This is a genomic window from Microcoleus sp. S36b_A4 (assembly GCF_036700645.1).
Lineage (GTDB): Bacteria > Cyanobacteriota > Cyanobacteriia > Cyanobacteriales > Microcoleaceae > Microcoleus.
On the sequence record NZ_JAUBPI010000047.1, the window covers coordinates 1 to 47425 of the forward strand.

General features: G+C 46.1%; 36 protein-coding genes and 1 riboswitch. Of the genes, 15 read left to right on the forward strand and 21 right to left on the reverse strand.

Annotation, left to right across the window (positions count from 1 at the left end; all coding sequences use genetic code 11):
• Positions 1 to 276 precede the first annotated feature (276 nt).
• Positions 277 to 1848 (forward strand): DUF4335 domain-containing protein, encoded by a 1572-nt coding sequence (locus QUA03_RS16395; RefSeq protein ID WP_333213323.1) that lies wholly within the window; start codon positions 277 to 279, stop codon positions 1846 to 1848.
• 408 nt (positions 1849 to 2256) lie between these two features.
• Here the strand turns inward: QUA03_RS16395 and QUA03_RS16400 are convergent, their stop codons facing one another.
• From QUA03_RS16400 to QUA03_RS16410, 3 genes are all read right to left on the reverse strand, one after another.
• On the reverse strand, positions 2257 to 2640 hold the full coding sequence (locus QUA03_RS16400) for a VanZ family protein (RefSeq protein ID WP_333213324.1): 384 nt from the start codon (positions 2638 to 2640) through the stop codon (positions 2257 to 2259).
• Between the two features lie 123 nt (positions 2641 to 2763).
• A complete protein-coding gene (locus tag QUA03_RS16405; RefSeq protein WP_333213325.1) occupies positions 2764 to 4122 on the reverse strand; it encodes a DUF3370 domain-containing protein in 1359 nt (452 codons plus the stop codon).
• 104 nt (positions 4123 to 4226) lie between these two features.
• Complete coding sequence (locus tag QUA03_RS16410) at positions 4227 to 5150, reverse strand: nucleoside hydrolase (RefSeq protein ID WP_333213326.1); 924 nt, start codon at positions 5148 to 5150, stop codon at positions 4227 to 4229.
• 79 nt (positions 5151 to 5229) lie between these two features.
• Here QUA03_RS16410 and QUA03_RS16415 point away from each other — a divergent pair, with 79 nt between their 5' ends.
• Together QUA03_RS16415 and QUA03_RS16420 are read left to right on the forward strand one after the other, a co-directional pair.
• Positions 5230 to 7173 (forward strand): S9 family peptidase, encoded by a 1944-nt coding sequence (locus tag QUA03_RS16415; protein ID WP_333213327.1) that lies wholly within the window; start codon positions 5230 to 5232, stop codon positions 7171 to 7173.
• 212 nt (positions 7174 to 7385) lie between these two features.
• Positions 7386 to 7604: a hypothetical protein gene (locus QUA03_RS16420; protein WP_006632461.1), complete on the forward strand. Its 219-nt coding sequence runs from the start codon at positions 7386 to 7388 to the stop codon at positions 7602 to 7604.
• Positions 7605 to 7815: 211 nt separating this feature from the next.
• On the opposite strand, the gene QUA03_RS16425 is transcribed toward QUA03_RS16420, so the two are convergent.
• The 4 genes from QUA03_RS16425 to ntrB all read right to left on the reverse strand — a co-directional run bounded on the left by QUA03_RS16425 (position 7816) and on the right by ntrB (position 12179).
• Entirely contained in the window at positions 7816 to 8601 is a 786-nt protein-coding gene (locus QUA03_RS16425; RefSeq protein WP_333213328.1) for a universal stress protein, read from the reverse strand.
• A gap of 46 nt (positions 8602 to 8647) precedes the next feature.
• On the reverse strand, positions 8648 to 9487 hold the full coding sequence (locus QUA03_RS16430) for a nitrate ABC transporter ATP-binding protein (protein ID WP_333213329.1): 840 nt from the start codon (positions 9485 to 9487) through the stop codon (positions 8648 to 8650).
• 262 nt (positions 9488 to 9749) lie between these two features.
• Entirely contained in the window at positions 9750 to 11177 is a 1428-nt protein-coding gene (locus QUA03_RS16435) for an ABC transporter substrate-binding protein (protein ID WP_333213330.1), read from the reverse strand.
• Positions 11178 to 11330: 153 nt separating this feature from the next.
• Positions 11331 to 12179, reverse strand: coding sequence for a nitrate ABC transporter permease (gene ntrB, locus QUA03_RS16440; RefSeq protein WP_333213331.1), 849 nt, complete (start codon positions 12177 to 12179; stop codon positions 11331 to 11333).
• A gap of 99 nt (positions 12180 to 12278) precedes the next feature.
• Positions 12279 to 12491: riboswitch (cyclic di-AMP (ydaO/yuaA leader) on the reverse strand.
• Positions 12492 to 12663: 172 nt separating this feature from the next.
• On the opposite strand from ntrB, the gene QUA03_RS16445 reads away from it, so the two are divergent.
• Positions 12664 to 13857: a HAMP domain-containing sensor histidine kinase gene (locus tag QUA03_RS16445; RefSeq protein ID WP_333213332.1), complete on the forward strand. Its 1194-nt coding sequence runs from the start codon at positions 12664 to 12666 to the stop codon at positions 13855 to 13857.
• 58 nt (positions 13858 to 13915) lie between these two features.
• On the opposite strand, the gene QUA03_RS16450 is transcribed toward QUA03_RS16445, so the two are convergent.
• Complete coding sequence (locus QUA03_RS16450) at positions 13916 to 15253, reverse strand: ArsB/NhaD family transporter (RefSeq protein ID WP_333213333.1); 1338 nt, start codon at positions 15251 to 15253, stop codon at positions 13916 to 13918.
• A gap of 207 nt (positions 15254 to 15460) precedes the next feature.
• Between QUA03_RS16450 and QUA03_RS16455 the strand changes: the two genes are divergently transcribed.
• Positions 15461 to 16744, forward strand: a complete 1284-nt coding sequence (locus QUA03_RS16455; RefSeq protein WP_333213334.1) for a HAMP domain-containing sensor histidine kinase — start codon at positions 15461 to 15463, stop codon at positions 16742 to 16744.
• Between the two features lie 34 nt (positions 16745 to 16778).
• Complete coding sequence (bchD, locus tag QUA03_RS16460) at positions 16779 to 18887, forward strand: magnesium chelatase ATPase subunit D (RefSeq protein WP_333213335.1); 2109 nt, start codon at positions 16779 to 16781, stop codon at positions 18885 to 18887.
• Between the two features lie 85 nt (positions 18888 to 18972).
• On the opposite strand, the gene QUA03_RS16465 is transcribed toward bchD, so the two are convergent.
• Entirely contained in the window at positions 18973 to 19296 is a 324-nt protein-coding gene (locus QUA03_RS16465; protein WP_333213336.1) for a PEP-CTERM sorting domain-containing protein, read from the reverse strand.
• A gap of 505 nt (positions 19297 to 19801) precedes the next feature.
• Between QUA03_RS16465 and QUA03_RS16470 the strand changes: the two genes are divergently transcribed.
• Together QUA03_RS16470 and QUA03_RS16475 are read left to right on the forward strand one after the other, a co-directional pair.
• Positions 19802 to 20530, forward strand: coding sequence for a Bax inhibitor-1 family protein (locus tag QUA03_RS16470; RefSeq protein ID WP_333177599.1), 729 nt, complete (start codon positions 19802 to 19804; stop codon positions 20528 to 20530).
• Positions 20531 to 20779: 249 nt separating this feature from the next.
• Positions 20780 to 22363, forward strand: coding sequence for a tetratricopeptide repeat protein (locus QUA03_RS16475; RefSeq protein WP_333213337.1), 1584 nt, complete (start codon positions 20780 to 20782; stop codon positions 22361 to 22363).
• Between the two features lie 85 nt (positions 22364 to 22448).
• Here the strand turns inward: QUA03_RS16475 and QUA03_RS16480 are convergent, their stop codons facing one another.
• The gene (locus QUA03_RS16480; protein ID WP_333213338.1) at positions 22449 to 23195 is read right to left on the reverse strand and encodes a Uma2 family endonuclease; all 747 of its coding nucleotides are present in this window, start codon (positions 23193 to 23195) and stop codon (positions 22449 to 22451) included.
• A 206-nt stretch (positions 23196 to 23401) separates the two neighbouring features.
• Here QUA03_RS16480 and prfB point away from each other — a divergent pair.
• Positions 23402 to 24518, forward strand: a protein-coding gene (prfB, locus tag QUA03_RS16485) for a peptide chain release factor 2 (RefSeq protein ID WP_333213339.1) whose coding sequence is annotated in 2 segments (ribosomal slippage) — positions 23402 to 23473 and positions 23475 to 24518 — 1116 coding nt in all. Because the reading frame shifts where the segments join, the coding sequence is not laid out codon by codon here.
• Positions 24519 to 24782: 264 nt separating this feature from the next.
• Positions 24783 to 24977 (forward strand): 30S ribosomal protein S21, encoded by a 195-nt coding sequence (rpsU, locus tag QUA03_RS16490; protein ID WP_006632476.1) that lies wholly within the window; start codon positions 24783 to 24785, stop codon positions 24975 to 24977.
• 11 nt (positions 24978 to 24988) lie between these two features.
• Here the strand turns inward: rpsU and QUA03_RS16495 are convergent, their stop codons facing one another.
• The 11 genes from QUA03_RS16495 to fbp form a co-directional block, all read right to left on the reverse strand.
• Positions 24989 to 26452: an AtzE family amidohydrolase gene (locus tag QUA03_RS16495; protein WP_333213340.1), complete on the reverse strand. Its 1464-nt coding sequence runs from the start codon at positions 26450 to 26452 to the stop codon at positions 24989 to 24991.
• Positions 26453 to 26476: 24 nt separating this feature from the next.
• Positions 26477 to 26653: a DUF4089 domain-containing protein gene (locus QUA03_RS16500; protein WP_190732723.1), complete on the reverse strand. Its 177-nt coding sequence runs from the start codon at positions 26651 to 26653 to the stop codon at positions 26477 to 26479.
• 117 nt (positions 26654 to 26770) lie between these two features.
• On the reverse strand, positions 26771 to 27289 hold the full coding sequence (locus QUA03_RS16505; protein WP_333213341.1) for a KGK domain-containing protein: 519 nt from the start codon (positions 27287 to 27289) through the stop codon (positions 26771 to 26773).
• Between the two features lie 39 nt (positions 27290 to 27328).
• A complete protein-coding gene (locus QUA03_RS16510) occupies positions 27329 to 27781 on the reverse strand; it encodes a hypothetical protein (protein WP_333213342.1) in 453 nt (150 codons plus the stop codon).
• A gap of 11 nt (positions 27782 to 27792) precedes the next feature.
• Entirely contained in the window at positions 27793 to 28101 is a 309-nt protein-coding gene (locus QUA03_RS16515) for a hypothetical protein (protein WP_333213343.1), read from the reverse strand.
• A gap of 411 nt (positions 28102 to 28512) precedes the next feature.
• On the reverse strand, positions 28513 to 29004 hold the full coding sequence (locus QUA03_RS16520) for an ureidoglycolate lyase (protein WP_333213344.1): 492 nt from the start codon (positions 29002 to 29004) through the stop codon (positions 28513 to 28515).
• 218 nt (positions 29005 to 29222) lie between these two features.
• Positions 29223 to 30755, reverse strand: a complete 1533-nt coding sequence (locus tag QUA03_RS16525) for a cobyrinate a,c-diamide synthase (RefSeq protein ID WP_333213345.1) — start codon at positions 30753 to 30755, stop codon at positions 29223 to 29225.
• Between the two features lie 356 nt (positions 30756 to 31111).
• A complete protein-coding gene (opcA, locus tag QUA03_RS16530; protein WP_333213346.1) occupies positions 31112 to 32476 on the reverse strand; it encodes a glucose-6-phosphate dehydrogenase assembly protein OpcA in 1365 nt (454 codons plus the stop codon).
• Positions 32477 to 32632: 156 nt separating this feature from the next.
• Positions 32633 to 34162 (reverse strand): glucose-6-phosphate dehydrogenase, encoded by a 1530-nt coding sequence (gene zwf, locus QUA03_RS16535; protein ID WP_333213347.1) that lies wholly within the window; start codon positions 34160 to 34162, stop codon positions 32633 to 32635.
• Between the two features lie 261 nt (positions 34163 to 34423).
• Positions 34424 to 35578 (reverse strand): transaldolase, encoded by a 1155-nt coding sequence (tal, locus tag QUA03_RS16540; RefSeq protein WP_333213348.1) that lies wholly within the window; start codon positions 35576 to 35578, stop codon positions 34424 to 34426.
• A 234-nt stretch (positions 35579 to 35812) separates the two neighbouring features.
• Positions 35813 to 36886, reverse strand: a complete 1074-nt coding sequence (gene fbp, locus QUA03_RS16545) for a class 1 fructose-bisphosphatase (RefSeq protein ID WP_333213349.1) — start codon at positions 36884 to 36886, stop codon at positions 35813 to 35815.
• A gap of 322 nt (positions 36887 to 37208) precedes the next feature.
• Here fbp and QUA03_RS16550 point away from each other — a divergent pair, with 322 nt between their 5' ends.
• From QUA03_RS16550 to QUA03_RS16570, 5 genes are all read left to right on the forward strand, one after another.
• Positions 37209 to 37343, forward strand: coding sequence for a DUF4058 family protein (locus tag QUA03_RS16550; RefSeq protein ID WP_445304859.1), 135 nt, complete (start codon positions 37209 to 37211; stop codon positions 37341 to 37343).
• A gap of 205 nt (positions 37344 to 37548) precedes the next feature.
• A complete protein-coding gene (locus QUA03_RS16555) occupies positions 37549 to 40074 on the forward strand; it encodes an ankyrin repeat domain-containing protein (protein ID WP_333213350.1) in 2526 nt (841 codons plus the stop codon).
• 29 nt (positions 40075 to 40103) lie between these two features.
• Positions 40104 to 41495, forward strand: coding sequence for a serine/threonine-protein kinase (locus QUA03_RS16560; RefSeq protein ID WP_333213351.1), 1392 nt, complete (start codon positions 40104 to 40106; stop codon positions 41493 to 41495).
• 414 nt (positions 41496 to 41909) lie between these two features.
• On the forward strand, positions 41910 to 44189 hold the full coding sequence (locus tag QUA03_RS16565) for an AAA-like domain-containing protein (protein ID WP_333213352.1): 2280 nt from the start codon (positions 41910 to 41912) through the stop codon (positions 44187 to 44189).
• 35 nt (positions 44190 to 44224) lie between these two features.
• The coding region (locus QUA03_RS16570) for a WD40 domain-containing protein (protein WP_333213353.1) at positions 44225 to 47425 on the forward strand (3201 nt) is incomplete at its 3' end.

Here is a 47425-nt window from a genome sequence, read left to right on the forward strand (position 1 = left end):
TCATTAGTCATTAGTCATTAGTCATTAGTCATTAGTCATTAGTCATTAGTCATTAGTCATTAGTCATTAGTCAACAGCCAACAGTCAACAGTCAGCAGTCAACAGTCAACAGCCAACAGTCAACGGTCAACAGCCAACGGTCAACAGCCAACAGTCAGCAGCCAACAGTCAGCAGTCAACAGTCAACAGCCAACAGTCAACGGTCAACAGCCAACAGTCAGCAGCCAACAGTCAACAGCCAACAGTCAACAGTCAACAGTCAACAGACTTCCTGCTATGGTTCTCAAACGGTTCACGCCCCCCACTTGCACGCTGGAAATTACAGCCAAAAGTTCGCCTCTATGTCGCTGGGCGGGCCAACCGGTGTTTAAATCTTTAAGTTTCGAGCTGCGACTCGACGACCCCAGGTTGCCAGATACCGAACACGTTACTCTCAGGGGCGATCGAATTCAACTCGAAACCCTCCACGAAGCTGTCAGCAACTACGTCCAAAACTTGCTCGGCGAATCCCGCGATTGGGAAAGCAACCTCAACTCTCAAACCGCTCGTACCGCAGCAGGCCCAGACTCGCCATCCGCCGTGGGTAACGCCCTCATATTCGATCGAGCCGCCAACACTTCCGAAATAGCAACCTCCAACCCCTACTCTCTCCCAACCTCCTACCTTCCGGTTCCCCCCCGCTTAGAACCCCGCGGCTTGCTCGCCCACAACTTGTTTTTAGGCTCTTTGAGCGCCGCTGAATCCGGGCCAGTAGTTCCCTTGAGCACCCTGCAACTGTTTGACTTGGCCACAGCACTAGATGACTGCGCCGCCGAAGTGATGGCGCTTCCCAACCTCAACCGCGAGCCCCGACGGCCGGTGTCCTCACCCTGGCTCAAGGTGGCAGCATTGCTGGTCGCCAGCGCGGGCCTGACGACAGGAATTATCAAAATGCTCGATCGAACCGCCACCTCCCCGCAAACCGCCACAGCCCCCGATCTAGGACAGCCCCAGCTAGCTCCAGGCGTCTCCCCCAGTCCCCTTCCCGCCCAACCGACACCCCCAGCACCAACACCCGCCGCCACACCCGCTTTACCGCCCCTGCCACCCCCGCCCATCAACACCGCCGCCTCCCCCAGCCCCAGCTTGCCCCCCATCGCCCTCGCCCCAAATCCCCCCAGCAACAGACCCAGCCCCATCCAGCAGCCACCCCTGCTATTTCCCGCCAACGGCAGTGCAGCCAGCGCCCCACAGAGCGCCCCAGCATTCCCTCAAGGGCAAACAATCACTATTCCCGCCCCCGAAGAACCGCCCATTTCCGCCCCCCAAGCACCCGCACCAGTACCCTACGTGCTGCCCCCCCTACCGCCGAGACTAGCTCCCGCCGTACCGCCCCCCCTGCCGCCCTCCCTGTCTGCTTCCCGATTTCCTGTTCCCCCGCCCCAAACCTTCCCCAGCCCCATCGAGCCGATTGTCCCCCCCGCCAGTACCGAACTCCCAGCCCTTGAGGATGCTCAACCAACCACCGAGTCTGAGGATAACAACGAGGTGGCTGCCAGCAAAAAAAACCGCACTTTATTTGATACAATTCCTCAAGTTTCCGAAGCTAGAACTTACTTTGAGGAACGCTGGAAGCCTCATGAAGGAATGGAACAAACTTTGGAATACAGCGTGCTGATCGATGAAAATGGGTCAGTTCAAAGTATTATGCCGATGGGAAAAGCAGCAGCAGATTATATCGAGAAAGCTAATATGCCCTTAGCTGGCGAGCCGTTTGTTTCTGCGGTTTCTAATGGAAAAAACCCGAAAATTAGAGTTGTTTTGCGACCGAACGGTAGAGTACAAACCTTTTTGGAAGAGAGTGATTAAACGCTCTCAAACACATTATCCAGATGGGAAATCCCGGTTAATTGCTAATCTTAAACAAGTTCAAAAAAAATCAAATTTTAACTGTGCTAGCAGCAGCCAGCCTATTGACAGTTGCTCCAGTTTGTCCTACCCATATCTCTTGACCCGTGCGGGCAGAGTCACCAGTAAAAAAATTTGCTGACACTCGTCAACTGATGTGCATTGCACACCCTACAAACTTCCTTTTTCCTTCTTCCTGACATCCGTTACATCCGTCGAGCGAATCCGTTGCCGAACTTCCTTCTTCCTTCTATCCTTTACATCCGTTACATCCGTTACATCCGTTACAAAATCCGTTGCCGAACTTGCTTCTTCCTTCTATCCGTTACATCCGTTACAAAATCCGTTGCCGAACTTCCTTCTCTATCATCAATGCCCTTTTTTTCTATCCCAAACTTCTCCAATCCAATAAAAAACTGCAATCCCGCAAAAACTATATAAAAAATCTTCAATACTAGCACTGCGATTTGGTAACATTGCTTGCAGCATTTCTTCCGCAGCAGTGAACATAGTAAAAATTGCGGGTCCGAAAGGAATTGAATAATTAAACAAATTCATCTTTTTTTTGCCAGTTGCTCTATGGCACAAAAAAGATGCTATTCCGTACAAAATAAAGTGACCTAGTTTGTCATAAGGCGGATGAGCGAGAGGAAAGTTGACTAATTTCCCCGTACCTGCTAAAAGCATGATACTGAGAAGAATTAAAACGTACACAAAGCAAGCAATTACCCAGAATCTTTTTGAGAAGTTCATCTTGTTTTTTGCCAATACCGACTAGACACCAGCCAAGTTCGCGCCACGCGAAACTAATATCAAATTTGGTTAATTACGCATTGTCTTTGTAGCCGTCTACCTACCCGTAGCAGCCGCTAAAATTTAATTTGTTTTCACTGTCAAAACTTGGGGAGGCGACGCATCGGGCGGATAAATAAAATCCACTTCTACCAGTCGCTTTTCTCCCGATTCCATCTCTAATTTTACTAAAGGTTCCCCCTGCTGTCCCCGCCGCTGCACTAAATGCACGTACCGAGTTTGAGGCACTTTATTGTCATCAGTATAACGCACTCTAACCGTCCCCCTAAAAAAAGTTTGAGGTGCCGGAGGTTCTAAAAAACTCAGTCCTCCTGAAGTTAATTTGTCTGTCTTAATTGGAGTTTGAATTGCGACAGTTACAGTTTGATTGTTGCTGGTAGAATTGTATAGCGGCAAGCTGAGACTGTATTGAATTCCGTAATTGCCGTGGGCGCGGTATGCTGTATCTGGGTAGCGGAGTAGCATTCTCGCACTTTGCACTTGATTTGTGCCCAGCATTCCGCGCGGGAGGCTGCTTAATGGGTAGGAAAATGCTGTTCCGGGTTGGGGAATTGCTAGGTTTGATGTGGCGGGGTTGTCGGAGAGAAGTGCTCGCCATTCTGAACCTAATGCTACACCGGCAACTCGGCCGTAAATTATTTGACCTTCCGTGATTTCCGGCGGTGTGGGAGTTCGATCGCGCGGCCCGGCTATATTACCATTGTCTAATAAGTTTTGCCATTCTGCTAAGTTGGGCGATCGCTCGTTTCCCTGTCCGTTTCCCTCTGGGTCAAGTCGGGCAAACATGGCCAGACTGGCAACATAGACTATACCATCGCTCCGTAACCGCATCAAGGTCGATCGACCGTTTAGCGGAGGTACCAATCCCCGCACCGGTATCGGATGATTCATCAACAATTGGCTTTTTCCCGGTGGAATAATTAATACCGGCTCAAAGTCAGACTGTCTCCTTCCTCTGAGAATATCATTCACAGCGCGGCTTCCCGGCCCCGCGTAAATATTGCTGTTTGAATTATCGACTTGCGGCGGCAATTCAATAAAAGGTGCATCGGGTTGACTGAGATAACTCGCAGCTTGCAATATATCTAATTTTACTGGTTTATTGCCCGGATTGTAAACAATTACTCCTTGATACAAGGTTCGCAAATCTTCCGGCGAAGGTGCGCGGGCTATGTGGTGGGCAAATATGTCGAAACGTCCTTGAAACGGAAAGTTTAAATGTGCGGCTGGAAATCTTTTACCATCTGGGGGAAATGTCGAAAGTAAAATTCCTTCTTGCAGCACTAATTCGGGACTGTTACTGTTAAATACTGGTATGTTGTCTAACTGTCCGGGGAGAGGTCGCACTTCTTGGATTTGAACTATTTCTTGAGGTGCGGGAGGGGTTTGGGCTAAGGGAATAATTGATAGAATTGGCAACATTTTTTGATGTTTTGATTTAGTCTTAGATTTATAGGAAACCGCAGATTAACGCAGATTAACGCAGATGTCTTTCAAGATGGTTTGCGACTTTTGCAGTTTGTTTTTTACCGCGCCCACTGTTGTAATATGTAATTGTAAAATTTGGCGGTGTCTACTTTATCCATTGCTTGAATTTTCCGCCCTCCCGTTTTAACTTTTGTGCGTCCTTGGCTGATGCCTTCTGTAACTATTTCGGTTTCCCATTCTCGCAGTTGGTAAAATTCGGGATGCGCTAAATAAGCAGTTGCCAAAATGTCCCAAAAATAGTAATCTTGAGATATTGCTAGGGCATAACACTGTCCTGCTAAGTCGGAAATGGGATATTTGCGCTGTTTTGCTAAGAGATTGGAAAATTCGACTGTCAGCGGTACATTATTCGTGATATCTAAAGGACACATGACAACGGGAATTTGGGTTTGCCAAATTCTCTCGATTGCTATCGGGTCCCAGTAAGCATTCCATTCCGCCGACATATCTTGTCCGGGTTCCATATCTTTGCTAACATTGCCGATAACATTGAGGGCGCCTCCCATCCAGACAATTTCTTGAATTTTGTTTTCAATTTCTGGTGCGATATCTAAAGCTTGCGCTACTGTTGTTAACGGCCCTGTTACCATTAATGTGACTGGTGCGGCTGCATCTTGCAAAACTCGCACCATAAAGTTTTGTCCGGGTTCTGATATTAACGGCGTGTCAATGGTTCCTTTTTCATTTAGAATGGGAAGTCGATCGACTGCAAAGGAATCTCGCCGAAATAACACCGGAAATGGGTTGAGTCCCCGCACCGTACTCGCCGCCACTGGAACTTCTGAACGCCCCATCAAATCAAGGATTTTGCGCGTTGCACTCACGGCCGGTTGAATGTAGCAGTCCGCAGGAGTTACAATTACTCCCAGAGTTTCGACTTCCTCCATTGTCATCAGCAACACGACTGAGAGATAGTCGTCAACTGCACCGTCGTGATCCATTAATACGAGTTTTTTGGACATTTTGCTTCCCCGGTGACTGAATTAGTGTAAAGTACAAATATTAATTTTTTTGTGCGAAAAACACAACTGCCTCAACTATATGAATACAGTATCACCTTACGGCTCTTGGAAATCACCTATTTCTTCCGATTTAATTGTTTCTGGAACTGTCGGGCTCGGACAAATTGCTATTGACGGCGATGATATTTACTGGGTTGAGGGAAGACCTTCGGAAGCGGGAAGAAGCGTCCTCGTGCGGCGCACTCCTGATGGTAAAATCAGCGACGTGACACCGCATCCTTTTAATGTTCGCACTCGCGTTAACGAATACGGCGGCGCTGCTTTTGCAGTTGCTGGCGGTGTTGTCTATTTTTCTCATTTTGCCGACCAACGTATTTATGTTCAAACATTAAATTCTCAACCCAAACCTCTGACTCCTGCTGCTAATTGTCGCTATGCAGATGCGATAGTTGACAAGCAAAGAAATCGCCTGATTTGCGTGCGCGAAGACCACGCAGGTGAGGGCGAACCTGTTAATACTATTGTTAGCATTAATTTAGATAACGGCGAAGATATTCAAATCTTAACTCAGGGCAATGATTTTTATGCTTCCCCTCGTTTAAGTCCAGACGGTTCTCTACTTTCCTGGATTTGTTGGAACCATCCAAATATGCCGTGGGATGGCACAGAATTGTGGGTGGCAGAAATTAAGGCTGACGGTTCTTTAGGTGAAAAATACTTAGTTGCTGGCGGGGTTGAGGAGTCGATTTTTCAACCGGAATGGTCGCCCGATGGAGTTTTGTATTTTGTTTCTGACAAGTCTAACTGGTGGAACTTCTATAGAACCGTCAATCCCCGCTTGCCGAGGGAACAGCAAGATGTTGAACCTCTGTGCGAAATGGCGGCTGAATTCGGACTTCCTCAGTGGGTTTTTGGAATGTCTACTTATGCCGTTGTCTCGGAAAGCAAAATTATTTGCACCTACACTCAGCAAGGCCTGTGGTATTTAGCGAGTCTAGATTTAACGACAAAGCATTTGGCAACTATTGAGACTCCTTACACCGATATTTCCTGCGTCAAAGCGCAGGGACAAATAGTTGTTTTTCTGGCAAGTTCACCGACTGAATCTACTGCTATTGTAAAATTAAATTTAGCAACAAGCAAAGTAGAAATCTTGCGGCAATCGAGCACCTTAAGCATCAATCCGGGTTATATTTCTGTACCGGAACCAATTGAATTCCCCACGGAAAACAATTTGACTGCTTTCGGTTTCTTCTATCCCCCGAAAAATCAAGATTTCGCAGCACCTGCGGGTGAAAAACCGCCGCTTGTTGTCAAAAGTCACGGCGGCCCCACTGCTGCTACTTCTAGCAGCATGAATTTGAAAATTCAATATTGGACGAGTCGCGGTTTTGCCGTGCTCGATGTTAATTACGGCGGGAGCACTGGTTACGGCCGAGAATACAGAAAAAGACTGCAAGATAGTTGGGGAATTGTCGATGTTGACGACTGCGCTAACGGTGCTAAATATTTAGCTCAAAATGGTTTAGTTGATGGCGAAAGAATGGCGATCGCCGGAGGCAGCGCAGGGGGGTACACTACTCTGTGCGCTCTTATTTTCCGCGATGTGTTTAAGGCCGGTGCGAGCTATTATGGAGTTAGCGATTTGGAAGCTTTGGCAACGGATACTCACAAATTTGAAGCGCGCTATCTGGATGGATTAATCGGGCCTTATCCTGAAAGAAAAGATTTGTATGTACATCGTTCGCCCATTCATTCCGCCGAACGTTTATCTTGTCCCGTTATCTTCTTTCAAGGATTAGAAGATAAAGTGGTTCCGCCTAATCAAGCGGAAATGATGGTAGAGATATTGAAAGCTAAAGGTTTGCCGGTTGCTTATGTTGCTTATGAAGGGGAACAGCACGGTTTTCGCCGCGCTGAAAATATTAAAAGAACTCTTGACGGCGAATTCTATTTCTATTCGCGGGTGTTTAAGTTTGAGTTAGCTGAACCTGTGGAGAAAGTGATGATTTTCAATCTATAGAAAACATTAGTTTGCAGTTGCTCGGTTTTTCCTAAAACGCACCTGCAAGCTATATCATAATTCACAAATTTTTACTGTGATTTTGTTCACAAATTTTGCTGTTTACTATCACATCTTGAAAGGCAATACAGCTTAAAATTTTATAGTGCGATCGCCTTTTGTTGCAGCAGAAACGCCCGATCGCGCGATGGTCGAGTAGAGAGTCAATTACTATGCAAACTCCTGTCCACCTGATTCCATCTGCTTTGGGCGAGCTGTTTGCCGAAGTGAATCAAAATGGCTACATTACTCTAGCCGATAGGTACGGTTTGATGGCTGCTATTTTTGACGAAAATTTGACTGAGGAAGACAAACGCTCGATCGATCGGCTGCTGCGCTCTGTGTGCCGGGGAAGGATAAAATTAGTTAACGAACTGTCTATGATCAGATAAGTGCAGATAATTTTCCTTGACGATAATTTTTAAAATCTCCACAATCAAAAAAAGTCCTAATTGTCTCATAATTAGGACTGCGAGCGAGGAAACCATTTTTAATTTTTGATCGATATAGAACTTACAAAAAAAAAGGTTGGGCGCGCGAATTATAGTCGTAGGGTGCGGTGCACCTTACATAATTAGATTCTGGCCCAACAAGTGAACAAGTTTAACGTGCAGGTATAGTTGTCGCCAACTGTAACTTGCTCAAACTTTCTTCAGGCTGAACATCCATGTGATAGCTGAGTGCCGAAGGAATCCCGAGTACGCAGCACGGAAAATTATTGCCTAGTTCCCTAACCAGCCGATGGTTGCCAGAACCACAGCCCAAGAACAGTAAATTTGCTGATTCTAATTCAACCACATTTCTCAGTTCTGTAGCAACCCGCCCGATGCGTAAATGAGCTTTGAATAAACCGCGCCATTCCTCAGCCAAACAGCGCGCTTGCCACAGCAACTTATCTGCTACCTCGTACTCATTATTTTGACCATAAATTGCTTGGAAATAATGCGGATCAATCCAAGTTTTTTGCTGGGAGACCGATGGGATTTCGGTGGGTAAAGCGAGTGCAGGTGCTGCACAATCAAGGGCGAATGTTCCCTCTAAATCAGACACTTTCGGCTGTGCTGCCAAGGCATTTTCTACAGCAAGTTTGCAACTATCTTCGCGGTAACTTTTTTGCGATTCGTCGATCACGTAGACAACTTGAACAGTGACTTCTTTAGTGGTTACTAAACGAGTTTGATGAGCCATCCAAAGGGTAATATCCAGAGCTGTTTGACTTTTGGGAGAACTATTGTAACCGACAATAAAATTGATACTTTTTGCCTGTTTTGTAACTTTGGATTTCTTAGAACCTTGCACTTGTGGCTCCGGCAGCAACACCATTTCTTCTGCTAAGTTGTGGTATCCCAATGCACTTTCAAAACGCGCTAACATTGTTTTGAGATTCACAGGCTTGACCTCTATTAAGTGAATTGTTTTGTCGGTTCGTCGGGCGTTATTCGTCTTGGGTAAAGTAGCGATCGAGAAAATTCAAAGCATAGTTGCGGAGTTCGTAATACTCCTGGGATTCCCGCAACTCTTGGCGATCGCGCGGGCGCGCAAACGGCACTGACAAAATTTCACCTATCGTCGCAGCCGGGCCGTTTGTCATCAGCACAATGCGATCGGACATATAGATAGCTTCATCCACATCGTGAGTAATCATCATTGCAGCTTGTCTATGATTTTCCCAGATGTCCAGCACCTGTTTCTGCAACTTGCCGCGAGTCAGAGCATCCAGGGCTCCAAACGGTTCGTCCATTAATAACATTTTCGGTCGAATCGCCAAAGCTCGCGCAATCCCAACCCGCTGTTTCATGCCCCCTGAAATTTCGTCTGGATATTTATCGGCTGCTGCCGTTAAGTTTACCATTGCTAGATGTTCGTTGACAAGACTAATCTTCTCGGGACGGCTAAGACTTTGCAAAACTTCATCAACTGCCAGCCGAATATTTTCCCGCACCGTCAGCCAAGGCAGCAATCCGTAGTGCTGAAATACCATCATGCGATCGGCTCCCGGTTTCCGAATTTCTTTTCCTTCCAGTGTCACCATTCCCCTGCTCTGTTTTTCCAAACCAGCAACTATTTTTAGCAGCGTTGATTTGCCACACCCAGAGTGACCGATTACCGAAATAAATTCGTTTTCTCTAATACTTAAATTGATATTTTCCAAAACGCTAAATTCGCTACCATCAGCATTTTTATAGGACTTGAACAAATTGTTAATTTCCAGAAATTCATAGGAATTGGAACCTTGGCTATTGGTGTTGATTGAAGTAGCAGTATTTTGAGTCATCTGATGTACCTGGTAATTGGTAGTTGGTAATTGTATATATCGCTTGTAGCTGAGTCTCGATCCCCCTAAATCCCCCTTAATAAGGGGGACTTTGAATGCTTTTATATCCTCTTTTTAAGGGGGACTTTGAATGGTCTTGTCCCCTCTTTCCAAGAGGGACTTTGAATGCTCCGGTTCCCCCCTTATTAAGGGGGGTTAGGGGGGATCGAGGAGCTAGGAGGAAGCGGGAGAAATCCAGAAGGAAGAGAGCAGATATCAAACATTAAGACTGAAAAAAAGACTGAGGGCGGTTGGCTCGAATTTCAAAACTATTCAAATAACCCACCGGATCGCTAGGATCAAATGCCTTTTTATCAATAAAAAGTTCTGCAGGTTCCACTTGGTAATCCTCCTTCGGACAATCGAGTCCCATTTCGGCAACAATCTTGCGGTAAAGGTCGGTTCTCCAAGCTTTTTTAGCTAATTCCTCAGCATTTTTGGGAACTTCTTTAATCTGTCCCCAGCGAGCGGCTTGAGTCATCAACCAAATACTCTGAGACTGCCACATAAATGTTGAATGATTTCCCGGTATTTGAGGCAAATTCTTAGGAATGTTATAGAAAATAGTTGCATCTTCCGATTGTATAATGCGGTCTTTTCCGTCAAACCCTCCATAGTTGTAGTCGCCAACAATTGCCGGTCGCGTAAATTTGTCGATCGCCCCTTTTTTCGGTTTCGCCCCCGTAAACGATCGCTCAGTTAGCAGCGCCGATATTTCACTGCGATTTTCCGGCTTGCTGCAATACTGACAAGCTTCCACCATTGCCTTAACCAGCGAGTAATAAGTCTTCGGATTTTCCTCAATGAATGATTCCATTACTCCCAAAAGGCGATCGGGATGTCCCAGCCAAACTTCTTTGCCTTGCACGAAGGTAAAACCCACTCCCAAATTGCCTTGAATAGCCCGCGTATTCCAAGGTTCTGCCACCATGTAAGCCTGCATGGCGCCAATCCTGATGTTCGTTACCATCTGCGGCGGCGGCACAATAATTACCCGAAATTCTTTGAACGGATCGACACCGGCAGCCGCCGATATGTAGCGGACAAAATATTCGTAAATCGCAGAACTCAGAACAACTGCCCAAACCCTGTTTTCCGCTGGCTGACTGTCAAAAAAGGCTCGAAATTGTTTGCCAAATTCTTCTAAATTGCCGTTGTATTCGTGCCACGGGCGCAAACCGAAATCCCACATAGCTTTGTTCATCGTCATGGCGTTGCCGTGGCGGTGAATTGTCATTGCGGCGCACAGAGGTGCGTGGCGCGCTCCTTCGGCGCCAACTCGGGCGTTTGTGACGGCGCCAGATACAACTGGGGATGCGTCGAGGCGGCCGAAGATTACGCCGTCGCGGGAGGTTGCCCAGCTTGCTTCGCGGTTGAGTTGGACGTTTAAACCGTATTTGCGGAAAAAGCCTTTTTTCCAGGCGATCGCAAATGGTGCACAATCATTAACCGGTACGTATCCTACGGTTAAATCGGGTTTTTCTAAGCTTCGGGAATCGACAACCGGCTTTACGGCTAAGGCTTCTTCTGTGAGTCCTTTTGCCGATCGATCCGCGCTAATTCCACAACCCGATAAAGCCATTCCCGCCGCCATTCCCATTCCTTGCAAAAACTCTCGGCGGTTCCATTCATTGGAAAACTTGTCACTCATACCATTTTAGATTCAAGAATTGGCCATGACTAATAGACGAGCAATTGCCTAAATCTTCGCTCGATAGAGTAACCGCAGATTTAAGGCAGATAAACACAGATAAACGCAGATAATGTCAAGAGATGAGGATGACTGATGACTGATGACTGATGACTAATGACTCTGGATTGATCGATGCGTTACCAATTCCTGTACTTTATCAACAGCAGCGTCGAGCAACAATCCAGTTATGCCAATTACAAACACCGCTAAAAAGACCGAGCTCAGATTCAAACGGCTCCACTCATCCCAGACAAAAAAGCCAATTCCCACACCGCCTGTCAGCATTTCCACCGCCACAATCACCAGCCAAGCAATCCCTAAACTAATCCGCAAACCTGTAAAAATGTAGGGCAAACTTGCAGGCCAAATTATTTTGGTAATCCGCCTCCAGCGCGGCATTTCCAACACTTGTGCCACATCCAGATAATCCTTGGAAACGCTAGAAACTCCCAAAGCTGTGTTGATAATTGTCGGCCACAAAGATGTAATGAATATGACAAAAATTGCCGACGGCTCTGCTAAATTAAAAATCGATAAAGCTATGGGCAGCCAAGCTAGCGGCGACACCGGTTTGAAGATTTGAATCAGCGGATTGAGCGCCATCATTGCCGGTTTCGACATCCCGATCAGAAATCCCACGGGAATCGCAACTGCTGCACCCAGGAAAAATCCCACCAACACCCGTCGCAAACTCGCTAGCAGCAGCCAGCCAATACCTAAATCTCCAGGCCCGCGCTGATAAAATGGATGGAATATGTAATCTAAATTAGCGATTAACGCCTGATAGGGAGTGGGAATTAAATCGCTGTTGAAGCTGGCAACAATCCACCACAAGCCAAGAATTCCCAAAAAACCCGCAGCAGGTAACAAAACAGCATCTCGGATGACAAAGGGTTTTACACGCTTCCAACTTGCAACTCCTGCAAGTACGATCGCAGATAAATTAAGCTGTATGAACATTTTAATCTCCTTCAGAGTCAGGGCAGGTACAAGAATCTTGAACAATACCAACCTGAGACACTGACGAAGCCAAACTATCTTGTTCAGAAAGTTGGCTTTTCAGTCTCTTCTCAATGCCTGCGAAGTTAGCTGACGGGCTAGGACTGAGAGATGTCCTTCTCCTTAGATTTCAAAATCAAAAACTACACTCACATTTGGCAATTTTTAACTTTGCTTTTTAATTCTGTAGAGATTCGCCCCGAAAATTGGTTCCTCCGCTCCAGCCACACGCTTGGTTTGATCGCGCAGTGCTGAATTAGGCTTGACTTTTTAAGCCAATTTAACATAAGCTAGCACGAGCATATAATTCTGTCAATACGTCTTTAGGAGTAGCTATTTGCGCTCGGCTACGAAGCCCAAAAGTTGAGAGAAAATTCAAAAAGTTAATTATTAAAGTAATCTAGAAATATAAAATACGATCGCTTACTTCATTTCTATAAAAGCAATGATAGATTTTAGCCAAGCGCTACAAGATAAAATTGATATAATTGTCCAAAACTGGATCGAAGCTGTTCGGGGCGACGAGGAAATCGGCACCGCCAAGCAACTCACCTACGATTCCGTGCGCGACAGCCTTCCCATCGTACTACAAGCGATCGTAACTATGCTGTCCGAATCAGAAGAAAGCGACTTTCGGGCAGTTATACAAGAAAGTTTAGACCACGGGACTGTCAGGGCACAACAAGGCTACGATGCCGAAGAAATTGCGCGGGAATACCGCTTGCTGCGAACCGTAATTTTCGATGCTTTAGAGCCAGAATTGCTAAAAGGCTCAGCCGCTGAAGTGAACCGAGCTTATCGCTTAATTGACGCTGCCCTCGACGAAGCAATTGCTGACTGTTTTCAAACCTATACCCAGGCAAGATTCCAAGAACTAGAGGACTTGCAAAACCAATTGCAACTTACAAATCAAGAGCTGAGTCGCTTACTTCGCGCCAGTCAAGAGAATATATCTCACTTAGCTCACGAATTGAAAACCCCCCTCACCTCTATTATTGGCTACTCACAATTGTTTTTGCGCCAAATAAACAATCCTAGAGTTAAAGATTCGGCTCCCAATTTGGCACATATTGATAAAGTCCTCAACAACGGCAGACTATTACTTAGATTAATTAACGATACTCTCGAAATCTCGCGGTACGACACGGGACGCATAAAATTGCAGCTAAGTGCCACAAATCTGCGATCGGCGATCGGCACTGTTGTCGAAATAATCGAGCCTTTGGCCAAAGCAAAAAATTTAGAGATCGCCCTTGAATGCGATCCGGTTCTCGATCAAGTTATGACAGATTACTTGCGCTTGCAGCAAATTATCACCAACTTGGTGAGTAACGCCATTCGCTACACCCAAGCTGGTACTGTTACCATAAAAACCGAATTATTGCCAGACCAACATTGGAGTATCTGCATCACCGATACAGGCATTGGCATTGCTTCAGAAGACTGCGATCAGATTTTTCAGCCATTTTTTCGGGCCAACAACTCCCTGGGTTCTGTGATGCCTGACAGTACCGGCTTAGGGCTAGCAATTGTCGCTCGATTAGTCAACCTCTTGCAAGGTAAAATCGAATTAGTTTCTGAAGTAGGAGTTGGCACCTCCTTCACTGTAATTTTCCCCTTAGAATTGGATGGAGTTTAGATTACTGTTAACTGTTGACTGTTGACTGTTAATTGTTGACTAATGACTAATGACTTCTTTAAATCAGAAACCGAAGAGTTACATAAACAGCCGCAGCCACCAATTGCACAGCCATCACAGGAAGCCCGTAACGCAGAAAAGTTTGAAAAGAAATCCGGCGTCCGTGCTGTTCAGAAATTCCCGCTGCCACTATATTAGAAGAAGCTCCTACCAAAGTGCCATTTCCTCCTAAAGTTGCTCCATACATCATCGCATAAAACAGCGGCAGCACAGCAGGTGGAAACTGCCCTGCAAAATCCGGCGCCAGCACTTCTGCCGGTGCAAGCCCGACATTGACAACATACTGTTTTAGCAGCGGCACCATTGCCACTACCAGCGGAATATTTGGCACTACGCTCGACATCAAACCCACAAAAAATAACAAAACTAAAGAACCAAGAAAAATATTCTTACCTAAAATCATGGCTAATATTCCAGATATACTGCCGATTACTCCGGTTTTTTCTAAACCGCCAATCAGCACAAAGATAGACATAAAAAATAGCAGCGTGCTCCAATCTAAATCCCGCAAAATATTATTAACAGAATCAATTTGGGAATGGTGAGCTAAAAGCATTGCCAAAGCAGCCCCCAACAAAGCAACGGCTGCCGGTGAAATAGGCACGGGCAGAGACTCTCCTATTACAAAAAAAGTCAGCACGAAAGCTATAATTAAGCCGCCTACTGCTAAGACTCGCGGGTGATTGATTTTTGGGTGGGGCAAATGTTCCAAATCGTCTAAGTTCTTGTGCCAAATTTCGCGGAACAGCCAAGGCAACATAACTACTATCACTCCTACTGCAATTGCCCCGCCCAAACTTAACTTTACTAGGTAATCTGCAAAGCTCATGTTAATAGCATCACCGACAATGAATGTCGCCGGATCGCCCACGATTGTCAGCAGTCCCGAACTGTTAGCCACAAATACCATTAAAATCAGTAACGGCACAAAATCTACACCGACTTCTTCTGCCATTGGTGGAATTAATGGTGCTAGCAGCATGACTGTCGTGGCATTGGGCAAAACTGCACAAATTGGCGTAGTAATTGCAACAATACCCAGCAATAGATTTTTGCCTTTGCCTTTAGCCAAAAGCACCATTTGAGTTGCCAAGTATTCAAATACTTTGGTAGGCTCAAAGGCTCTCACCATTACCATGACTCCGAAGAATAAGCCCAGCGTGGCGTGACTGCGACCGATATATTCGATCGCGTTGTTTAACGTCATCACGTGGGTAAAAACCAGAATCACCGCTCCCAGAAATGCCGCAACTGTGAGGTGTATCCATTCTGTAATTATTAAGAAAATTACACATATAAATGTTGTTGCAGCAATCACAGCTTGCACGTTTTCCATTTAGTCCCCTAAAAAAAATAAAACTTAAAAATTAAAAACTCTCGGTTCGAGTGAATATACTACTTTATGGCTCTTCTGTCAATAAATTTAAGTGCTGATTTTGGCAGCAACAAGCTGGAAGTGACTCATCAAGAGCTCTCCGGTACACGGAAAAAATAACCTCAAAACTACTTCTTTTGGGAGGGTCGCGATCGCCAGAAGTTTGATATGGCGATCCGGCGATCGCTCAACTACAATGAAGCATGGGCAATCTCTGCCAAACTCAACCCCCACGCAGAAATCATGGACTACAGCCAAGTGCTCGCCGAAAAAACCGATACTATCGTCCAAAACTGGATTGAAGCAGTTCGTCAGGATCGGAAAATTGAAAGCGCTGACGCCTTACCGCACTCAGCAATCGAGAATCACATACCTCACCTGCTGACGGCGATGGCCACAGTGCTTTCCCAATATCAACACAGCGAAATAAAAGTAATAATAGAAGCCAGTTTAGATCACGGATTTCTCAGAGCCGAACAAGGCTACGACGCCGCAGAAGTAGCCCGCGAATACCACTTATTGCGTCAAGTAATATTCTCCCAATTAGAAGCAGATTTGCTAGCAGGAACCACCACCGACGTATTCAGAGCTTTTCGGCTGATAGATGCCGTAGTAGACGAAGCAATTGCCCAGTGTTTCAATAGCTACGTTGCTCAGAGGCTGCTGGAACTTCAACAAATTCAAACTCAGTTACAACTCACCAATCAAGAACTCTCTCGCCTTGTCAGCGTCCATCAAGAAAACGTCTACCATTTGGCTCACGAACTCAAAACTCCTCTCAACTCAATTATTGGTTATTCCGAACTATTCCTGCGAAAAGAAAAATGGCAATCAGAAGTCAAAGATACCCTCCCCGGCATCGAACATATCGAGCGAGTATTGCGTAACGGCAGACAGTTGCTCCGCATGATTAATGACACGCTAGAACTTTCTCGCGCCGATGCCGGAAAAATTAAACTTAACCTGCAGCGAACTAATGTACGATCGGTAATTAACACCGTAGTAGAAATGATGCAGCCAATTGCTGATGCTAAAGGACTAAAGCTCGCTGTTACCAGCGACTGCGGCCCAACACAAGTAATCTCCGACTCTGGGCGGCTGCAACAAATTCTGATCAACCTGCTGAGCAATGCCATTCGCTATACAGAAGCTGGTAGCATCGAATTAAGTTGCCACCCTGCTGGAGAAGGAAATTGGGCGATCGCAATTACAGATACCGGCATTGGCATCGCCCCCGAAAATACAAAGCGCATCTTTGACCCCTTCTTTCAAGCAGGAGAAGCCGGCAAACAGCTCTTTCCTGCCGAAAGCACCGGCCTGGGATTAGCAATAGTATCGCGGCTCGTCACGCTGCTCCAAGGCAAAATCGAGCTAGTATCAGAAATAGGAGTCGGTTCAACTTTTACCGTGATTCTGCCCCTAGAAGTTAAAATACTCCAAGAAGTAAGCTAAACATTAAGTTCAAATTTTTACATCCGAAAATCCTATGCCCGCAGCCAACCTTAGCCCTTCCACCACAGCCTTTCCCCTCACCGCCGTAGTCGGGCAAGAAGCAATCAAATTAGCCCTGCTGTTAGCAGCAGTCGATCCCGGATTGGGAGGAGTTGCGATCGCAGGCCGCCGCGGCACAGCAAAATCAGTAATGGCCCGCGCCTTGCACTCATTACTGCCACCCATTGAAATTGTTAAAGATTCTTTTTGCAACGCCGAACCTAATGATATTCTTGCAGAACAAGCATCAGGCTTGTTATCAGAAAATGGCGGGCAAGATGCCCACACCACCGATACTAATTCCTTAACTACTGAAATAATTCCCACACCATTCATTCAAATTCCTTTGGGTGTCACCGAAGACAGACTCTTAGGTTCAGTTGATGTCGAACAATCAGTGAAATTCGGCCAAACCGTATTTCAACCCGGACTCTTAGCCCAAGCAAATCGAGGCGTACTATATGTAGACGAAATTAACCTCCTCGATGACAATATTTCCAACCAATTGCTAACAGTATTAACCGAAGGGCGCAACCAAATAGAGCGCGAAGGCATTAGCTTCCAACACCCCTGCAAACCTCTATTTATCGCCACCTACAACCCCGAAGAAGGGCCGCTGAGAGAACATTTGCTCGATCGCATCGCGATCGTACTTTCAGCCGATGCAGCACTCGAACTAGAAGAAAGAGTCTATGCAGTAGAACAAGCTTTATCCTACTCCCGCTCCCCCCAAGAATTCCTCAATCAATACAGCGAAGACACCGACAACCTCAAAACCCAAATCATCCTAGCCAGAGAATGGCTCAAAGATGTCAGCATTAAACGCGAACAAATTGCCTACCTAGTAGAAGAAGCCATCCGGGGAGGCGTTCAAGGACACCGCGCCGAAATATTCGCAGTCCGCGTCGCCAAAGCCGCCGCCGCCATCGAAGGACGCACAGAAGTTAACGCCGAAGACCTGCGCCGCGCCGTAGAATTAGTCATCGTACCCCGCGCCACCATCATCCAAACTCCCCCAGACGAAAACTCTCCTCCTCCTCCCCCTCCACCGCCTCCCCAAAAGCAGTCAGAACAAGAACAAGACGAACCAGAAAACGAGCAAGAAGACGAAGAAGACCAAGAGGATGAAGACAACCCGGAACCTGAAGAAGAACCAGAAAAAGATACCATTCCCGAAGAATTTCTCTTCGACCCCGAAGGCGTAATTCTCGACCCCAGCGTGCTTTTATTCGCCCAACAATCCGCCAACAAACAAGGCAAATCGGGCAGCCGCAGCACCATTTTCTCGGAAGATAGAGGCCGTTACGTCAAGCCAGTATTACCCAAAGGCCCCGTCCGCCGCATCGCCGTTGACGCCACCCTCAGAGCCGCCGCACCCTACCAAAAAGCCCGCCGCGACAGGAATTCAGATCAGGAATCCACCGCCGGATCAATCACAAATAGAGAGAAGCGTGTATTTGTGGAACAGGGAGACATTCGGGCGAAGCGTTTGGCCAGAAAAGCTGGAGCTTTAGTCGTATTTGTCGTCGATGCTTCGGGTTCGATGGCCCTCAACCGGATGCAGTCTGCCAAAGGTGCAGTCATGCAGCTACTCACAGAAGCTTATCAAAGCCGCGACCAAGTTGCTCTCATTCCCTTTCGCGGAGAACAAGCAGAAGTGCTGCTACCGCCGACTCGCTCGATAGCCTTGGCCCGCAAGCGTTTGGAACGGTTGCCCTGCGGCGGCGGTTCTCCCCTGGCCCACGGTTTGACTCAAGCAGTGCGGGTGGGAGTCAACGCGCGGCAGTCTGGAGATATCGGTCAAGTTGCGATTGTCGCCATTACCGACGGACGCGGTAATATTCCTTTGGCTCGTTCTTTGGGCGAACCGATTGTAGATGGAGAAAAGCCTGATATTAAGAAGGAATTGTTAGAAATTGCTGCCAAAATTCGTGGGTTGGGAATGCAGTTGCTGGTGATTGATACCGAGAGCAAGTTTATTTCGACTGGCTTTGCGAAGGAATTGGCCAAGACTTCTGGAGGGAAATACTATCACTTGCCCAAAGCTACCGAACAGTCGATCGCAGCTATGACTAAAAATGCTCTGCGCGACGCGATCGGCTAAAATCCTGATAGCCACATTTATCTGCGTTTATTCGCGTTTATCTGCGGTTAAAAATCCAAAAATTAGACTTTTTGCCAAAAAAAGTCTAATTTTTAACTCTCACTCTCCGGCGACTCAGGGCCAGCGAACCGGCAACTAAACCCAACCCTACCACCGCCGAAGGCTCAGGAATTCTTACGGGCAGAGGTACGCGGTTTGCCGTCCCCCGGTTCGGGGTTGAAGAACTTGTACTTTGGGGGAGTTGACCGGTCTGAGCCAGCAGCAAATTTTCTGAACCCTGCCATGAAGCAGCGGTAGAAACGGCTCGGACATTAGCTGCAACGGCAGCTTGACCGCCGGAAATAACGGCGACAGCCAATAAAATTCCGGCTGTAGGTGGCAATAATTTGCGCTCAAGAAATGTGGGCATTGGACATTACCTATTTAGCAGTTTGTCGATAGAATTCGATCTATTCATTAATTTTCTCGGTATCCTGTGTCTGAGCTACCTTAGCAATTAACCGAACTGATTTTATATTTTATATTTTAGATTATTCAAGTTTCTGGTCCCTAGTTTCAACTAAGTCGCAAATCAAAAACCTAAAATCAAATGTGGCCCATGCCTCTAGCATATACTCCTTAATCCCCAATCGTAAATCCCCCCTCCAAAATTGATCGACTTTAAGGTAGCCCTTGGCGGCAGATAGCGCCGGCCCTTTAAACTCAATTATAGTTTTGCCGCGAGGCGCAACGCGGCGAGACAGCGAAACGGCACCGACTTGTACGCAGTCTATTATAAACAATCGATCCCTGGTTTGGAGTGATTTCACCCCCGTTCTTTATCAAATCTTTAAACTATTTCAGGTTTTGCAAACAAAGTGTAAAGCTGTCACAATAATAGATAGAAATTCTCAGCCAAAATTAGGTAAATCCTCGTGAGTAACACTAGCAATTTCCGCGAAGCCGTGCGCGAGGCCAAAAACCACGCGCTGGTAGGCCCGAACGTCATCTCCAACGCTCTCCCCTTCGTGGGCGGCGGACTTGTCTTAACTGCTGTCGGCACCTACGGGGGCCTCGGAGTGATCCGCAACTATCCTGGGATCTTCTTTCCCACCTTCATTGCTGCGATCGTCGTAGAATTAATTCTCTTCTTCATCGCCCGCGGCGCCGCCGAACAAGGCAACAAAAACACCGCTTTGCCCCTGCTGGCAACCTACAGCCTGCTTTCCGGCTACACTCTCAGCGGATTGGTATTTACAGCCCTCAGAACCCAAGGCGTCGGCATCTCCGGCATCGCTTTTGCAGCCCTCGGATGTGGCATTACCTTTATCGCCGCCCGCCAAATTGGCTCCAACCTTTCTGAACAAGACGGCATGGCCCTCACCAAAACTATCAGTTTAGGTGTCATTGCTTTGTTAGTCGTCGTTGGCGGTCAGTTTCTGCTCTCTCTATTTGGCGTCTACACCCCAACTTGGTTGGAAATTGGCATTTCTGGCATCGGGGTGTTTATATTTGCCGGCGCTGCGATCGTCGATTTTTACATATTACCCCGCAGCTACCGCGACGACCAGTATTTACCCGCCGCTCTGTCGATGTACTTGACCTACATCAACTTGTTCATCTTTATTCTCCGCCTGCTGATTGCTCTCAACGGCCGGGATTAATTGAAACTTTAGCTTATTAAAAAAAACTGCGGCTCGATCGACATCCGGCCGCGGTTTTTTTTATTAAGATTTGGAATCAAGATAGTCGTCCTCGTTTCCTCTGTCCCTCATACAAAAAACTTATATCATGTTCACAGCCGACAGACATAAGGTATAATTTTAATCTTTAATCACTCAATCAAAACTCTTGCTATCTAATTGTGTCGATCGCGATTTCAATATTAATCACAAATTAATTGGGGAAAACTCATGTACTTAAAATATGAAGATATCAGGAGAGTCAGCGTAGAAATTACCTCCCGGTGTAATGCAGCTTGTCCGCAGTGTCCCCGCACCGGCAACCCGATTTTGCCGGGGGCAGAATTAAAGATGGAGGATATTGAGAGAATTTTCCCACAAGAGTTTTGCTCTCAGTTGGATTTGGTGTATATGTGCGGCAACTACGGCGATGCTATGACTAGCAATACAACAATTCCGGCGATCGAATATTTGCACCGCATGGGAGTTCCTCATATCTCCCTGTACACCAACGGTAGCGGACGCAATCCAGACTGGTGGCAAGCCCTGGCAAAGGCGATGACAGGAGAACACGATCGCGTAATTTTTAGTATCGACGGGTTGGCCGATACTAACAGCATCTACCGCCAAAATACCAACTGGGACAGGATAATGCAGTCTGTTAATGCCTTTATCCAAGCTGGCGGAAAAGCTGTATGGCATTACTTGATATTTGAACACAACCAGCACCAAGTAGAAGCAGCGCGAAATATAGCCCAACAACTAGGATTTGTCGAGTTTGTACCGAAAGCTACATCTCGCTTTGTGGCGAAAGAGATTTATGAAAAAGAGTCCGAAAATCAACAACCTCAGAAGGCAGAAAACTCTCAGGTAGATGCTAAGAGCGATCGCCCCAACCAATCAGAAACAACTAATGCGTCAGCCCCTCGAAATCAAACACAGACGGCTGTTGGGTTGCACCAACAAGCTGAACACTGTTTGAAACAAGGACAGCTCTCAGAGGCGATCGCAGCCAGTCAACAAGCCCTAAAAATTCAACCTAATTTTGCAGCAGCCTGGAAAACTTTAGGCAATGCTGTTCAAGGTTTGGGGAAGATGCAAGCAGCAGCAGATTGTTACGCCAAGGCCCTCAAAATTCAGCCTAATTTTCCAGAAGTTTATGCTAATGTCGGCAGTCTTTATGCCCAACAGCAACAGTGGCAGCCAGCTAGTGCTTATTACCAAAAGGCGATCGAGCTTAAACCCAATTTTGCAGGAGCTTATCGCAATTTAGCTCAAGTGTTGACGCAGTTGGGGCAACCAGAAAAAGCAAATTATGCTTGGTATCAAGCTATAGCTATCGAAACCTCTCAAGCACCAGAAGCAACTCCTTCTGTCCCATCAAAGCCAGCCAACGAAGAACTGCAACCCCCATCCTTGGAACAATATAAAAATCCCCAAGGAGACCAATTTATCCAAGCTGTAGAAAAATTTGGTAGCCTAAACAATTACTACCGAAATGTAGAAATTAGCTGTCAAACTCAAGCCACCCAAGAGATTTTCATCAGTTTTGAAGCGGAACTCTGGCCTTGCTGTTGGGTAAGCCATACTAAATACGCTGTTTATAACCACACTTACAGACCGCAAATGCTGGCTTTAATTGAAAAGTACGGAAATGGCTTTAATTCTCTCAGAAATCAATCGGTGAAAGATGCGATCGCCAGAGATTGGTTTCGCGAAGACCTCACAAAAAGTTTTTCCTGTTCTAAAAGGTTGGACGTATGCGCTCACGAATGCGGTAAAACTTTCAATTCAACAGGTTCGCAGTATATATAAGAAGTCAGTTGACTGTTGACTGTTGACTGTTGACTGTTGTCACAAGATAGAAGGAAGAATGCGGTGAAGCCGATCGAATTTTATGTCACGATTCAGGCAGGTTATCGGGATCTATCCCTTGCGATCGCAAATACTCAGCTAGGCGTTCGGCTCGCTGTTGTAGACCCTCAGCTCGCTGTTGTTCTACTCTCAACAGTTCGCGCATCTGCCCCGCCACTGCATCCGGCAGGGGATAAACATTTCCCGACTCGTCGTACCAAACCAGAATTTCTTGCTCGATGCCCCCAATAAGTTGCTGAGATCGCCCCATGCCCAGTCCCACTTCTGGCATCCAATAGGGTTCGCCAATCTGCTGCCGGTAATGCCCGTCAATTAGCTTGTAGACTTCAAACGGTTGATGCCGATCGCGCCGCCAAAATTCGGGGTTGTAAATAATGTAGTACAAAACCCCTAACCCGGCATAAATCGACATTTTATCGTCGTACTCCCCACCGGGTTTGTGAGACACCATTTCCAATGCTACGATCGGCACAACCTCGTTTTCTTCCCAGACAGCATAGCTGCGGCGCGATTTGCCCCCTTTTCGGCGCTCCACCCCCAAACTGAGAAACCCGTCGGGGACGACAGGCACTTTGGGACTGATTCCCGTCGTGTGATACACCGCCATATCCACCCCAAAGTACCAATCCATGCGATCGGACCAAATGCTGGTCAGGACAAACAACAATAGGTTGGGTAGCAGATTCTGGTCTTCGTTATCCACAGGCGTATCGTCCGAACAGGGGAGGTCTTCGGTGGACGGCAAGCTTAATTTTAGTTCTGGGGAAATCATGGCAGTTAACTTCCATCGAGATCGTTAACCTGATTTTAGACTATAGCAACTTTTTGTGAATTTTGAATTTTGAATGCGGTAAAGTTTTTAATTCAACGGGTTCGCATTCGCACTATATCTAATCAGGAAGAAGCAATAACATTTTGTTGAAAGATCCCAATTTCAGCTAAAATCAAAAATACATCCCACAACTAGGAAAAGTAACAGTGGAAGTTCTAGACATCAAACACAATATCGCAACTTTGTCCGATCGACTGGGTACAACCCAGGACTATCTTTGACATCCCCGCACTTACAGCCAAAATTCAAGACTTAGAGCAAATCTGCGCCCAACCAGCATTTTGGGAAGACCAAGATCGAGCTCAAGAAACCCTCCAAGAACTTAATGACTTCAAATCTCATTTAGACCAATATCGCGGCTGGCAAACGAGCTTGGAAGATGCTAAAGCTATTTTAGAACTGCTGGAGTTAGAAGCCGACGAGTCCCTGTTCCAAGAAGCCTCATCGAGTCTTTCTCAGTTAACCCGTGAACTCGACCAGTGGGAACTGCAACAATTACTATCTGGGCCCTACGACGAAGGCGGCGCCGTTTTGACAATTAACGCCGGGGCCGGCGGCACAGATGCTCAAGATTGGGCGGAAATGCTGCTGCGGATGTACACCCGCTGGGGGGAAAGTCAAGGTTACAAAGTACATTTAATGGAAATTTCCGAGGGAGAGGAAGCAGGTGTTAAATCGGCTTCTTTGGAAATTGTCGGCCGTTACGCTTACGGTTATATGCGATCGGAAAAAGGCACTCACCGCTTGGTCAGAATTTCGCCTTTTAATGCTAACGACAAGCGTCAAACCAGTTTTGCTGGCGTTGAAGTGATGCCAATTCTCGATCGATCCGTACAGTTGGACATTCCAGAAAAAGATTTGGAAGTCACTACTTCCCGCGCTGGCGGCAAGGGCGGGCAAAACGTTAACAAGGTAGAAACCGCAGTCCGCATCGTTCACCTTCCTACTGGTTTGGCCGTCCGTTGCACGGAAGAACGCAGTCAGTTGCAAAATAAGGAAAAAGCTTTGGCATTACTCAAGGCTAGGCTGTTAGTGATTGCTAAGGAACAGCGGGCTTCGGAAATTGCCGAGATTCGCGGCGATATGGTGGAGGCCGCTTGGGGCCAGCAAATTCGCAATTACGTGTTTCACCCCTATCAAATGGTCAAGGATTTGCGGACTGGAGTGGAAACAACTGCCATCCAAGATGTGATGAACGGCGAATTAGACCCGTTTATTCAAGCTTACCTGCGGCAGGAAAATCAGTTGGTCAGTAGTCAGTAGTCAGTTGACAGTAGTCAGTAGTCAGTAGTCAGTAGTCAATGAGGACTTCAGTCCGCAAAAAAGCAGGACTTGCATTCCTCACTACGAAAATTTGGGTTTGTAGTGAGGACTTCAGTCCGCAAAAAAGAAGGACTGAAGTCCTGACTACGAACCAATTTTCTGGTATGATTTTGGGGTTTTGACCGATCGCCCGACCTTCAACAGGTCGCGCGGCCAAAAACCTTGATATGATAAAACTTGATCTACCGAACAAAAGGAGAAATAATGACCCAAGTTGTAATAGGCGAAAATGAAGGGATTGAGTCAGCCCTGCGACGGTTTAAGCGACAAGTTTCTAAAGCGGGCATTTTCCCCGACATGAGAAAGCACCGCCACTTTGAAACCCCGTTGGAAAAGCAGAAGCGCAAAGCTATTGCCAGAAGGACTAAGAGACGCTTCCACCGCAACAACAAACCCTAGAATTATTAGCACTAAATTGATTCGGCAGATATAATGCCTTGCGATTCTAGTACCGCAGCGACTCGGAGAATCACCGCTTCGCTGTAGGGAGCACCAATAATTTGTACCCCCAAGGGCAAAGCGCCGGGCCGCTGTACGGGCACGCAAAGAACGGGCAAGCCAATAAATGATAGGGGTTGGGTGAACAGTCCGAGATTGGGACGCACTAAGATTTCTTGTCCGGCTATTACCATTTTCTCGACGCCAATTTCAGGGGCAGCTATCGGGGTTGCGGGTGCGAGGATGATGTCTGTGTGTTGGAATATTTCCCGAATTCGATCGCGGTACCACTGTCTGAATCTCTGCGCTTGCAAGTACCAAGTCGCAGGGATCAGGGTTCCGGCTAAAAAGCGATCGCGCGTGGCAGGATCGAAGTCTTGAGGGCGCGAGCGTAAATTGTCTAAATGCAAGTTTCCCCCCTCGCAAGCGGTAATGATAAATGCCGCAGCCCGGGCGCGATCGGATTCCGGTATGCTGACAGTCGCAAGCCCCCCTATTTTTGGGGGGTTTGTTGTTTTTTCTCTTCGATTACCACAATCTAAGACATTTGTCAAGGCTTTAGCAACTATTTCTACAGCATCCATTGCTTCGGGTTCGGCCCCTGTGGCGAAATACCCGTCAGCAACAGCAATTCGCAATCCTTCGATACCTTGATTTAACTGGGGCGAACAAAGTTCTGGCGGGCGTTGAGTGCAAACTGGGTCACGAGAATCAGGGCCTTGCAGGATATCGTACAGCAGCGCGATGTCTCGGATCGATCGCCCAAACGGCCCCACACAATCCAAACTACTCGAAAATAAATAAGCGCCAGCCCTGGACAAACGACCGTAAGTAGGCTTAAACCCAAAGACACCACACAAAGCAGCCGGTACGCGGATGGAACCGTTAGTATCAGAACCGAGAGTGACGGGTACAAAACCGGCGGCGACTGCTGCTGCGGAACCGCCGCTGGAACCGCCGGCGATGCGCGTAGTATCGTGGGGATTGCGAGTCGGGCCGTAGTGGCTGTTTTCCGTGACGAAACCGTAGGCGTACTCATCCATGTTGAGCGTACCTACGAGCACAGCCCCGGCTTGTTTTAGTCGGGCGACCACGGCCGCGTCCTGGGTAGCCGGAGGATTGTCAGCGTTGATTTTTGACCCTGCTAGAGTAGTAATTCCGCCGATATCGAACAGGTTTTTGACAGCGAAGGGAACGCCTGCTAAAGGGCCTGGGTTTTGGTTATTTGCGATCGAATTATCTATATTTTCGGCTGCTGCGAGTGCGCTGGATGCAGTGATTGCAGTAAAGCAATTAAAAGCTTTATCCTTAACAGCAATCCGTTCCAAAGCAGCACTTACCGCCTCTGTAGCTGTAACGTTACCACATTTAACAGCCGCTGCCGTAGCAACCGCATCCGCCTTATCTAAAAAACATCTGCGTTCATCTGCGTTCATTTGCCCTCATCTGCGGTTAAAAATCTAAGGTTCAAACACTGGCGCAGCTTCGATTGCTTGAGGTAAAGGGAATTCAGTAACGAGTTGGGCGATCGCAGCTATTCTCTCGAAGTTTACCACAACACCGGGGCGGTGTTCCGGGTCTAAGGGTAAGTTTATCAGTTCGGCGGTGCGATCGACATATTCTTCTATATTTATCATTAGTCCATCCCAAACAACATCAGCGTTCATCCGCGTACATCTGCCCTCATCTGCGGTTGAAAATCTAAGATTCAGATATACGTGCGATCTTATTGTATTGTAATCGCGATCGGGCTGTCAGTTATTATTGCTCAGTTTTTTGTATTCCTCGGATTGTCTGATATCATCGAGAGGCGATATAGGTTCTAGTGGTTCATCAGGACAAAACTTTATAGATGTCTGCGTTTCCCAAGAATTTAAATTAAAATTAACTTCGATTTGAACCTTTCCTTTTTGCCAACCCTTGGAACCAATTTTGAGAATTTGACACTCGATTCCTTCTTGAGGAGAGTTCCAGTTTAGATCCCCTCCCCTAAGTTTCGTCTCTTCATTAATAGGCAGCTCTTTCATCAATTCAATTATCCGCTTCTGAAGTTTGTTAACTTCTACTGCATTAGCCTCCAATAATATATTTCTAAACTTGCTGGCTGCTAGCTCTTTAAACCGGCGCACCGTAAAAGTAGCTTTATTGAATAGCAAAACATCATCATCGCCGTCTAGTGTCTCATATTTTTTATGGGCTTCAATTTTTTCGTTCATTTTTTTACAAAATTCTGGTTCTTCCTCTTCAATACCATTTCCCGCTATCTTAGTCAAGCTCGTAAAAACATGAATTAACTCTTGGACTTTTCCCACTCAAACACTGACAGTTTGCCGCAACTTCTCAACGGCAACATCCAGCGGAGGCAAAGTAAACTCCTCAGCATCCATTAATTCCTTAACCTTCTCAAAAATCTCAACCTCCACCTCTTCTTGGTCTGTCAGCTTATCATAAAAATAAGGTTCAGTAAACCACTGTTCAAACGCTATCATTAACAATCCATTAGGCGAAAGTTCAAACCGCCAATACTTAGAAATTCTGCTGTCAACCACTTCAAACATCGGCGCCGGATTATGGATGGGATAATAGCTATAATTATCATTGCAGATGTAGTACCAAATAGTCCCTTTCCATTCTCGGATAGCATAAACAACATATTCCTTGCCTATAGTTAGCGGTAACTCAACCTTTCTAGTGTAACCGCGTGGCGGATCTATATATTCTTCAGGAAGAGATGCACCAGTCTTAGCAATACAACGAATTTTCATAACTTGATTACCTACAGATTTTTAGGGGCTGTTTTGGGATACTGTCGCTTGAATTTAAACTCCACATCTTGAAGAGTCTGACTGTTCCGAAACCAATGGACTTGTACGGAAGCTCCATTAATTTCAAAAGACTCAATACTTGTCATTTTATCCCAATCGTCAGAATTTCCGCCATAAACAGCAATAAGTCTCGGTGCTTCCCCCAACAATCTATCTGTACCGCAATGAATTACTATGCAATTACCAGCCTTAGCATCTTGCAACAGAAGTTGCTCCTGCAAATTTCTCGGACTCTCATCGGGAATAGCACCTTGATTCACAATTTAACAGCTTCAAATATTGTTTGTCAAATACCATAAAAACTAATTTTAGCAGGTGCAGTTTCTGCCAACAAGTTCCCCCGAGAAATTACATACCGAACCGCAGCCGCCTCATAATTGCATGATAACAATCCTCAGTATCCAACACAATTAAAAACCACATCGCGCAGAAGAACAATGCTATACTTTTGCTCAGGAATGACAATGGCACTTATTTTAACACTTGTAAACTTTATCCTTTCTAGTAGCCATTCAGCCTAGTGAGGCAAAATCAAGTCCTCAATTCCTTGCGAACCCCCTCCTTTTCCTCCTCTGCGTCCTCTGCGCCCTCTGCGGTTAAAAAATATTACTCACAAAAGCAACCTCTAACGAGAATCACCCCGCAGAAAGCGCAACTACAAATCGCCAATATCAGACAATCTCAAACTCCAGATTGTGATTTTTTACCAAATCAAAAGTAAAATGGTCAACCACATTAGTATTGCTCAATTCCAGATTGTAAAAATCCACAAAATCCGCATCAAAATACGGCCCCGCGTGCCAAGTCCCCACATCTAACTTAATAAAACAATTGCCCGGAATCCGAAAAGCAGCAATATCCTCTAAACTCGGTTTATAGCTATCCCCAGGAGGTGCAACCGCCATCAACCAATCCTTCCCCTCCAAAGAACCCAAACACTGAGTACATTGAATGTGTCGTGTAATTTTGCCAAACTTGCGACCTTTATTGTGCAGCCGCATAATGTAAAATCTAGGAATACCATTTTGCAAATTTAACTGAGCATCCTCACCATCGAAAGACTTGCCATCAACAGCCGCAAAGATAACTTGACCGTAACTATGAAAATTCTCCGGTGTCACCCATTGGGCGGACAACTGCTTAGTCGAAATTAATTCGCTCATAAATCCCAACATCCCTAGCTCTATCCGTCATAAATATTCTAATATAAATAGTAAGACCACTGGATTTATACTCTGGAAACAGCCAGGAATAGGCTTTTCGAGTTGTTCCACAAAAAACTTAATTGATTTACTTCCAAATCGCTACAGACATAACCCATCATGCCGTTCCTCTTCCTTAGCGACCTTCGCGTCTTCGCGGTTCGTTAAAAAAATATTATTTAAGTTCGATCGCCCAAAACACCATTACAATTAATAAAATCAGCACACTGCTGCAAAAAACGAGCCGGAATATCAGGCCGAGCACCCCAATGCAAATGCAAATAAGAAGCGTGCACCTGACAAACTCCCCAACCTTCAGCAACCGCCTCAACTTCCCCTCGCTTGCCATACCTCCAACTGTGATAAACTGGATTAGTCGGTTCCACAGTTAAATGCGATCGATGAAACTCATGTCCCCAAACCTCATCAAGAGCAGTTAACACCGAACTATCCCTCACCGCCACAGCTTCTCGGTATCCCAGCGTCAAACGTTTTCCCATCGCAGCAGAAGTTTCCAACACTCCCACCCCTGGCCAAGAATTGCCATGGAAGTCTACAATAGAATCGCATAAATACATCAAACCGCCGCACTCCGCATAAGTCGGCATTCCCGAAAAAATAGCACTTCTTACCGCATCCCGAATTAAAACATTACCGCTCAATTTTTGAGCAAACACTTCGGGAAAACCACCACCAAAATATAACCCTTGCACATTGTCAGGAAAAACCGAGTCATCAAGGGGACTCCAAAATACCAACTCGGCACCCAACTCTTCCAACAAATCAAGATTGTCCTGATAGTAAAAATTAAAAGCCCGATCGCGCGCAACTGCAATCCTCACTCCAAATTGTTTTCCCAAACTGTTGACAACATCATCTTTTTGAGTTATAATGACAGAAGGGAGACTGTGCCTACACGAAAGTTGCTCTGACCCCTCACCCCCCTCATTTCGAGTTGCAGCCAACAAAGGCAAAAGTTGCTCCCAGTCAAAACTAACAGCAGCCAAATCCGCTAATTTATCGATCGCAGCATGAAGATTCGGTAACTCCTCAGCAGGAATCAAACCCAAATGTCGATCGGGAATAGTAACAGCCTCATCCCTACGCAAAACGCCCAAAATCGGTAAATTGAGCGGTTGGAGAGCATCTTGAAGCAGTTCCAAATGTCGATCGCTCGCCACCCGATTCAGCACCAAACCAGCGAATTTAAGGTCAGGGTTAAAAGAACGAAAACCGTGGGCGATCGCAGCCACAGAACCAGAGAGCCTGCTGCAATCTATCACAAACAATACCGGCAAATTCAGCAAATAAGCAACATGAGCCGTAGAAGCAAAGGAAAAATCATAATTGCCTTCTTCTTTTCGATAATTAATCCCTGTATCCCTGTCAAAATCCGTCTCGTGCCTTCGTGATTCCTGATTTTTTCGACTCACTCCATCAAATAGTCCCATCACCCCTTCAACTAAGGCATAATCGACATCTTGAATGTGACGAGAAAAACACTTTTTTACATAAGATTCAGACGTTAATACCGGGTCTAAATTCCGACAGGGGCGGCCAGTAACAAAAGCATGAAACATCGGGTCAATGTAATCCGGGCCAACCTTAAAAGATTGAACATTCAAGCCGCGACGGACTAAATAAGCTAAAAGGGCGATCGTTACAGTAGTCTTTCCCGCACCGCTGCGTTCGCCAGCAATTACTAAAGTCATAGTTCTAAATTATTTACAAAAAATACTGAAAACCGATCGGTTATAAAATTATGAGTATTGCTCTCGAACCTCTCAAATAATACATACATATTTAACGAACCGCGAAGACACGAAGACCGCGAAGGAAGAATGAGAAGAAGAGAGGTAATTTAGTGGCTTTTGGGAAGTAATTTAGAGTTTTGAGTCAAAGAACATTATTAATTCAAAACTCATAACTTCTAACTCATAACTTCTAAAAAAGTAGGGCAGACATTGCCTGCCCCACTGAATATTAACTCAATCCTTATTCCTTCTTCCGACGGACATCGAACTGACATCCGTTACATCCGCTACACAATCCGTTGCCGAACTTCTCTTTACCGCTTAGCCAACTTCAGCATTTGAGCCGTCACTGCCAAACTTTCTTCGTAAAGCACATCTCGGCCCCAACTCTGCAAGTGCTGGCCCAGCAACTGTTCCGTTACCTGATCGAACAGAGGACTCACCTGGTTAAACCGATCGGTTTGAGCGCCACCCTTCGTTTCCATCCGCATACAGCCGCCCGCTTCCGAACACAGAACTGTACCACAGTCAGCCTTTTCGTTGGTAGAATTCAAACGCACAGCAATCAAATCGCCCGCGACATCGCCCGTATCAGCAGTAGGAATAGCAGCCAACTCAGCTTCGACAACCCGTTCGTCCGGCCCCGCGAATTTAATTCGCTTGATTTGGTAATCGCCCTCTTCCTGTTTAAAAGCAACCGGACGCCACTGAAGCCGACTCGCCAGCCAACCCAAATACATCAGCGCTTGCGTAGAATTGTCCTGTTCGTAATCGATCGTCACCCGATCGATTTCCCGAATCGCAGCACGACGTTCCGGGGCGTCAAAAGCCTCAGCAGCCAACTCCTGCCACGCGGCCAACCGTCGCCAATTCAGATCCGCGATCGGAATTCCCTCCTCGATCAGACTTTGCATCAACAGCAATTCGGCTTCACACTCGGCAAAGCTGCTAGAGTCAACAATCACAGAACTGCTAATTGCCGCCAGCCGCTGGAACAAACCTCGATCGGCATCAGGATTCGCTTTCCACCACAGCAGCGTCGGCAAATCAGCGATAGTCAACGCCGTCACGATGCCGCTCACCCGTTCCAAAGCAGCTTCCGTACCCCGTAAGGTAATGTATTCGCAACAGATCAGATTGCCAGTGGTGCGCTTGTGAACCGGACAATAAGCAGCCACTTGAGCCTGTACGCCCGTATCTTCTCCCGCCGTCGGGCACAGAGCAATAATCCGGCAGGGATTGGCAGCCACGATCGCGTCAGCCACCCCCGAACCCCCTGAACCCAAACCACTGGAGCCCATCTCCTCGCCATTTGAATTTTTGCGAGCCACTTCTTCCCGCAAAGTCGCCAGCAATTCAGCATTAGGTTTGCCAGTTCTCGGCAGTCCGTAAGCTTTTTGAGCCGCCCTGATGCTAGATGCCGTCATCGGCCCGGTAATACCGTCCACCGGCCCGTCGTAAAACCCCAAATCCGCTAATAACCGCTGAGTTTCTTCCGGTTCGTAGACTATAAAAGTAAAAGTTGTTGCCCTACTAGCGATCGGAACATCGCCCTTTGACCCCGATTCTCTGTAACTTTCCCAAATTTGACTCAATTCGGCCTCTATTTGGTCGATCGACACATCTTTAGGACTTTGTAGCGAAACCAGAGGCGGAGCTTTCATCGGTGTCATCGTCATAAATCTTTTCTCCTTTCTTATTAGTTATTAGTCATTAGTCATTAGTCATTAGTCATTGGTTCTTAGTTAAGCAGTTCTTAGTTAGCAGTTCTTAGCTAATCACTAATACTAATGCTGACCTATAACTAAGGACTAATGACTGCTGACTAATGACTCTTAAAGTCTGCGCCACTTGCGACCGTCTCTGTTAATTAGCAGTTCTGCTTCCGCAGGTTCCCAAGTACCCGCTTCGTATTTAGGAACCAAATCTGGGTCGGTGGAGGATTCCCAATCCATCAGCGCCGGCGTTACCACCCGCCAAGCTTCTTCCACTTCATCAGAACGGGTAAACAAAGTTTGGTCGCCCAGCATACAGTCAATTAACAGTCGATCGTAAGCATCCGAAGATGTCACCCCAAAGGAAGAACCGTAACTGAAATCCATATCGACCGTCCGCGTCCGCAAATCCGGCCCCGGCATTTTTGCCTCAAACCTCAGCGAAATCCCCTCGTTCGGATGCACCCGCATAGTCAAAACGTTAGGAGTTGTTTGTTGGGCCGCGGACTGAAAGATTAGCAGCGGCACTTCGCGGAACTGAATCGCAATTTCGCTAACTTTTTTCGGCAACCGTTTGCCGGTTCGCAGGTAGAAAGGCACTCCCTGCCAGCGCCAGTTGTCAATCATAAACTTCATCGCCACAAAAGTCGGCGTTGTCGAGTTGGGAGCAACCCCCGGTTCTTCGTGATACCCCGGCACCTGTTTGCCCTTCATCCAACCTGCGGAATATTGACCCCGAATCGCTGAAAACTCCAAGTTATGCAAATCTGCCAAGCGAGTTGCTTGCAGAACTTTCATCTTTTCGGTGCGGATACTGTCAGCGTCGAGCGAGTTCGGCGGTTCCATCGCCGTCAGACAGAAAATCTGCATCAAGTGGTTTTGCAGCATATCCCGCAACGCCCCAGAGGATTCGTAGTAACCTGCCCGGTCTTCTACGCCTACTGTTTCTGCAACAGTAATTTGTACGTGATCGACAAATTGCCGATTCCAAAGCGGTTCAAAAATCGCGTTAGCAAACCGGAACACCATTAAATTCTGAACAGTTTCTTTACCCAAATAGTGGTCGATCCGGTAAACTTGCTGTTCTTGGCAAACCTGCTGCACGACTCGGTTGAGAGCTTTTGCCGAACTCAAGTCGCGACCGAAGGGTTTTTCAATTACCAAGCGGTGTTTTGCTGGGTCAACCAACATTTGAGCCGCGCCCAGTTGCCTAATTGCTTCTGGGAAAAAGTTCGGCGAAACTGAGAGATAAAATATGTGATTGCCCCGAGTTCTCCTGTCTTCGTCGAGTTCCGCTAAGAAAGCTTTGAGTTTTTGATAGCTTTCCGGGTTGTCAATATCGCCCGGACAGTAGTACAAACCTTGAGCGAAATCTTGCCAAAATTCTTCATTGCCAATGCCGCCGCCAAATTCTTCAATGCCTTCGCGCATTTGCTCTCGGAAGTAATCGTGACTCCAAGGGCGGCGGGCTACTCCCACCACGGTAGTTTCCGGTGGCAAGCGTCGATCGCGCTTCATCTGATAAATTGCAGGTACCAGTTTGCGCTGGGTGAGATCCCCAGAAGCTCCGAATATTACTAGAATTTGTGGTTCCGGCACTCGTTCTTTTCGCAAACCGACCCGCAGTGGATTTTCAAGTAGCGTTACCATTATTTATTTTCCTTGTTCTAGTGATGTTAACCCTGCCAAGACACCATGAGTGTTTGCGGTCATTTCTGCTAGTTTCTCGGTGAGAGAGTTAATCGGTTCTTCATACTGCTAGAGGAGGCCGATGATTTTGCTCTCTAGGAACTCAGAGAGGCATTAATCTCAAAAATCCTAGAGAGGATTTAAAACTCGGCATTTAAGAACCCAAACAATTATCTATTCCGATTCCTAAATGCTTCTGCCTTTCAGGATACAGATATCTGCCTAAGCGACGGGTGACAACTTCTGGACTTTCTCTTGCAAGGAATCCATCAGGGATTGGAACGGGGTGACGAATTTATCAATCCCGTCGAGGAGCAAGTCTGCCATCACTTGGTCCAAGTTGATGTCGATGTCGGGATCTTTGAGACTTTCGATCAGGGTGTAAGCTTCTGCAACATTGTTCTCAATCCGGGGTGCGACATCGCAGTGATCGAAACAAGCTTCAACGGTGTTCGGCGGCAAAGTGTTAACCGTGTCGGGGCCGATTAGTTCATCGACGTACATGACATCGCTGTAGTTGGGGTTTTTGGTGCTGGTGGAAGCCCACAGCAAGCGCTGTACTTTCGCTCCTTTGGCTGCTAAAGCTTGCCAGCGATCGCTCGCTACGATCTCTTTATACTTCTGGTAAGCTACCTTCGCATTGGCGATCGCCACTTTCCCCTTCACTGCTTCCAGTTTAGCTTTTGTGGAAATATCTGTAACATTTTTGAGTTTCTCGTCTATCTTGCCATCGACATTGATGTCGATCCGGCTCAAGAAGAAACTGGCAACAGAAGCAATATTGCTCACATCCAAACCTTTAGCCACCCGCGCTTCCAAACCACGAATGTAAGCCCAGAAGGTTTCGACGTAGCTGTCAACCGAGAACAGCAAAGTCACGTTAACGTTAATGCCTTCGCTAATGACTCGCTCAACTGCTGGCAAACCTTGAGCGGTTCCCGGAATCTTAATCATCACGTTTTCTTTGCCGAGGGCTTGGTAATAGCGCATGGCTTCGCTAATCGTGCTTTCTGTGTCGTTGGCGATCGTCGGTGGTACTTCAATGCTAATGTAGCCGTCCAAACCCTTCGACTCTGCGTAAACTGGGGCGAAGATGTCGCAAGCGTTGCGGATATCTTCAAATACCAGAGATTCGTAAATCTCCATTACAGATTTGCCCGCCCGGATGCCCGCTTCGATATCCGCGTCGTAAATCACATTACCCGCGATCGCTTTCTCAAAAATAGCCGGATTAGATGTAATCCCGCGCAGTCCCCGACTTTCAATCATCTGTTTGAGTTCGCCGGACTCGATCAGATCGCGAGTCAAATTGTCCATCCAGATACTTTGGCCAATTTCTTTGATTTCTAACAGGTGATTCGTTGGTGTTGCTGTCATTACTGTAACTCCTACAATTTGATAGCTGTTAATTGGGACTTGGAAATTGGAAATTGAAAATTGGTAATTGAAAATTGGCAATGGGGAATTGGTAATTGGGAGTCGAAAGTTATAAGTTAAAACCCTCTTCCTGACATCCGTTACATCCGTTACATAATCCGTTGCCGAGCTTCCCTCTTCCTGACATCCGTTACATCCGTTACATCCGTTACACAATCCGTTGCCGAACTTCCTTCACCCTTGGACTGTTCTAGGATTGCGCGATCGATCTTGAATAAAAGACTCGACCATCGCTACATTTTCTTTGCTGCCGATAATTAAGGGCGATCGCTCGTGCAGCTTGGTCGGCACTACATCCATGATGTCTTGAGTCCCCGTACTGGCGCGCCCGCCGGCTTGCTCCATCAAAAACGCCAAAGGAGCCGATTCGTAGAGCAAACGCAATTTGCCCTCGGGTTTTTTCACCGTTCCCGGGTACAAAAACACGCCTCCCTGAAATAAAATCCGGTGGAAATCTCCCACCAAAGCCCCGCCGTACCGGGCGCTGTAGCCTTCGCTGCGGTGTACGTAGCGAATGTAGTCTCTCAAAGATTCCTCCCACTGCCAGAAGTTGCCTTCATTAACGCTGTAAATCGGGCCGCGATCGGGAACCTTAATGTTTTCGTTAGCTAGAATAAACTCGCCCAAGCTGGGGTCGAGGGTAAAGGAATGAACACCCTGACCGATCGAATAAACCAGCATGGTACTCGGGCCGTAGAGCACATAACCAGCGGCAATTTGTTTGTGTCCATGTTGCAGCAAGTCGGAAGCAGAACCATCTGCATCGTCCCCCTCTTGCTTGCGGATGCTGAATATGGAGCCTACATTGAGATTGATGTCAAGATTGGAAGAACCGTCTATGGGGTCGTAGAGCAGACTGTAACGCCCGATCGGACAATTTTCGGGAATGTAGTAGGGTTTTTCCATTTCCTCCGAAGCCAAGCGGCAGACAAGTCCGCTTTGCTGGAATACCGAGATAAACACTTCATTGGCATAGATATCCATCTTTTTGACGGATTCTCCCTGCACGTTCGTAGCCCCTGTAAACCCCAAGGCATCTGCCATTAATCCGGCTCTGCTGAGCCGCCTCGCGATCAGCTTTGCCGCCAGCCCGATGCGATTCATCAGCGCACTGAGATCCTGAGCATCTGCTGAAAAGCTGTGAAGTTGCTGGAGTACGTGACGAGATAGGGTTGTGCAATCGCGGTCTAAGGCTTGCACCTGATCTGTCGGGCCCAGGCGGGTTTCCCCTGTCGGCGCGTTTACCATGATTTTGATGTCCTCCCTGTCTTGCTGCTCTGGATTTGGGTTCGATGGAGTCCTTGACACTTGCCCCTGAATCGGCTATGAGACCGATCGTCCCCTAACTTCTATCTTAGGGAGGGTTTTGCCAAAGGGCGTCGAACTTTAGGTGAATTTTAGATCCCATCGAAAATTGAGGAGTTCGATCGACTGTTGAGTCGAGAATTGTATCCAAAATCACTACTTTTTTTGATTAACCGCAGAGGACGCAGAGGGCGCTGAGAGAAAAAGTGGCGATAGAGAAGCCTACGAACGTTGGCTAGCATCTCAAAAAGACCGACAACTTCCTTTGCGCGAAGAAGATGTAGAACCTATTGTTAATTTGCCGGAATTGCTTGCAGGCATTTACGATCGCGCCGGCTATGATTATCGGCTCGATTACGATCAATATCCCGTACGTAAATTTTCGCCAAAGGCGATATGACACTCCAAAATTCTGGGTAAGCTATCCATAGAAATACGGTAATTGAAATTTAAGCAAATATACAGAGTCCCTCATTGACTTTTCTATTGACTTGTTTGAAATCTACTCAAACACTCAATTTGCATTGCATAAATTTTTCAAAACTTGGGGTTTAAAAACCCAAATATAAAATGTTTGTTGGGACTCATCAACCCAGGAGAATGCTATGGATATTGTCGAACAAATTCCCCATAATTTAGTCAAACACTATCAAATTAAAAAGCTACTCGGAGAAGGCGGTAGTAGCACAACTTATGAAGCCGTTGACCTCCAAACACACCAGCGAGTCGCACTCAAAGCTTTGTCTTTACAGAAGATGAATGACTGGAAAGTCCTGGAACTCTTTGAACGAGAAGCCAATGTTTTATCAAAATTGAATCATCCGGGAATTCCGCGTTATTTGGATTATTTTTATGTCGATACTCCCGACAACCGTTGTTTTTATATAGTACAAGAACTGGCCCAAGGGCAATCTCTAGCAAGTTTAGTCGAAAGTGGCTGGCACGCTAGTGAGTCCGAAATTCAACGCATTGCCACACAAATTTTGGAGATTTTAGTTTATCTTCATTCACAGAAACCACCTGTCATCCACCGGGATATTAAACCAGAGAATATTGTTTTCAAATCGCCCATCAATTCCCACAAACAAAAAGACTGGGAAGTCTGCTTGGTAGATTTTGGAGCAGTGCAAAACACTTATTACAATACTTTAATGCGAGGAAGTACCGTAGTTGGAACCTATGGTTATATGGCTCCAGAACAATTTCTCGGACAAGCCGTACCTGCAACAGATTTATATGGTTTAGGAGCGACGTTGTTGTATTTACTAACCCACCGTTCCCCCGCCGAATTACCAACAAATATACTAGAGAAAGATTTTCGCTCTCAAATTCAGATTTCTTCAGAATTTGCCGATTGGTTAGGAAAAACGATCGCGCCAGATTTAGAAAACCGCTTTCGATCGGCTAAAGAAGCGCTTGAATCTCTTCGCAATCCTCGAATAGTTAACGTTAAATCCAATCCGACGCAATGGAAAAAGCGCCTCAAAATAGGAATTGCTGCTATCGCTACTGTTGCTGTTTTCAATCACTTTAAATATCCCATCCTCAACCGGATTGGATTTACCCCCAATGCAGTTGTCCAGGCTGTTGAACGGGGAGATACTAAAACTGTTAGGCATTATCTGGATCTTGGCATTAATGCTAATAGCAGGGTAAATAATCAGAATTTACTACACTTTGCTGGGTCAAAAGAAGTGGCAGAATTGTTAATTGCCAAAGGTGCAGATGTCAACGCTAAGAGTGCATATGGCTGGACCCCATTACACATGGCTGCTGTGTACGATCACATAAAAGTGGCACAGACGCTAATTGCTAAAGGTGCAGATATTAACGCCTGGGGAGAAGATCAATTTGGGGCGTGTAATAGTATATGTACAACTCCTCTGTTCTGGGCCCGATCGCCTGAAATGGCAAAGTTGCTGATTGCTAAAGGTGCGGATGTCAATGCCAAAAACAAAAATGGCTTGACTCCTCTACATAGGGCGCGATCGAAGGCAATAGCACAAATACTACTCGCAGCAGGCGCAAAAATTAACATCAAAGAAGACAATGCCCGAAATGGCAAGAGTACAGCTTTATTACATAACGCAGCCAAAATAGGCTTTAAGGAGTTGGTACAACAGCTAATTAAAGACGGTGCAAATGTGGCGATCCGCGATGACTATCGAAGAACTCCACTGCACTATGCAACCACAAAAGAAGTTGCTGCTTTGCTAATGCGGGATATCAACGCTATAGACCAATCTGGAAATACTCCTTTACACCTAGCTGTCGATCGAGGATCTCAAGATATCGCTGAACTGCTAATTGCTAATGGCGCAAGGGTTAACGTTAGAAATGCGAACGGTCAAACTCCATTGTATCGAGCGATCGCGATCGGACACAATGAGATTGCTGCACTGCTAATTAACAACGGTACAGATGTCAATAATATAGATGGATCTGGCACAACTCCACTGCACAAAGCCGCACATTATGGCACGGTAAAAATCTTAAAATTGCTGATTGCTAAAGGTGCAGAAATTAATATCCAGGATAATCAAAGAAAAACTCCACTGGATATCGCCGTAGACCTGAAACTTCAGGATACAGTGGCGCGGCTAATTAGTAAAAACCCAGATGTTAATAGTGAAGACAAAGAAGGCAGAACTTTACTGCATATCGCTGTCGATTTCAAACTTGAGGATGTAGCCAAAAAACTCATTGCCAAAGGTGCATTCGTTAATGCCAAAAATAACTTGCTTCAAACTCCCCTGCATCTTGCTGTTGCTCAAGGCTCTCAAGATATCGCTGAACAGCTAATTGCTAATGGCGCAAGGGTTAACGCTAGAAATGCGAACGGTCAAACTCCATTGTATCAAGCGATCGCGATCGGACACAATGATATTGCTGCACTGCTAATTAAAAACGGTGCAGATGTCAATAACAGAGATATATGTGACACAACTCCACTGCATAAAGCCGCACATTATGGCACGGTAGAAATCTTAAAATTACTGATTGCTAAAGGTGCAAAAATTGACGTTACCAACTGCTATGGCGAGACGCCGCTAAAGATAGCAGAAACCAACTGGAACCCCGACCGAGAAGCAGCAGCCAAAATACTCAGATCTCGCGGCGCAACAGACTAATTATCCCAAATAACCCCACGCATAAAAATATGGAAAAACTAGAACAATCGGAAAAAATCATTGCTGAAAGATATCGCATAATCGGCAAATTAGGACAGGGTGGAGTTGGAATCACCTATGCTGCTGTAGATTTAAACAGCAATCAAAAAGTTGCACTCAAAGCTTTATCCCTGCGCCTGACAACTGAATGGAAGAAAATCGAGTTATTTGAACGAGAAGCAAAAACTTTATCGGGATTGAATCATCCGGGAATTCCTCGCTACATTGACTACTTTCAAGTGGATACTTCCCAAGATCGTTGTTTTTATATCGCCCAACAACTCGCACCGGGAAAATCTCTCGCACAGTGGATAGAAAATGGCTGGAAACCAAATGAAGCTCAAGTTCGTCATATCGCCTATCAATTGCTAGAAATTCTAGCTTATCTGCAATCGCTGTTACCTCCTGCAATCCACCGAGATATTAAACCCCAAAATATTATTCTGCAAAAAAATGGGCGAGTCTTCCTAGTTGATTTTGGCGCAGTTCAAAATACTTACCATCATACCGTTACTGGAGGCAGTACCGTTGTCGGGACCTACGGTTACATGGCACCAGAACAATTCCGAGGAAAAGCTGTATTATCAACAGATTTGTATGGATTAGGAACAACGCTGCTTTTCCTGTTAACCCAGAAATTTCCATCGGATTTACCCAGACAAAAGCTGAAGGTAAAATTCCGCGATCGCGTCTCTATTTCTCCAGAGTTTGCCGACTGGTTAGATCAGATAATTGAACCCGCAGTTGAAGATCGATTTCAATCAGCAAAAGATGCTTTATTAGCGCTGCGAGGGGAACAGCCAAGCGGGATTAATCCCGAAAAAATGTTTAAGTGCTCGCCACAATCCCGAATTACTTTAATTGACGCGAAACGGTGGTTATTCATCCATATACACCCCGATCGTTCACCTAGCAGACTCAAAGGGTTTTTCCACTTCATTCATCTGACTTGTAAAGTTTTACTTCCCTGCTCTTTGCTCCTTCCAATTTTCCACTTATCACTAGGGGTGATACCCGTACCGCTGGACTCGACAGTTAGCTTGTTTAAATACATTGTAGCCGACTGGCTAGGTATATTATTTCAGCGATTTGTATTTATATCAATCATAGCTGTAATAATATTTACCGTATTTTATGCTTTGATGTGCTTGTGTTGGATTGATTATTATCTATTCACTAGACCAAGACCAATTCAAATCAGCCCTCAAGATATCCAGCGGGTAAAGTTGAGGGGAATTCATCTGCCATTGCTCAAAAAATCGATGACTTTTTGCGGGATTCGCGCCAAGTCGCGTAACTATTGTTTTGGCTTATTTTTGCCGCAAGCTGAGAAAGAATGGTTGGTAGGAGAATTAAATGAGTGTTTAAGTAAACTAAAATAAATCATTGTTGTCATCCACAGAGTTGATAAAAAAACCGTTTTTTTCTGAGTACGTGGATTAAATAAATGCGGAATTATAGAAAATTTTATGTACTAATTTAGGCAATAATAATCATCAGAAAATCCTGGATAGGGCATGAGAATAAAACTATAAAGAATCTCGATATTGATGAAATAGGACTGCAAAAGAGGAAGGCGATCGCACTTCTTGAATACGTAGCTAAAAGATTAGTTGAGAGTCGCGATCGCCTTTTCGATTGGTTATGCTTGACTCAGGGTGCTCCTTTCTGCCAATTGACTGACCAACAAAAATAAAGATGTTTGTGCTTAAATACCGTCAAGGCAAGAAATATCTCGCCCTGAGTGGGGTAGTGTCCTTAAGCTCCAGTATCTCCTAAGCGTGAAGGTTCGATTGATGAGTATTTCTACTCGAAATAAAAAAACTATCCTGTTTTTAGCAGCCAACCCCAAAAATACCACCCCTGTGGACTTACAGAAAGAGGCGAAGGAAATTGCAGAGGGGTTGCAACGCTCTAAAAAGGCCGACAAGTTCCAACTTGAGCAACAGTGGGCGGTGACACCCAGAGAAATGCAGCGAGCCATATTAGATTATAAACCAGAGATTGTGCATTTCTCCGGGCATGGTGCAGGAGAAGGCGGTTTAGCCTTGGAAGATGAGGCGGGACAAATTAAGCTGGTAAATGCCAAAGCTTTGGCAGCTTTGTTTGAGGCGTTTAATGAGTACGTGGAGTGCGTAATACTCAACGCTTGCTATTCAGAAGTGCAAGCTGACGCGATCGCACGTCATATTCCCTATGTGATTGGCATGAACAAAGCGGTGGGAGATCAAGCCGCACGAGAATTTGCTGTAGGTTTTTACGATACCTTGGCGGCGGGGGAGTCGATCGAATTTGCCTACAAGTTGGGTTGCGTTAGCATCAGCATGGCTGGTATTCCCGAAGAACTTACTCCGGTATTAAAGAAAAAGTCGGATTTTTCTGAGTTGGATGCAGCAGGGCGATCGCGCGATGCTTCTGTTAGCGATATAGTTGAGAAGTCGTCGCCTGTGGTGGAAAATGCGCGATCGATCGCCGCACCTCCCCTTTCTCTGCTCAACTTAGACAACCCCGAAGGTTCTGTGAGTTTGGATTCACCGCTATATATCGATCGGGCTCCCATTGAATCGGACTGCTACCAAACTATTGTCAAACCCGGAGCTTTAATCCGAATCAAAGCCCCCCGGCAAATGGGAAAAACTTCCTTAGTGCAGCGAATTTTAGACCACGCCAAGGAAAAGGGATATCAAACAGCGTATTTAAACTTTCAATGGGCTGATGGTAGTTTTCTCACCAATCTTGATGAGTTGTTGCAGTGGTTTTGTGGTGAGATTACCAATGAATTAAACTTAGAAGATAGGTTAGGAGAATATTGGAAAGGCGTTCTCGGCAGTAAAAATAAAACTACGAAGTATTTCCAACGCTATCTACTATCTGACAGCGATCAACCTCTTGTTTTAGGGTTAGATGAAGTCGATCGGATTTTTGTGCATTCCGAAATAGCCACCGACTTCTTTGGATTATTACGAGCTTGGCACGAGCGGGGGAAAAATGAGGAAATTTGGAAAAAGCTGAGGTTAGTCATTTCTCACTCTCAAGAAGTTTATATCCCTCTCAATATTAATCAGTCGCCATTTAACGTGGGATTGCCGATAGATTTACCTGAACTCAATCAGAGACAGGTAACAGATTTAGTGAATCGACACCGATTAAATTGGTCAAATCAAGAGATTTGTGACCTGATGCAAATGGTGGGCGGTCATCCTTATTTAGTTCGAGTTGCTCTCTACCAAGTTGCCAGGGGGAGAATTACCTTAGAGCGCTTGCTAAAAGTAGCTCCTACTGAAGAAGGCCCTTACTACGATCATTTACGACGGCATTTAGTTAACTTGGAAACAGATGCACAACTAGCAGCAACAATTAGACAAGTAATTAACAGCGAACAACCTGTAGAGATTAATACCGGAGAGGCTTTTAAATTGCGAAGCATGGGGTTGATCAAATTTCAGGGAAATGCTGTAATGCCATTGTGTGGTTTGTATCGTCAATATTTTCGCGATCGCCTAGCCTCTCCCCAACCAAATATTACTCCTGTGCAACAACCTAATAACCCATCAAGCTTGCTCGTAGAGAGTAATTTAGCAGCTATTATGTTCTCGGATGTTGTTAATTCCACCGCCTTATCGGTTGCCAACCAAAAGCTGACACTAGAATTAGTAAATCGAGATTTCAACATCATCCGAGGCATCTGCGCTAAATATCAAGGCAAAGTCCTTAAAGAAATGGGCGATGGTTTATTAATTTGCTTTCCCGAAAGTGCCGTAAAAGCAGTTGCCTGTGCGCTAGAAATACAACGAAGTCTCGCCCAAGCTGCTACAACCTTACCTGCGAGTCATGTCCTCCAACACCGCATTGGTATTCACTTGGGAGAAATTTTCTCTCTTAATAATGATATCAGGGGGGCTGGTGTAAATTTAGCTGCTCGTTTAGAAGGGAAAGCAGAACCAGGAGGAATCTGTATTTCTGAGACAATTTATCAAGTCGTTAAAACCCATTTATCTTTAAATGTGATTGACTTAGGAATGCAACAGTTAAAGGGAATTTCTGAACCTGTACGGCTGTACAAATTGATTCCTTGATTCTCGGATTTTCCCCTAAGAATTAACGATTACCTATGAAAGATTATCAATATCAAGTGGGAGGTAGCCTGCCTGCAAACGCCCCAACTTATGTCACTAGAAAGGCGGATGAAGAACTTTATCAAGCTTTAAAAGCCGGAGAATTTTGCTATGTTCTTAATTCCCGACAAATGGGAAAATCATCCCTGCGAGTGCGGACAATGCAGCGGTTACAAGCAGAGGGTATCGCCTGTAGTAGCATTGACATCACAGAAATTGGCACCTCAGATATTACACCAGAAGAGTGGTATGCAGGCGTGATTGATAGCATCGTCAGCCGATTAGATTTGTATGAAATTTTTGATTTAGATGAATGGTGGGAGCAGAATAGATTACTATCGAACGTTAAACGATTTAGTAAATTCGTTGAAGAAGTATTACTCAAGAATATCTCAGCAAATATAGTAATTTTTGTCGATGAATCGGACAGCTTAATCAGCTTAAACTTTAAAATAGAAGATTTTTTTGCTGTGATTCGTGATTGCTATAATAATCGAGCCGATAAACCCGACTATCGTCGATTAACATTTACGATGTTAGGGGTGGCAACTCCCTCAGATTTAATTCAAGACAAGCGACGAACTCCTTTTAATATTGGTCGAGGGATAGAGTTAACGGGGTTTGAATTAGCAGAAGCCCAACCTTTGGCAGTTGGGTTAGAGAGTCAAGCAGAAAATTCGCAAGCATTGTTAGAAGCGGTGTTATATTGGACAGGAGGACAGCCCTTTTTAACGCAAAAAGTTTGTAAATTGCTGCTCAATCATGCCAACTCTGCATCCATGCAATATCCCGCTGAGTGGGTAGAAAATTTAGTCCGAGAAAAGGTGATTGAGCATTGGGAAGGACAGGATGAACCGGAACACTTGAAGACGATTCGCGATCGCATTTTACGGAGCGAACAACGGGCAAGTAGGTTATTGGGACTATATCAGCAAATTTTGCAGCACAATGAAATAGCGACTGATGATAGTCCCGAACAAATGGAACTACGATTAACTGGATTGGTGGTTAAGCAGTCTGGCAAACTTAAAGTTTATAACCGGATTTATCAATCGGTTTTTAACCTATATTGGGTGGAAAAACAATTAGCGAATCTCCGCCCTTACAGCGAAACTTTTAAAGCTTGGATAGAGTCGGATTGTCAAGATGAATCGCGACTGTTGCGGGGCCAAGCCTTGCAAGATGCTCAAAATTGGGCAGCCGGCAAAAGTTTGAGTGATTTAGATTATCAGTTTTTAAATGCCAGTCGGGAAGTCCAACAACGGGAAGTTGAACGAGAGTTAGAAGCACAGAGACAAGCGAATAAAATTTTGACTCAAGCGAATCAGACGCTAATTAAAGCAGAGCAATTAGCCACCTATAAAGTCACTCAAGCCCAGAATTTAGCAAATGTCATCCAGGAAACTGCTTTTTCTAATGAATCATTTCGTTCAGGACAGATATTCCAAGCACTGTTGGAAGCATTAAAGGCAGGGCAAGCATTCAAACAACTAGATTCTTCAGCCGAGACGACAAAACATCTTAGAGGGCGAGTGATAGCTGCGCTGCAACAAGCAGCGTCCGCAGTAAAAGAGCGCAATCATTTGGAAGGGCATAGCAATTCTGTCAGAAGCATCGCCTTTAGTCCAGATGGCAAGATATTGGCTTCTGTAAGTGACGACAACACAATCAAACTGTGGCACCTGGAAAGCCAAACTCCCATTGCTACCCTGACCGGGCATAGCAATGCTGTCAGAAGCATTGCCTTTAGTCCAGATGGCTTGACTTTGGCTTCTGCAAGTGACGACAACACCATCAAACTGTGGCACCTGGAAAGCCAAAAACCCATCGCTACCCTGACCGGGCATAGCAATCCTGTCAGAAGCGTTGCCTTTAGTCCCGATGGCTTGATTTTGGCTTCTGCTAGCAGTGACCACACCATCAAACTGTGGCACCTGGAAAGCCAAAAACCCATCGCTACCCTGACCGGGCATAGCAATTCTGTCAGAAGCGTCGCCTTTAGTCCCGATGGCTTGACTTTGGCTTCTGCAAGCTTTGACAACACCATCAAACTGTGGCACCTGGAAAGCCAAAAACCCATCGCTACCCTCACCGGGCAAAGCAATCCTGGCTATAATAGCGTCGCCTTTAGTCCCGATGGCTTAACTTTGGCTTCTGCAAGCTTTGACAACGCCATCAACCTCTGGAACCTGCAAACCCAAAAACCCATCGCTACCCTCATCGGGCATAAAAATTCGCTTTATAGCGTCGCCTTTAGTCCCGATGGCAAAACTTTGGCTTCTGCTAGCAGTGACAACACCATCAACCTCTGGAACCTGCAAACCCAAAAACCCATCGCTACCCTCACCGGGCATAGCAATCCGGTCTATAGTGTCGCCTTTAGTCCTGATGGCTTGATTTTGGCTTCTGCTAGCAGCGACAACACCATCAAACTGTGGCATCTGCAAAGCCCAAAACCCATCGCTACCCTCACCGATCACAGCAATTCTGTCAGAAGCGTTGCCTTTAGTCCCGATGGCTTGACTTTGGCTTCTGCAAGCAGTGACCACACCATCAAACTGTGGCATCTGCAAAGCCCAAAAACCATCGCTACCCTCACTGGGCATAGCAATGAGGTCAATAGCGTCGCCTTTAGTCCCGATGGCTTGACTTTGGCTTCTACAAGTGACGACAACACCATCAAACTGTGGCACCTGCAAACCCAAACACCCATCGCTACCCTCACCGGGCATAGCAATTGGGTTTGGAGCGTCGCTTTTAGTCCCGATGGCTTGACTTTGGCTTCTGCTAGCCGTGACCACACCATCAAACTGTGGCATCTGCAAACCCAAAAAGTCATCGCTACCCTCACCGGGCATAGCAGTTATGTCAGAAGCGTTGCCTTTAGTCCCGATGGCTTGACTTTGGCTTCTGCTAGCAGTGACAACACCATCAAACTCTGGAACCTGCAAAGCCAAACACCCATCGCTACCCTCACCGGCCATAGCAATGAGGTCTATAGCGTGGCCTTTAGTCCCGATGGCTTGACATTGGCTTCTGCAAGCTTTGACAAAACCATCAAACTGTGGCACTTGCAAACCCAAAAACCCATCGCTACCCTCACCGGGCATAGAAATCCGCTCTATAGCGTGGCCTTTAGTCCCGATGGCTTGACATTGGCTTCTGCAAGCTTTGACAAAACCATCAAACTGTGGCAC

Coding starts and splice junctions, on each gene's coding strand:
- opcA (WP_333213346.1), bottom strand. CDS start 32,476: ATGACGATGACACCGATGAAAGCTCCGCCTCTGGTTTCGCTACAAAGT.
- QUA03_RS16465 (WP_333213336.1), bottom strand. CDS start 19,296: ATGCCCACATTTCTTGAGCGCAAATTATTGCCACCTACAGCCGGAATT.
- QUA03_RS16475 (WP_333213337.1), top strand. CDS start 20,780: ATGTACTTAAAATATGAAGATATCAGGAGAGTCAGCGTAGAAATTACC.
- QUA03_RS16405 (WP_333213325.1), bottom strand. CDS start 4,122: ATGTTGCCAATTCTATCAATTATTCCCTTAGCCCAAACCCCTCCCGCA.
- ntrB (WP_333213331.1), bottom strand. CDS start 12,179: ATGTTCATACAGCTTAATTTATCTGCGATCGTACTTGCAGGAGTTGCA.
- QUA03_RS16480 (WP_333213338.1), bottom strand. CDS start 23,195: ATGATTTCCCCAGAACTAAAATTAAGCTTGCCGTCCACCGAAGACCTC.
- bchD (WP_333213335.1), top strand. CDS start 16,779: ATGCCCGCAGCCAACCTTAGCCCTTCCACCACAGCCTTTCCCCTCACC.
- QUA03_RS16450 (WP_333213333.1), bottom strand. CDS start 15,253: ATGGAAAACGTGCAAGCTGTGATTGCTGCAACAACATTTATATGTGTA.
- QUA03_RS16420 (WP_006632461.1), top strand. CDS start 7,386: ATGCAAACTCCTGTCCACCTGATTCCATCTGCTTTGGGCGAGCTGTTT.
- QUA03_RS16520 (WP_333213344.1), bottom strand. CDS start 29,004: ATGAGCGAATTAATTTCGACTAAGCAGTTGTCCGCCCAATGGGTGACA.
- QUA03_RS16445 (WP_333213332.1), top strand. CDS start 12,664: ATGATAGATTTTAGCCAAGCGCTACAAGATAAAATTGATATAATTGTC.
- QUA03_RS16410 (WP_333213326.1), bottom strand. CDS start 5,150: ATGTCCAAAAAACTCGTATTAATGGATCACGACGGTGCAGTTGACGAC.
- QUA03_RS16395 (WP_333213323.1), top strand. CDS start 277: ATGGTTCTCAAACGGTTCACGCCCCCCACTTGCACGCTGGAAATTACA.
- QUA03_RS16430 (WP_333213329.1), bottom strand. CDS start 9,487: ATGACTCAAAATACTGCTACTTCAATCAACACCAATAGCCAAGGTTCC.
- zwf (WP_333213347.1), bottom strand. CDS start 34,162: ATGGTAACGCTACTTGAAAATCCACTGCGGGTCGGTTTGCGAAAAGAA.
- QUA03_RS16435 (WP_333213330.1), bottom strand. CDS start 11,177: ATGAGTGACAAGTTTTCCAATGAATGGAACCGCCGAGAGTTTTTGCAA.
- tal (WP_333213348.1), bottom strand. CDS start 35,578: ATGACAGCAACACCAACGAATCACCTGTTAGAAATCAAAGAAATTGGC.
- QUA03_RS16525 (WP_333213345.1), bottom strand. CDS start 30,755: ATGACTTTAGTAATTGCTGGCGAACGCAGCGGTGCGGGAAAGACTACT.
- QUA03_RS16500 (WP_190732723.1), bottom strand. CDS start 26,653: ATGATAAATATAGAAGAATATGTCGATCGCACCGCCGAACTGATAAAC.
- QUA03_RS16400 (WP_333213324.1), bottom strand. CDS start 2,640: ATGAACTTCTCAAAAAGATTCTGGGTAATTGCTTGCTTTGTGTACGTT.
- rpsU (WP_006632476.1), top strand. CDS start 24,783: ATGACCCAAGTTGTAATAGGCGAAAATGAAGGGATTGAGTCAGCCCTG.
- QUA03_RS16565 (WP_333213352.1), top strand. CDS start 41,910: ATGAGTATTTCTACTCGAAATAAAAAAACTATCCTGTTTTTAGCAGCC.
- QUA03_RS16415 (WP_333213327.1), top strand. CDS start 5,230: ATGAATACAGTATCACCTTACGGCTCTTGGAAATCACCTATTTCTTCC.
- QUA03_RS16495 (WP_333213340.1), bottom strand. CDS start 26,452: ATGAACGCAGATGAACGCAGATGTTTTTTAGATAAGGCGGATGCGGTT.
- fbp (WP_333213349.1), bottom strand. CDS start 36,886: ATGGTAAACGCGCCGACAGGGGAAACCCGCCTGGGCCCGACAGATCAG.
- QUA03_RS16555 (WP_333213350.1), top strand. CDS start 37,549: ATGGATATTGTCGAACAAATTCCCCATAATTTAGTCAAACACTATCAA.
- QUA03_RS16510 (WP_333213342.1), bottom strand. CDS start 27,781: ATGAAAATTCGTTGTATTGCTAAGACTGGTGCATCTCTTCCTGAAGAA.
- QUA03_RS16560 (WP_333213351.1), top strand. CDS start 40,104: ATGGAAAAACTAGAACAATCGGAAAAAATCATTGCTGAAAGATATCGC.
- QUA03_RS16455 (WP_333213334.1), top strand. CDS start 15,461: ATGGCGATCCGGCGATCGCTCAACTACAATGAAGCATGGGCAATCTCT.